The following is a 57,535-nucleotide window of genomic DNA, read 5'->3' as shown; positions in this document are numbered from 1 at the left end:
CGCAGGAGGCCCTTCGGAACTGACCATGCGACGGCTCGCCGCCGAGATCGGAGCGTCGACCAAGGTCCTCTACACCATGTTCGGCGGCAAGGAAGGGCTCGTCGACGCCCTCTACCGGGAGGGATTCGCCCGGCTGCGCCGCGCTCAGCAGAACATCGAGCGCGCCGCCGACCCATTGGCCCATCTCAACAACCTGGGCACCGCATACCGCGAGCACGCACTGGCCGAACCCGCCTACTACCGGGTGATGTTCGAGCAGACGCTGCCCGGATTCCAGCCGAGCGCCGAAGCTCTCGCCGTGGCCGAAACCGCCTTCGACGCCTCGGTCGAAGCGGTCGCCGCCTGCATCGACGCCGGCATCTTCCCCAACGGCGACGCCACCGAGATCTCGAAGATCTTCTGGGCCGCCGCACACGGAGCGGTGAGCCTGGAGATCGCCGGGCACTTCCCGCCGGAGCTCGCCACCCGCCGCTACGAAACGCTGATGAAGGCCGTGGGCCAGGGACTCCAGGCAGGCACCTCATGAACGCCACCCGCACGATCCAAGGACGGACCTTATGACTACGGTCAACCGCTACCTCGCTGGAAATTTCGCCCCCGTCGCCCAAGAGATCACGGCCCACGATCTCCCCGTCACCGGTCGCATACCCCCGCACCTCGACGGCCGCTATCTGCGTAACGGTCCCAATCCGCTGGGGGTGGAGGACGCGGCGACCCATCTCTGGACCCTCGGCGAAGGCATGGTGCACGGCGTCCGCATCCGTGACGGCCGCGCCGAGTGGTACCGCAACCGCTGGGTCCGTTCCACATCCGTCGCCGACCGGCTCGGTGAGCCGCGCCGCGGAACCCCCGTCGACCACCGGATGGACTTCGCCCCGAACGTCCACGTCGTGGGCTTCGCGGACCGTACATTCACTCTCATCGAAGGCGGCATCCGTCCGTACGAACTCACCTACGAGCTGGACACGATCGGTCCCTGCGACCTCGGAGCGACCGCCGAGGGCTTCAGCGCCAACGCCCACTCGATCTTCGACCCTCGTACCCGTGAGCTGCACTCACTCGCATTCCTCTACGGCTCCGACAACGTCCAGCACATAGTCATGGACGACACCGCCAAGGTGCTCCGGACCACCACGATCCCCGTGCCTGGCAACCCCTACATGCATGACTTTGCGCTCACCGAGCACCACGTGATCCTCTTCGACTCACCGGTCGTCTTCAGCCCCGCCCACCTCACCACCGGAATCCCCTTCCGGTGGGACCACGACCGCCGGGCCCGAGTCGGGCTGATGCCCCGCGAGGGCGGCCCGGTGCGTTGGTTCGAGGTCGCACCGAGCATGGTCGGCCACACCCTCAACGCCTATGAGGACGGTTCGACGGTCGTCGTCGACTTCATCCGGCAGCCCGAGGGCTTCGACATCAGGAACGTCGGCATCAGCCGCCCCACTCCGCATCGTTGGACGATCGACCTGAGCACCGGTGTCGTACAGGAACTCCAACTGGATGACCGTATCCAGGATTTCCCCCGAATCAATTCCCGGCACACCTCCCGTCCCTACCGCTACGGCTACGCCGCTGCCGTCGAGCTCTACGCGCCGCCCGCGGGACCCGACGACGACCGGCCGGACGAGGGCTTCGGCAACGCATTTCTCAAACACGACCTGGAACGCGGCACCACCGAGGCCCACGAGTTCGGTCGGTACGCCGCGGTCGGCGAAGCCGTGTTCGTTCCGTCCGAATCATCCAGCGCGGAGGACGACGGATACCTCATGGCGTACGTCCACAACCCGGAACGCGGTGCCGCCGACCTGGTGATCCTTTCCGCACAGGACTTCACCGCGGACCCGGTCGCCGTCATCCACCTGCCGGTACGAGTCCCCCTCGGACTCCACGGCAGCTGGGTACCGGACACCCGGTCGGACCACCCGGCCGCCGGCTGACGGCCCGGCGGGCCGGCCGGCCCGCCGGGCGTTCCGGAGCCGACGAATTACCGGAATTCATGGACCAGTTGGATCTCGCCGACGATGTGGGCGTTGAAATCGTCGAGATCTTCGGCGGGGACCCACAGCTCAAGGATCGTCCGCCCGCCGGCCTGCTGGACGGGGTAGCGACGCAGGAACTCCGACTCGACCTCGAACCGCGTGACGAACCCGGCTCCGTCGTGCTTCACGTTCCAGTCCCTCGCGATCCTGATCGCGTAGTCCTCGTTGAGGACCGGGTAGAAGATGGGCTGCTCGGGAAGACGAGGCGGCCAAGCACGCCAGTTCAGTTCCCGGACCAGATCCAGCTCCTTGGGGCCGGTCGGGCGCCAGAGGGTCGTCGTTGCTTGCCGGCTGGTCATGAGAATCGCTCTCTGAACGTTGAAGGCCGCCGGAACGGCTGGTCGGGGGGGATCGGACGATACCCGCACGGCAGACCGGTCGCCACGACGTTTCCGTATCCCTGCCCTGCCACTCACTGGCACGTGAGTGTGGCCGGTCGCTGTGGCCGGTCGCTGTGGCAGGCTTCGGTGCTTCGGTGCTTCGGTGCTTCGGTGCTTCGGTGCTTCGTGTGGCGCGGTGGCCGGTACGCCAGTGCTCGGCTTGAAGTCATATGTGCGGGAATTCGGCCCGCGCGGCGCGATCCGGCAACCGGAGTGGGCGTCGGGGCTCATGCGCGACTACTACTGACCGGGGCACAGCGGTGCTGCGGCGGTGGCCCCGCCGACGGCAAGGAAGGACAGTCGCAACTCGGGTGTGCGGCGGGTGGCGTGTGCCTGCCGAGTCCGACTTCGCGCTCCGGCGAATGGCGTAACCGTCGCTGGGCCGTGCTCGTGTTGATCAATAACCTGACGCCCGGCGCGTGACCTCGCGCCTGACGGACAGAGAAGGCGAGCGACTCCCAGTGGAACTCCCGATGTTGCAGCGCATGGCCTGGGTGACCGCGGCGGCTGCGCTGCTGACGATGCTCGGCAGCGCCCCGGCCGGTGCGGACGGCGAATGGCAGAAAGTCGGCGGTGACGCCCGTAGTGGAGTCAGCGGTCTTGCGTACGAAGGCCGCACCGCGGACGGGGAGGGGGTGCGCGTGCTGGCTGTGCACGACAACAAGCGGTCCGGGCAGCGGCGTCTGTCCCGGATCACCCACCGGGAGGGCTCCGACGGGGTCTCCCCGATGGCCTGGGACGGACCGGAACCCGTCGACCTGGAGGCCATCGAGGCCATCCCCGGGATGCCGGGGGAGTACCTGGCGCTCGCCAGCCGCGGCATCGTCTACCGCCTGAAGGTCACCGGCTCCACGGCAACGGTCGTCGACTACTCGCCGCTGCCGGGGATCGGCGAGGGCGACGACTTCGAGAGCTTCGCGGTCGTCGCCAGGGGCGGGAAACTTGCCGCCTTGTGGGCGGACCGGGGAGCCGGTGCGGATCGTCCCGCCACGCTGTACGCGTCGCCGCTGTCGTTCGCTCCGTGGGGGCAACCGCAGTTCGGCGCCGTGACGCGCCGGACCTACCTGGCGACGTACCCGACCAGCGAGGGCACGCGGCACATCTCCGACATCTCGGTGACCGGCTCCGGCCGGATCATCGTGAGTTCGGCGGCGGACGCCGGTGACGACGGCCCGTTCGACTCCGCGGTGAGCGACGCGGGCCGGGTGACGGTGTCGGCCGCCGGCCAGGTACGGGTCACGCTTGCCTCGGTTCCGACCGTGCTCGGGATGTTCCCGCAGTACAAGATCGAGGCAGTGGAATGCCTGCCCGGCTCCTCCGACGCCCTCCTGGGCACCGATGACGAGAACCTTGGCGGTTACGTGCGGACCATGCCGTTCTGCGGAGCCTGACCCCGTCGCCCTGCCCAGCCCGCCGCCTGCGCGTGTGGATGGTGTGGGCGGGTTCGGGTGGCTCGCATGATGTGACGCCGGTTTCCAGGGCCCGGATGGGGGTCGTGGAAACCGGCGATGTCGTACGGGGTGGCTGCGGGCGTCCCCCACCGGGCGGCAACCCGGACGTTACGCGGTGGGGATGGTGCGGGCGTAGGTGAGGAAGGTTGCCCCGGACTTCAGGACGGTGTGGTCGGTGAGTTCCCAACTGCGCGGGTCGAATGTCGCTTTGTGGGAGAAGAGCGGGATTCCGCTGCCGATGGTCATCGGGCTCAGCTTGATGATCAGCGTGTCGATCTCGGAGTACAGCGCGCCCGCCAGCTCGGCGCCGCCTACCAACCAGATGTCCTTGCCGTCCTGCTGCTTCAACTCCTGTACCGTCGCTGCCGGATCGTCGGCAACCAGTTCAACGGCCGGGTCCGGGCTCTCGCTGAGCGTCCGGGAGAACACCAGATGCCGCAGGTGAGGGTATGCGTCGGTCAATCCGGACCGGAGACCGATCTCGTAGGAGCGCCGCCCTTCGAGGACGGTGTCGAAGTGTGTGCCGGCAGCCGTGACGGACAGCGCGGCACGGGCCGGGCCGGGCAGGGTTTCCGGATACTCGGTGATGAGGTGCTGAAGGTAGTCCTCGGGGATCGGCCAGAAGCCGTCCGGACCGGTGGGGTCGGAACCGTCCGGTCCCGCGATGAAACCGTCGAGAGTGGACGCGATGTAGTACACAAGTTTACGCACGGACGACCTTCCGTTGATCGAGTGGCAGTGGCAGTGGCAGTGGCAGTGGCAGGGCGAGTGGCGAATGGCGAGCGGTGTGAAGCGGACGCAGCCGTACGGCCCAGTCCCTGGAAGCTCCATGATCACTGTGCACCTGTCACTGAGCAAGGGCTGCTCAAGGGCGCGAGCCAGTAGATCCTGACGGCCGACTCGCCATCCACACCAACGTGTTGATCAGCGGCATATCGGCCCGGTAGTCCCAGCTCGGACACCAGGGAACAAGTAACCCGTCGGTGGGTTCTCACGGGCTTGCCGCTGCCGTTTGCTGGCGCTGGGGCGCCGGGTCGGGCCGGACGGAGGGCAGGGATCGCCGCCTTCGTCGACCACGCCTCGGCTGCCGACCACGCGTCGCGGGCCCCGATGCGGGAGTGGCCGTCCGCCGCAGATGTCGAACGCCGTGGCGGCCGAACTCCGCACGAAGCACCGGCGGTTCGGCCCCGCACCCCATGAGGACGGAATGTATTGCTTCGTCGTGCGTGCCGAGGGGGTGGCCGAGGACCGCACGGTCCGTCCGACCCTTGAGGAGTTCACACAACGGCTACGGGAGATCGCCGGCACCGACTTCGGCGTGCACTCACCGCGCTCCCTGTCCCGCTTCGGCGACGCCACCCGGCTGGCCGAGCGCTACCGTGTCGGCCGGGTGCTGCTGGCCGGCGATGCTGCGCACATCCACCCACCGATCGGCGGGCAGGGCCTCAACCTCGGTATCCAGGACGCGTTCAATCTCGGCTGGAAACTCGCCGCCGAGGTCGGCGGCTGGGCCCCGGAGGGGCTGCTGGACAGCTTCCACACCGAGCGGCACCCCGTGGTCGCCGACGTGCTGGACACCATCCGCGTGCAGGTCGAGCTGCAGTCCCGCGAGCCGGGCCCCCAGGCAGTGCGGCGCGGCTGCTACGGTGCCGGCATCGTAGGAGTCATGGGAGCAGCAGGAACGACACCGGAACCGCAAACCCCAATGCAGAGCGTCCTCACGTCTCTGGGTGAGGTGGCGTGCCGTTATCAGGCGGACGAGATACGCCTGGGGGACCTGCCGGTGATCGCGGCTGAGGCACTCGCGGCCGGGCTGGACACCCCGACGCTGTGCGAGCTGGCCGGTTGGCCTCGCAACGCGGATGCCCGCGATTTACGCGATGCGTTCGAGCAAGCACTTTCCGAGTCCGGAATTGAGTTGCCCGATCCGGGCTTGGCACGGCGCCACGCTCTGCGCCGGCTGGCGGCGAGACTCATCGGTGGAGAAATCGCTCCCGCCGACCTGGCGACGGACAACTGGTGGGAGACGGAGGTCGAAACCGCGGAGGAGCGATCGTTCGTGTCGCTGATCCCGGAATGCGGGTGCTGCATTGAGTACACGTTGGGGCTTGACCAGCGGACGTGGGCGGCCCGATTGCGGATCGCCGCGTTCGCCCTGACATCGTCTCCGCCGATCGGCCCCGGCTGTTGACTGCGTCCGGCCTGCTCACCCTCGCCAAGGGCATGGACCGGTCGAGCAGACTTCACTGAAGTGGCTGTTCAGAGGCCTGCTCCAGCAGCGCCCGCACGGAGATCGCCTAGTGCACAGCGGTCCTCTCGTCGAGCCCGGGCACCTAGGCGAGGTGGAGCGGGTCGGGCCCGTGGGGGAGAGCCTCTTCGAGTTGCCGGTCAACGCGGGGCCGCTCCGGCGTCGCGTCCTGACCGCGCATCGCGGCGCTGATCCAGGGGTTGCCGGCGCGGCTGGTGTTGGTGGCGGTCTGGTTGTTGATCAGCAGGTGGAGGGTCGCGGTGTTCGGCCACCGGTTTCGCCGGTGCTCCAGCCAGTCCAGTAGCGGTTACTGAGCTGCTGCACTTTCCGCCTGTCGCCGCGGTTGAAGAACAACGGCAGCAACCGCCTGTACCGTCCGGACGAGGCCGGTTGTCGACCGGAGATCGCCGAGCAGTAGGCTCATTCCGCAACACGACGCGAAGGGGAGCTCAGTGGCGCGGGTTGCAGTGATCGGTGGGGGTATCAGCGGGCTGGGGACGGCACTCATGCTTGGCCGGCGGGGCCACATGGTCACGTTGTTCGAGCAGGATGCGCGGGAGGCCGGGGAGGACCTGAACCGGGACTTCTTCGACTGGGACAGGCCCCGAGTCCCGCAGGCCATCCAGCCCCACTCGTTCCTCGCGCCGGTGCGCACCGTGTTGCGCACCGAGGCCCCTGACGTCTACGCGGACCTGCTGGCACGCGGAGCCCGGGAGTACCACGAGTTCGACTGGTTCGGTGAGCATCCGCCGCATAGGGCCGGCGATGAGGACTTGGTGACCCTGCGCACCCGCCGCATCGTGCTGGAGGCCGCCTTGGCCGCGGCCGTGCGGCGGGAACGCACCGTTGATGTGCGGCGCGGCTGCTGGGTGCGCGCCCTCACCATCGGGAAGGGCCGCCCTGCCCGGGTCACCGGCGTGCAGGTGGGCGCGGAGATGCACCAGGCGGACCTCGTCGTCGATGCGTCCGGTCGTCGCTCGCCGGTTCCCGCCTGGCTGATCGCGGCCGGATGCCGCCCGCCCGTGGTCGACAGCCACCGCACCGGGATCGCTTATTTGTGCCGCTGGTACCGCCTGCGTGCCGACGGCCCGCGTGACCCCGGGCGGGTGAAGACCGGCTCGGCCGCACCGTTCGCGCTCGCCGGCGTCTTCCCTTCCGACAACGACACCTTCGCGGCGAGCCTGGTGCTCTCCACGGGTGATCCAAGCCGCGGTGCGCTCACCGACCCCGCCGTGTTCGAAGCCGCCGCCCGCCGCTTTCCCGCCACCGCCGCCTGGCTCGACCTGGCCCCCGAACCACAGTCAGCCGTCCTGGCGATGGCCGGCCTGGACAATCGCTGGACCGCCCTCGCCGACGATGACGGACCTGTCGTCACCGGCCTGGTCAACGCCGGGGACAGCCTCATCCACACCAATCCCACCTTCGGCCACGGCGCGGCCCTCGGCCTGCGTGCCGCCCAGCACGTCGCGACCCATGTCGATCGGATCGCCGCGGACCCCATCGACTACCACACCTGGACAGCAAAGACCCTCCGCCCGTGGTTCGACGCGCAGGTGACGGCCGACCGCGCCGACGAGCAACGCCTCGCCGAGAGTTCACCACCCGCAGACCGACGGGCTGCCGCCCTGGCCGCCTGCGCCTTCGACGACCCCGTCGTCATGAGAGCCCGAGCCCAGGTACGCCATCTCCTGCGACCGGCGGACGACGCCTACGGCACCGACGAGGTGGACCGACACGTCACCGCCTGGCTGGCTGCCCACCCGGACTTCTCGCCAAAGCACGACGGCCCGACCCGAGATCAGTGGGATGCACTCATCCCATCTCGTCCTCCAGTTGCTGTGTGAGCACGACACGTTGAACGTAACCCGGCTCGACCGGCTCTCCCGCTCGGTGCTGCATCTGGCGCCCCTCGGCGCCGAGCTGCGCGCGCACAGGATCGGCCTGCACGTACTCACCGCGGACCACGCCGCGCTCGCCCACTTTTGCTCGCTGCTCCAGCGGGCTCCTTGATCACCGAGTGCTTCTCGGGCCGAGTGGGCACGGCTGTCGCCGTTCTTGCCGGTCGGCAACAGGCGTTTGGGAGGTCTCGGTGGACGCCGTTTCACGGGGGTAGATCCTTTAGGGTCGTTGTATGTCGTGGAGTGAGGCGGAGTACTCCGAGTATCTGCGGGACGAGCGGCGTCGCTACGCGTGGGTGATGAGACGGCACGGCGATCTGACACCGACTGAAGCTCGGGCGGCGGCCTTGGATCGATACCCCTACGAATCGAGCGATGCGCCGTATCGCGGGCTCATCTTCCATGACGAGGCGTGGCACTGGGCGATGCTGGCGATTCACGGAGATCGGTACACGGTGGAGTATCCCGAGCTGGCTGGGCCGTCAGCTGAGTACATGGCTCTTGAGTGAGCAGCCGAGCATCGGAGATTCTGCGTAACCCCGCACGACACGACATGAAGCTCGGCCCTCAGGGACGGTTGCGAGGGCTTGCCAGCCCAGGCCCGTACCAGCCCCGTTCCCGGCTCCGCTCCCGCCGGCTGGCGCGAAACCTCCCTTCCTCCTGCACGGCAGGAACCGCATCCGCCCCTGCTGCGTGTCCCACCGTGAGCACGTCGACTGACATGGGCAGCACCCGTTGTGCCGAGGGCGACATCCTCGACGCTTCATGCCCATCAACAAGTTGACGGACTGTCACAAGTTGCCTCGGAGTGGGCGTGTACGAGGGAGTGCATGGCATGGACAGTGGGTCAGGCGGCGGGCACTACCACAACAACGCTGGGCCGGGGGGATATCCCGCGTGGACACCACCCGTTCCGAGCCGACCGCCCCGGCCACCGCGGAAGTCCGCCTGGCAACGGCCCTGGGTGCTGGTCGTCGGAGCACTCGGGCTGGTACTCGCCCTCGTCGCCGGGACGCTGCTGTGGCAAGCGGTGCGTCCTGAGGAAGCCGAGGAGAACCAGGCTCCCTTCTACCTCGCTGTGCACAACCTGGCCAACGAGCCCGTGACCCATTACACGGGCTCCGCTCCCGACGGCACATCATGGGACGTGACCGCCACCGACGGCGACGAAGCGCAGGGTGAGATCACCGTCGACGGGCGCCGGATCGGTGTCCTGAAGGTCGCCGGGAAAACCTATGCCAAGCCCCCGCAGGACATGCTGACCGACCTTCCCGACGGGGTCTCGGCCTCGACGCTGAAGGGTAAATGGATCACCGGTGACGCCCGTCTGACCCGCGCGATGGCGAACGTTCCGGGCTCTCCCGCGGCGCTCGCCTCCCGGCTCTGGGCCGGATTGGACCAGGTCGGCGAATTCCCGCACACCGATGCCGAGACGGTCCGGATCGGTCGCGACGAGGCATTGTCGGTGGCGACTCCGGAAGGGGTGCTGTACGTCACGGCCGCCGCCCCGTACCGCATCCTGCGGCTGGCACCCCGCAGCACCAAGAGCGGACACACCACCGCCGCGGCATCGAACCGTACCGGCCTGGTCACCGCTGCCGTGCGACCCTCCGCGGCCGCGTACTCCGGAACTGACCGGCAGGCGGCTCCGGCCGGTCAACCCCGCCTCGGCAGGGTGGACTTCGCTCCGATGTCCCCCGAGCACGTGGGCAGGGCGTACGACGACCTCATCGACGGCACCAAATCCCTGGGCGGTGCCGTCGACCTGGGCGTCCGCTTCGACTTCAACCAGACCGGCAACCTGAGCTGCTCGGAGTCCTGCACCGTCACCGAGAACGTCGTCACCTCGACGACGGCAGTCCCCGGCGCCAAACTGTCCGGGACGGTCGACGCCACGATGACGGCCCAGGTGACCGTCAACGGGGGATCCGGGGGAGGGTGCTCGCAACGCACATCCCTGCCGCTCAACGGCAGCGGGACGATGAGGTGTGTCGCCTCGGGAACCGCGCCGGTCGTCCGGAGGATCAAGGCGGAGAAGCAGCGGGAGGCGAACGCCCGGGCCCGTGCGACCGGCCGGTCCGTCCGCATTCCGTACACGCTCGACTTCCGGGCCCAGGTCCAGATCATGGCGATGGCCATCGGCCGGGCCGAGATCGAGAAGAAGGTCCGGGACCAGCAGGCGGAACGGGGCCGGGCGGTCGAGACCGCGAAGCAGAACGCGGGCCCGAATCCGGACTGCGGCAAGGACAGCTTCGAGGCGGGAACCCCCGTCCTCACCGACGCCGGCCCGGAACCCATCGAGAACATCAGGACCGGGGACAGGGTCCGCAACGACATGCCGGGCAGCGCCGCCCTGCAGGAGCACACCGTGGCCGGGGTCGTGGTCACCGACACCGACCGTGACTTCGTCGAGCTCACCGTCTCCGGCCCGCGCGGCGCGGGAACGGTCCGCTCGACCGCCCACCACCTGTTCTACGACGCGACCACCGCGGCCTGGACCCGGGCGGCGGACCTCGAACCCGGTCACCGCATCCAGACGACGGGGGGAGGGAGCGCGACCGTTCAGGAGGCGCGTGCGTACAGCGCCACTGTGCGCACGTACAACCTCAGTGTCGACGGCGTCCACACCTACTACGTGCTGGCGGGTGACACTCCGGTCCTGGTGCACAACTGCGCGATGAAGCGCGACGCCAAGAGCCTGAAGGGAGTGAAGGTTCCCAGGCAGTACGAGGGCCTGGACGTCGATCACGTGCGCAGCAATCACTTCCCCGGCGGGGCGGGCGTGACCTCCAGGAAGGACCTGTGGCCGTCGGGCATGACCAATGAGCGGCTCGAAAACATCGCTCGACAGGCGCTGGGGAACAACCCGAAGGTCGTCGGGTACGACCCCCAGACCCGGATGATCCAGGGCTCGGCCGTGGTGGAGGGTAAATTGGTGCAGTTCCAGATCCCACGGGGCGGAGGCACCATGAGGTCCATCTACCCGCTCGTCCCCTGGCGTGACTGAGGGGGACGGACGGATCCGGACGGGTTCGACGTGGAACGGTTGGGTGTGGAACGGATCGTCGCGGACTGATCGACGTGGGTGGGTTGACGTGAACGGGTTGAAGATCACCATCGCAAATCCGGTGGTGTCTCCGCGAGAGCCGCTTCTGGTTTCCGGTGAAGTCTGGTTCACACTCGGGGACAAGGATTTCCCGGCAGCCCACTGGACCGACTCACCGGTCTCAGTTCTCGGTTCGCTGTGCGAGGCGATCGACAGCGCCGAGAAAGGTGAAGTCGGAGAGGTCTATTTTTTCGACGGTCCGTACTACGTGAAGCTGGTTCCCGGTCCCGCCGATGGCCGGGGAGAGGTCGAAGCCATCGCCGTCTGTGACCGCGCGGGCCAGATCTCCGGAACCGGAGAAGGCGTCGCCGAGGCGCGCTGCCACGTTTCGCTGGACAGCATGCGCGCGCAGTACACGAACCTTCTCGGAGACCTGGAGGGGTGGGCGCGGCAGCACGGCCATGCGGAAGTGGCAGAGCAGCTGTCACGGATGGTGCGCCATCCACGGAGGACCTGAGCCGAACCCGGCGATCGTGACCAGCCGCTCCAGGGCGAGGGCACACCTGAGGCCTGCACGGATCCCGGCACCCCGGGATCCGTGCAGGCCTCGGTCGCGATGGCACCTTGATCCTTCCGACCCCGTGCCTGTTCAATCAGCGGATGACTGAGTTCGATGCCGACCTGGGCGCCTGGGCCGCGCTGCCCGAGGGCTTGCCTCCCCGCGAGAGCATCGCCAATGCATGGCTGCGCGGCCTGGGCTCCAACCGGGGCGCTCCGGCGGAGGTGCTGATCAGCCTCTTCGACGCGCGGAAGAAGCCCTTCGTCCGTTTCCTGTACCGCGATGACCTTCCGGCCGGTGTACTGGACGCGGCGGTCGTCCACCCTGCGAGGGAAGTCCGTGGCTCCGCAGCGGAATCAGGGCGACTCTCGCCCGCGCAGTGGAGCCGGCTTCTTGCCGCCACAGCGGATTCGCCGTTCCGCAAGGCCCTGGCGGACTTGGCAGAGGAGCAGGCGGCGGAGAAAGCGGCGTACCGGGAACCCGGCGTACGAACTGGTATTGACCCGGCGCCGGACCCCGAGTCCCGGCCGCCTTCGGGCCCGGCCGAGATCGCAGCGATGGCAGCCACCGTTCCTGACATCACCGCCGATGACCGCACGTACGCGGTGTGGTGGATCGCCGCCCTCCACGCCGACGCCGACGCGATGCGCCGGCTCGCCGCGTCGCCGAACCTACGGATCCGTCGTAGTGTGGCCCGCGCCCCGCACCTTCCGCCGGACGTCGTGGACCTCCTCGCCCACGACGAGGACCGCGTCGTGCGCCTTTTCCTCACCGAGTCCTGTGAGGATGCCCCGGCGGACCTGCTCCTGGACGTGTGGAGTTGGTGGTCAGGCAGCTTCTCGTTTCCGGGGCGTCCCCGCAATCACCCGAACTTCCCCCGCCACGACCTCCTGCGCTTCGCCGGGGACCCGGAGCCCCGAATCCGCCTTCTGGCGCTCGACGACTCCGCATCGTCCGCCGCCCTCGTGGAACAGTTCGGCCGCGACCCCGACGCCCAAGTGCGAAGCAGAGCCGCCGGCGACCTACGGCTGTCACCCGAATCCGCCGCCAGGCTGGCCGGCGACGCCGACTACCGTGTTCAGCGTGCAGCCTGGCAGAACCCGGCCCTGCCACCGGAAGTCCTGATCTCCTTGCTCCTCGACGAGGACAGCGTCGAGGACGCCGCCCGGAACCCAACGATTCCGGTGCCAGTCATGCACCGCATGATCGCCCTGGCCGCCGAGCGCCTGACTCCTTGACACCGTGGTCTGTGGGCCGAGCGCGTTCCCGTACGCTCCGGACATGAGCGAACGTGTCACTGCCAGTGACACCGACGCAGTTGTGCCGATGCAGCGGCGCCTTCGACCTCCAGCGGGCAGCGACATGCTGCCGCATGTCTACCGCATCACGAAGTACGACCCCGCCGACCGCGGTCAACACGGCCACTACATCGGCGCCGAGTCCGCGATCAGCGACCAGGGACCGGTCGAGGCCGCCTACCTGATGGCCGTCGCCGCCTTCGCCGAAGATACCGGTTTCGATCAACTGGCCATCCATGGGCCGGAGATCGGCGGCTACGCCCGTTTCGGCCCGGAGCCGGCGGCCGATGGCCAGGCCTGGCCGGCCTCATCCTGATTCCCGCCTTTCGCGCGAATCTTCACAACAACTCTTTCGAAACAACTGTTGTAGGTCTATCTTCGGCGCATGGCCGCCTCATCCACCGCATCCTCCGAGTCCTCGGAACGGGACATCGAGCTCGACACCGCTGCTCTGCGCGTACTCGCTCATCCGTTGCGCCTGAACGTGCTCACACTGCTGCGCGAGCGCGGGCCCTCCACCGCCACCCTCGTCGCCGACGAACTCGGCATCAACCCCGGCGCGGCGAGCTACCACCTGCGTCGCCTCGCAGCGGGCGGACTCATCGTGGACGAGCCGGACCGGGGCACCGGACGGGAACGATGGTGGAAATCCGTCCACCGGCAGTCGATCCACGATCCCGCGGCCGCGGAGCAGCGCGAGGCCGGGCGCGCGTATACGCAGGCGGTCGCCGTGGCCGCTGCTGACCGACTGCGCAGGGCCGCGCAGGAGGTGGTCCTGCTGCCTGAGGAATGGCTTGACGCCACTGTCTACAGCGACTTCCTTCTGTATCTGACTCCTGGCGACGTGGACCGGCTGAGGGCCGAGATGTTCGAGGTGATCTCCCGCTACCGTCATGGAGAGAGCGAAGCGCCTGAAGGATCCTCTCCGGTAGTGCTGCAAGTGCAGGCGTTTCCGGTGCCTGGTACGGTCCTGCCGCCGGCCGGTGAGGCGTGAGCGCACACGGCATGGCCGCGTCCGCGCGGCCTGCCTACCGGGACGTCAATGTCCTGCGCTGGCTCACCGCGTACACGGCATCGGTCACGGGTGACGTCGTGTACTTTCTCGCCCTGTCCTGGGCTGCCACTCGTGCCGGCGGGCCGTCGCAAGTGGGCCTGGTGGTCGCGGCCGGGGCGCTTCCCCGGGCGGTGCTCATGCTCGGCGGGGGCGTGATGGCGGACCGGTTCGGGCCACGCCGGGTTGCCGTCGTCAGCGATGCGATCCGCTGCGCGGTGATCCTCGCCGTGGCCGCGGCGGTCATGCAGGCATTCCCGAGCGTGTGGCTGCTGGTCGCGGTCGCGTTGATCTTCGGCGTGGTCGACGCGGTGTTCATGCCGGCGGTGGGTGCGCTCCCGCCGCGCATCACGGCGCCTGAGCAACTCGCCCGGGTTCAGGGGATGCGCGGACTGTCGATCCGGCTGAGCAACGCCGTCGGCCCCCTCCTGGCGGGATCCGTGCTGGCGGTCGGCGGCGCGGCCGGTGCGTTCACACTCGCCGGTGTTCTCTTCGCCGTCTCGCTCGGCATTCTGCTCACCGTGCGGATCGCCGTTCCGGCCGAGGTGTCCCGACGCGCCTCCGCCTGGCGCGAGTTGGGTGACGGCTTGCGGTACGTCCGACGCCACCGGATGCTCGCACCACTGGTCACGGTGATCGGGCTGAGCGAGATGTGTTTCAGCGGACCGGTCGCCACCGGCCTGGTACTCCTGGCAGACGAACGCGGCTGGGGCGCCTCGGGCATGGGATGGGTGGCGAGCGCGTTCAGCGTCGGTGCCGCGGCCGCGGCGTTGCTGCTCACCGTGTCGTCCCGGATACCGCGTGCCGGGCCGGTGATGTCCGGTGCGTTGCTCGTCACCGCTGCGGGAGCGGTCGCCCTGGGGCATGCTCCCTCACTGCCCACCGCCGTGATGTTCGGCGCCTTGATCGGTCTGACCAGCGGGTTCACGACCACTGTGACCGGTGCCCTGATCCAGACGGAGACCGACCCCCGATACCTCGGCCGGGTCACCTCGGTCACGACCCTGTGCACGCTCGGCCTCGCACCCGCACTCTTCCCGGTCGTCGGCATCACGGTGGCGCTGTGGGGAGCGGACGTGTTCTTCGCCGGATGCGGCGCGATCTGCCTGCTTGCGGCAGCGCTCGGCCTGGCTGTCCCCGTCCTGCGACGCGCCGAACTCCAACCGTCCGGGTCCGCCGCGCCGACCGCACGGTAACCATCCTGCGGTCGCGGCGCGGAGAGTGCCTCGTCCGGCAGGAACACACAGACGCGCATGTCGAATCGAGAGGCAGACCAGTGCTCAGGAACCTGCGTACGGTCACCCGCCGAGGGCGGCTGCGGCGTCGCGTACCAGCGGATCCGGGTCGTCACGGCGGAGGTGCCTCAGCAAGGCGGTATAGCGCCCGCGCTGTTCCGCGTCCAGCGGTGCCTGGGACAGCACGACGAGTGCGTGGCGCCGTACGACGGGTAGAGCCGAGGACAGTGCGGCGAGCGCCGTCTCGGCCTCGTCCGGGTCGATCGCGCAGAAGCCTCTGCCCGGGGCGAGCTGCCCGAGGACGGCGGCATGATGGTCCGGATACGCCGTCAGAGCGTCCTCCAGTGGCGCGTAGTCGAGGGGACCGTGGGCGCCGTGGTCGCGGAACGACGTGTACGGTGCGGCCAGGCCCCGGGCCGCCACCTCCTGCGGAATGCTGTCGAGCCGCTTCACCACCAAATCCACCCGGCCGAGACGCGAGAGTGCAGCCGCGGCCCAGGCCCGGTCCGGTTCGCCCAGGCGTTTGTTCGTCATGGTTCGTTCCAGCGCGTCGGACACCTCGGTCGATGCGATGCCGATGTCGGCCAGGAGCTTCGCCCAGCGCCATCCTTCATGCGAACGGTTCAGACGCGCCAGCGCGGCGGGGACGGTGAGCGCACCGAGCACACGGAGCGACTCCAAGGCCTGCTCCGACGGCAACGGCGAGCTGTGCGACTCGACGATCGCGACGAGCTCGCTCACCTGCTGTTCCGGAGGCAGCGCGGCCAGCCGGTCCGCCTCGCGCAGCTCGGCGTCAAGTTCGGGGAAGTGCTGGGCTACCTGAGTCCGAGTCAGACTCAACGGGACGAGCTCCCACGCCTCGTCCATCGCGACGACGACGAAGTCCTCGTCCACGATCCCGTCGGCCACCAGCTGCTCCCGCGCTGCCGTGCAGGCCCGGGCAGCGGTGTGCAGGTAGCGCTGGTGGACCGTATCCCAATGCCGGCCGTCCCCGGCCGTCGCGGCTGCCTCCAGTCGGCCGGCCCACTCCTCCTCGGCCGCTCCCGGGTCGAGTTGCCACGGCCAGTCCGCCGGGCTCCACCGCAACGCCTGAGTATCGAGCGGGTCGGTGGCGGCGACTGCGAGCCACTCCTCGCTGGCCACGCCGACGAGCGTCCAGGCGATGGTCCCACCGGACTCGGCGTAGAACTCATGGACGGCCGCGCCGTAGACGCGCTCGTCGGGATGCTCGACACGCATCCGGTGGACGAAGCCGACGACCTGGCCCCGAATCGCCGCTTCGAGGCCAGCCCAGTCGAAATGCATCCGTGGACTCTACCAAGGGAGTGAAGGCATCGACCGGCGTGTGCGCCACCCAACGACGGGCCACGGCGAGGCAGGTGCCCCTTCGATCGCGGCAGTGTCGGCAAGAGTGTTGGCAGCAGGCCGGTGAAGGGGGCATGCCGCCTGGGGCACGGTCCGGCGGCGCGAGATCGAGGCACGTGTACGCAAAGGGCTCATTCCGGCCTCGTCCCGAGCCGCTCGGCCAGGAAGGCGATGATCTCGTCCCGGGCCTGCACGGTGGGGTGGCCGGTCTCGTCGACGAGGTGTGCCGTGACGACGCTGTGGGCGCAACCGACGACGTCGCGGAAGAAGGGCGGGGGATTCGTGTTCGCCTTCTCGGCTTTGAGTACGCGACCGTCAAACGCGTCCCCGAGCAGCGCCCGGTAGGCCGCGAACCGCTGGCCGGTGCACCACCTGTCATGGTCGAAGCGGTAGGCGAGAACCTTCAATCCGTCTCGCGCTACGCGTTCGGCCACGGCAGCAGCGTCTTCGTCGCTGATCTCCAGACCGCCGGGGTCGTCGAGCGGAAGCGACGGATGGTTGACCACCGGTGCGATGACAGCGGGTTCGAGCGCCATGGTCAAGGCGAAGTTGCCGGTAAAACACAGACCGACGGCGCCGACGCCGGGCCCGCCGCGCTCGGCGTGTGCCAGGCGGGCGAGGCCGCGCAGCCATGTGACGACGGGGCTGGTGCCTCCACCGGCGAACGCCCGGAACTCGGCGCTCACACACGCCCGTCGAACGATGGTCTCTTGTGCCTCGGCGAGCGGATAGGCACCGTCGACGCCGAAGAGAGAAGGCAGGTATACGGAGAAGCCGGCATCGCGCACCCAACGCGCGAACCGCGCGACATCGGGGCTTATACCCGGCATCTCGGGCATGAGGATGACCGCCGGTCCTGACCCGGCAACGTACACGGTCTTGTCGACGTCATCGACGCTGACGGTTCTCCGCGAGAAGTCGTCCAGGGGGTCGCGCCGGCCTTGCATGATTGTCATGACCGAGATGATGACGAGTGGCCGCCCTCCTGAGGAGCGGCGGTATCGCCAGGTATCCCGCTAATATCGCCATCCGTTCAAACGTGCCGGAGGGGCAGCATGGATCCGCTTCGAGTTGGTGTGCTGGCCTATCCCGGCTGCTTCGCGTCGGAGGTATTCGGAGTCCCCGACCTGCTGGCGATGGCCACTCACGTCGCCGCGGCGCTGGGGGCGGACCAGCCGGCCTACGAAGCGTTGGTCGTCTCGCCCCGGCGGCGTGTGATCGCGTCCGGCGGCTCGGTCATCGACGTCTCGGCGGTCCGTCCCGTGGACGTCCTGATCGTGCCGGGCTTCGAGCTTTCGCCGACGCTCGATCTCGACGCGACACTCGCGGACCTGGGGCCGGAAGTGGCGTCGATTCGATCGCAGGCGGCCTCGGGGACCGCAGTCGTGTCGATCTGCGTGGGCGCCTTCCTGGTCGCTGAAGCCGGGCTGCTGTCCGGGCGCGAAGCGACCACGTCCTGGTTGTTCGCGGATCGGTTCGCCCGCCGGTACACCGATGTGCGCCTCCGCCCGGAGTGCCTGGTCGTGACCGACCGGGGGGTGACGACCACGGCGGCCTTCAGTGCCATGTACGACTTCGCGCTGCAGTTCATCCGTGAGCACGACAGCCCCCACATCGCCCGCAGCACCGCGCGTATCGCGCTGGTCGATGACGCACGCTCCACGCAGGCCCCCTATGTCGACTCGGGGCTCATACCCACTGCGGGCAGGGACTTCTCGCGCAGCGTCAAGCGGTGGCTCGACCAGAATCTCAGGGCGCGCTATGACCTGCCCACCCTCGCCCAGGAGTTCCACGTGAGCACGAGAACCATGCTCCGTCGCTTCGGCGACGAAGCCGGCGAGTCGCCGCTCGCGTATCTCCAGACGGCCCGGGTGCGGCGAGCCAGACATCTGCTGGAGACGACCGACAGGACCGTCGCGAGCATCGCCGCCGACGTCGGGTACCGCGACCCCGGGGCGTTCAGCGGCATCTTTGCCAGACACACGGGCCGACGGCCGAGGGAGTACCGCGCGACGTTCGGTCGTCGCTGTGACCACCAGGGGCAACCCGGCGAACGGAGCCTTGAGACCCGCCCGGATGCGGGATGGGAGACGACTGCCTAGAAGGCGGGGCCTTCGCCTCCTCGGCTTCGAGCGGCCTCGCTCGGGCACAGGGGGGCGTACGGGAGAGCGTCCCCGTGTCGTCGCCCCGTCGCTGGATCGAGAGCAACGTCGCCGCATTCCGGCAGCCCGTGTCGACGGCGCAGGAACCCGCCCGGGCTCCCGCGCCGTCAACACCCCCGCCCGGCTCCTGCATCGTCAGGAACCCGCCCGGGCTCCCGCGCACTCAACAACCCGCCCCGGCTCCTGCGCCGTCAACGGTCACCTCCGGTGAGCCAGTTGCTCCGCCCGCCCATCGCTTTGTGGCAGGCGGCTCAGAGCAAACCCCAGAAGAATCACCGAGTACGCGCACAACACAACGATCCCGGCCCACCACGGAAGGGGGAAGTATCCGACGGCAGGCGCGTAGTGGGCGACGACCTGCGGATATTCGATCAGGGTCTGCTGGGCGGCGAAGCCGGCAGCCGGAGTGACCCGGAGCAGCCACTGCGACAGGCCGTCGGCCAGCAGAGGAACGGAGGTCACAACGTACGGGACCGCGATCGCCAGGACGGCGACGAGAATCGCGAGCCAGGCGCGCCGGAGCAGGGCGCCGAGCGCGAGCGCGAGCAGGGCGGCGACGGCGAGCACAGCGGCCGTACCGATGACGACCCGCACTCCGGTTGGCGCCGACACCCCGATCACGGTGGTCCCGTTCTTCATCAGGACCGCCGTGCCGACCGGGACCACGATGCCCACGGCGAGGAGACCGGTCACGAACGTGACGGCTCCGACGACCACCGCCTTCGCCACGAGCAACCGGCGGGTGACCGGCGCGCCGCGCGCGGGCTCGCGGTGGTACTCGGAGGTGACGAACCGTACGGCGACCACGAGCACGATGAGCAGCCCGAGGACCAGGCCGCCGAGGGTACGTTCCACCGGGCGTCCGCCGCCCTCGGTTCCTCCCGGCCCGATGTCGCCGGTGCCTGTGACAGTGATCTTGCCGCTTTCCTCCACCGCCCCGGATGCCTTGTGGTACTTCTCCCAGTCGGTCTGGTTCATTTCCCCGACGGCGTCTCTGCTCCAGCCCTCGGAGGAGGGAGCGTTCTTGACGACGACGTTGTCGAACGCACCGCCGGCCTGCGTGAAGCGCACCTCTTCCGTGGCACCGCCGAGGCCGACGGACCGCAGTGTCAGGTCCCCGGGAGAGGCGGCGAACAGGCCGACCTGCACAGTCCTGGGCAGCCCGGACGGCCGCGCCGTGCCGACCTTCGCCCACCGCTCGCCGTCGGCGGACTCGTAGCCGGTGATGGTGCCGCCCGACCGCGTCAGCCGCAGCCAGCGCGGCGACTCGGTCGAGACCCCACCGGCGCTGCCCGCGATGTCATGGCGGTAGTCGTACTGCATCCGTACGCCGTGGCTGCCGGTGAGCATCAGCGCCGCGTACGAGGATCCCTGGCGGATTCCGTCCTTGATGATGATCCCGGCCTTCGCCCACGGCACCAGGCCCGGAACGATCCGGTCATGGTCCGGCGGCGGATAGGTGATCGTGCCCGTCATGGACGTCATCCGGACCGTGATGCTGCCGTTCTCGCCCAGATCGCGATGCAGGAAGTAGAACTGGTCGTTGACGAGGGAGCCGTCCGGGCCGGTCGGTTCGGCCGGGCACGGACCGTCGCAGGACGTGTGGTTGCCGAACGCGGGGAGCAGACCGAGGGCGACGACGACCAGAGCCGCAACCGCCATCGCGATCAGCCGGCCCGGACGCCGGAATTTGGTCCATTCCTGCCGGAGTAGTTCGTTGGTCGTGAGCATGACCCCGGTTCTACGGATCGCGCCCTGACGTGGTCCGAACCGCCTCTGTCATGTCGCTGTTAGGTGCGGTGGGGCAATCTGAGTCCGGCCGGCCCCGAGGAGGAAGAGGAACATGGGAAAGCTATGGAGCGGGACCGTCGGGCGGCGATTCACGATCCTGTACGCCGCGGGGTTCCTCGGGTCCGGAATCGTGCTGCTCGCCCTGACCTACCTGATGTCCGGTGGCCGGGTGACCAGCGTCGCTCCTGAACAGCCCCCGACTGGAGGGTCCGACCTCGCCGCCGCCGAGCAGCACATCCGCGATCTGGAGAGGCAACTCTCCGACGTGCACGCACAGCAGAACCACCAGCTGCTGGTCGGCTCGCTGATCGCACTGGTGGTGATGGCGGGCGTCTCGCTCCTGCTCGGGCGCGTCCTCGCCGGCCGGGTTCTGCGCCCACTGCGCCTGATCACTGCGGCAACACGACGGATCTCCGCGGAGAACCTGCATCAGCGGCTCGCCGTGGCCGGACCCGTCGACGAGGTGAAGGAGCTCGCCGATACGGTCGACGGTCTCCTGGAACGCCTCGAAGCCTCATTCGTCGCGCAGCGCCGCTTCGTCGGCAACGCCTCCCACGAACTGCGTACGCCGCTGGCGACGATGCGGGCGTCGCTGGACGTTGCCGTCGCCAAACCGGAGCCCGCGGCGCAGACCGTCGCGCTCGCCGGCCGGCTGCGGACCCAGCTCGACCGGGTGGACCACCTGCTGGACGGCTTCCTCGTCCTTGCACGGGCCCAGCACGGCACCCTCGCCGACCGGACCCCCGTGTCGCTGGACGAGCTGGCGCGAGAGGCACTGACCGCCCGGGCCGCCGACATCACCGCGAAGACGCTGACCGTCGACGACGAGGTGCGGCCGAACGCCTGGACGCAGGGCAGTCCCGCGCTGCTGTCCCGGATGGTGGAGAACATGGTCGACAACGCGATCGTGCACAACCAGGAGAACGGCTGGATCCGGATCTCCACCGAACACGACGACACCGAGGCCCGCATCGTCGTCGAGACCGGCGGACGCGTCCTCGACCAGGCCCGGGTGGACCGGTTGACAGAGCCGTTCGAGCGGCTCGTCGCCGACCGGACCGGCTCGGAGCGGAGTTCCGGCCTGGGGCTTTCGATCGTCGCGGCGATCGTCGCAGCGCACGGCGGTCGCCTCGCACTCCTGGCCCGGCAGGAGGGCGGCCTGCGCGTCGGGGCGGCGCTGCCGACGGCGGCCGGTGCCGGAGGGGGGACACGGTGAGGGTTCTGGTCGTGGAGGACGCGCGCTCGCTCGCCGAGGTCGTAGCCGAAGGACTGCGGGACCAGGGGATGGCCGTCGACGTCGCGCACGACGGTCTGGCCGCCGCCGCCAAGCTCGACCTGAACGCGTACGACGTGGTGGTCCTCGACCGCGACCTGCCCGGCATCCACGGCGACACGCTCTGCCAGATGATCACGGAGCGGGACGATCGCGCGATGGTGCTGATGCTGACTGCGGCCGGGGCACCCGGCGACCGGGTCAGCGGTCTCACCCTCGGCGCCGACGACTACCTCGCCAAGCCCTTCCACTTCCCGGAAATGATCCTGCGTATCCGGTCCCTGGCCCGCCGCCGGCCGGCCGCCCGGGCCCGCACGCTGCACGCCGCCGGCCTCGAACTCGACCCGGTGCGCCGGACCGCCCTGCGCGACGGCCGTCCGCTGGAGCTCTCCGTCAAGGAGCTCGCCGTCCTTGAGGCGCTGCTGCGCGCCTGCCCCGGCTTCCTGAGCGCCGAGGACCTCCTGGAGCAGGTGTGGGACGAGAACGCCGACCCGTTCACCAACACGGTGACCGTCACCATCGGCCGACTGCGCCGCAAGTTGGGTGCCCCGCCGGTCATCACGACGACCCCCGGGGTGGGCTATCGCATCGCCGACGCTCCGACCGCCTGACGCGACGGGCCGCGCCGAAGCCGGACCATGAACAGCCCGATGCCCGATGCCTGATGCCTGATGTCCGATGCCTGATGCCCGATGTCCGATGTCCGATGCCCGACGTCCACGCCCCGGGCCGCATCCGTAACCGGGGGCTTCGTCTTCCCCGCCCGATTCCATCGCGGTTCGCAACCTTCACCGCGCCGCCTCCCGCACCCGCCACCCGATCGGCAGCCACAGCTGTGCTCACTGGTCCGATGGACCTGCGGCTACGATCCGACGATGGCCAACGGGGCGGGAAACAGGGCGGGATCAGCGGCGCGCGACGGGGGCGGTCGCACGCACGAGGCGTACTACGCGGCACACCATCTGCGGCTGCTGCAATGTGCGGCATTGCTGATGCCGTCCGACGAAGGGGCGCGCCTCCGCCGAGCTCAGCGGCACCGGACTTGCCGCGGCAGCCGCGCCCTACGTTTCGCGCACCCACGACGAAGGCGCGGTGCTCCCGGCCGACGAGTCGCCCCGTCGAGTCGGTGAGGAGCTGATTTCGGCACTGCGTGGCGCCAACGCCGTGACGACGTGCGACGCGCTGCTCGCGGCGGGCCCGGTGGACTGGGCCGCGGTGGCGGACGCTCACCGGAAGGAGCCGTTCCGAAGGGCCCAGTCGCGTGCGCTGATCGCCCGCCGGGACTGCCCGGACGACCTCACTGCCGCGCTGCTCATGCCATGGCACCCGAAGGTCGCCAACCACCTGGCGGCCCGTCAGGACAAGTGGTCTCCCACCGCTCGGTCGGCAGTCCGCAAGTACGAGCTGCCCGAAGCGGTCCGGTGTGCTCTCCTGCCGCGTACGTCCCAGCTCCGGCGACCGCTGCTGCGCATTCTCCTGACCGAGCACAACGCCCGCGACGTGGTGCGCTCGACCACCCGGCTGGACCTCCTCGTACGCGCAGCGGACGGTTATGACCACAACCACATGCGGCAACTGTGCGCGTTGTGGGATGCGGTCGGCGCCGAACTGCGGGCGGCCCTGGGGGAGGACCGGCCGGCCTGGATGACCGCCGCCGAGCGGTTGCCGGAGTACCCGGGCAGCCTGCAGGAGCTGCTTGACGGGCTCCACAAGCCGATGCCGAGGTCCGAACGGCGCACCGCGGATCTGCGTGTCCTGGCCCAGGCTCCCACGAAGCTGCTCACCGTCCTGATCGCCGGCCTCGACGACGAGGAGCTCGCGGCGACGGCCGCGCCGTGCGACCGCCGACTCGCCGAGGTGAAAGGCGACTTGAGCCGCATCGCGGGCTGACTGGGCGTCGCAGGAGCAGCAGGAGGCCACGGGCTGACGGACCGCTTCGCCCGGTGCGACCGCCCGCTGTCGAACCGGGGAGGGACTGTCTCCCGACAGGGGCGAACACGACCGGAACACTCAGCGACGCCCGGGCCGAAGCGGCACGATCATCGAGTGGAGAAGGAGTGCCACGGCTGCGCACCGGGCGGGCGGACGTGACAGAAACAGTGAGCTTCATCGGAGTGCCGTCGGACGGTCGAGATCGACGCCTCCATGAGGCCGATGGCTGGTTGATGGCTGGCCGATCCCGGGAGCTTCGCCGAACGCTTGGCCGAGCCTCAGTGAGGCCGGTAGGTTCTCCGCGGTGACCTTGATGGAGACGCAGGGACTCGCGGCGATGACCGACGAAGCGCAGTTGCGCTGGATGGCGCTGGGGGACACGACCCGGCGGCCGGCCGTGGTCATGCTCCATGGCGGTCCGGGTCTGCCGGACTACCTGGGCGATGTCGCCCCCATGGTCGCGGACCTCGCGCCCGTGTACCGCTACGACCAGCGGGGCACGGGCCAGTCGCCGTGGCGGGGCCGCCATTCCCTCGCACGGCATGTCGATGATCTCGCCGAACTGCTCGACGCATGGGACGTGCCCGAGGCCGTGTTGATCGGGCACTCCTACGGCACCACCCTGGCGAGCCGGTTCTGCCTGAGGCACTCCGACCGGGTTGCCGCAATGCTGCTGATGTGCGGGCCGTTCGTCGGTGACTGGCGCGCCGGGGACCGAGCGGAGCGCGGCCGCCGGATGTCCGCGGTGCAGCAGGAGCGGCTCCGTGAATTGGAGGAGTTGTCGCACCGCACGGAGGAGCAGGAAGTCGAGCTGCTCACGCTGGCCTGGTTCACCGACCACGCCGATCCCGAACGCGGGTGGCACTGGGCCGCGCAGGGTGCCCGGCAGCGTCGCCCGGTCAACTGGGCCATGAACGGCGAACTCGGCAAGGAAGGACGCGCGGATCCGCTCGACGATCACCTTGCCGAGCTGCGCGCGTGCCTGCCCGCGCGAGTGGAACTCCTCGGTGGCTGCGAAGATCCCCGCCCTCTGGCGGCCCTTGAATCACTCGCGCTCCGGCTCGCTCTTCCGCTGGCGCGGATCGAGGGCGCGGGGCACGAGCCCTGGTTGGAGCGGCCGGACGCCGTGCGTGCGCACCTCAGGCGATTCGTACAAGGAACGTTGGGCACATAAGGCTTCGAGTATCTGTCCAAGCGGCGGGCGGCGCCGACGGTGTGGTGATGGTCCTCGAATTCCGGCGCCGCCACCAGAGCACCCGAACCCCACCGGCCCGGCCCCGGGCGACCACCCGGCGCGGGGAACAACCGTTGGGCACCCGCTTCGACGTGGGCACCAAGGGGTGCCTCGCTCACGCGTCCGGCACCCAGCTCCCGTGGAAGCCGAGCGGTACCCGCCGCGGCAGGTGGATGCGGGCCAGTGGGCGGCCGGTGAAGTCCTGCGCGGAGAGGATCACCAGGTCGCTCGCGCCGCGATCGGGGTCGTGCACATAGGACAGGAGGTAGCCGTCGTCCTCGTCCCGTGCCCCGCGGCGCGGCACGAACACCGGTTCCCCGGCCGCCGCTCCGTCCGGAAAGCGGTGCACCTGCCGGCTGCCGCGCAACATGTCGTGCTTCACCAGGCAGTTGGTGAACTTGTCGTCCGGTGGCACTCCGTCGACCGTCTCGTAGGCGCGCCACATTTCCGCCGCGCTCGCCGTGTACGCGAAGCGGTGGCGCCGCGACACCAGGGCCTCGTTGACGCGGGGGAACTCCTGTGGCAGGTCGTCGAGCCGGGTGCTGTGTACGCGGCCCGCACGCAGGTCGATGGTCCAGCGGTCGAGCGTGGGGGTGCCGGTCGTAGAGGGCCCGCCGTTGCCCCGGCCCGCGACGTAGAACGGCGCGGGCATGGTGGTGAGTTCCATGACGATGGTGTCGCCCTGGTCGTAGGCGTTGAGCGTGTGCGAGTAGAACACCGGATCGATCTCGAACCAGCGGGCGGCGCCGCCGGTCCGCGGTATCACCCCGACCCGCATCGGGTGCTTCGGGTTCCAGAAGTACGGCACGGGTGCGCCCGCCTCCGCGGCTGCCATGTCGAAGGTGACCGGCACGTCGACGATCACCACGTACTTCCCGGTGAGAGCGAAGTCGTGCATCATCGGCGCGTCCGCCACCGGGATCCTGGTGGTCCGTGCCACCCGCCCGGTCCGGTCGATCACGAGGTGCCGCACGTGGTCCCAGGTGGGGTAGTACGCCACTGCGTGCAGTTCGTCCGCCGCCGCGTCGTACTTGGTGTGCGCGGTGAACGCACCCTCCAGCGTGGAGCGGAAGTCGTAGGGCCGCACCGTGTTCAGTTCGCCGTCCAGTTCGTACGGCAGCGGTCCGCTCTCCTGGAGCGCCAGGATGCGCCCCTTGTACGGGATGACGTGTGTGTTGCAGGCGAAGTCGTCCGGCGGCGCCTCGCCCGGGTACGGCTCGCCCAGTTTCCGCGCCACCTGCGAGGAACGTACCCACCGGTTGCGGTACCACTCGGCACGCCCGCCGCGCAGCCGCACCCCGTGCACCATGCCGTCGCCGAGCATCCAGTGGTGGGCCCGCGGATCCTCGACGCCCAGAGCGTTGGGGCCGGTACGCAGGTAGCGGCCGTCCAGGTCGCGCGGTACCCGGCCGGTCACCGCGAGGCCGAACGCGGTGAGTTCCTCGGTGACCGGAGCGAAGGCGCCCTCCAGGAACGGGGACGACTCCCTGCCTCCGGCCACGGTGGCGGCCTGAGCGGCGGTGGCACAGTGGCCGAGACCGTAACTCCCGACGACGCTCCCGGCCGCCGCAAGTGCCGCTCCCTGGAGGACCCTTCGACGTGTGTGACTGGCCATTGTTCTTCCCCGTCCGTGGTCGGTGCCCGGCAGGTCGTCGCCGGTGCTGGGGATGAGTCTGCTGCGCGATCGGCGGCGGGTCAGTTGGCCTGCGGCCCCTGTGGGGAGTGGTGCTGACACCACTCCCCACAGGGGCCGCACGGCCACGGGCCTCACTTCGCCAACGCTGCCCATTGACCTTCGGGGAGGGACCCTGCGCATCGCTGCCAGCCGCCGCGAACGCCAACACCTGCCCGGCCGAAAGGCTCACAGGCCGAGGCCTGGCCGAGCTACGCCCGGCAGGGCCCGTGCCCGGTGCGGTGCGAACACTTGCTTCTTGGCGGCGCGAAGGCAAGGACGCTCTGCCGCCCTTCAGTAATAGAAACTTCCGGGTAGGCCCGGAAATGCCAAGCGCGGGCCGCCCGGCTGGATGGGGCGGGTCCGGGCGAGTCAGTGTGTCGCCGTACGGCTCAGTTGCCTGCCTGGTCGATGCAGCAGCGTACGAAGTCCTGGACGACGGGGTTGGTGTCGTCGGCGGGTGCCCAGGCGACGCCGACCTGGCTGGGGCTGACACCGTCGACGGGGCGGTAGACGACGCCGGGGCGGGCGTAGAAGCGGGCGGAGGACTCGGGGGCGAGGGCGATGCCGTAGCCGTTGGCGATGGCGTTGAGCCAGTCGTCGGGCTGGTCGGTGACGGCGCCGATGCGTACCGGGTGACCCTCACGTTCGTCGGTCGCCAGCCACAGCTCGCGCCACTGCCCGGTGGTGGCGGGCGCCGCCACGAAGGGCTCGTCCCACAGCTCGGAGAAAGCGATCCGCTCGCGGGCCGCCAGCGGGTGTGCGGCGGGCAGCGCGACCCACCGCGGCTCGCCGAGCAGCACACGGGTGCGCAGCCGTTCCTGGCCCGGGAACGGCAGACGCAGCAGAGCCACGTCCACATCCGCCGTAGCGAGACCCGCGGAGGGGTTCGACCAGGACGCCTGGCGCATGTCTGCGCGCCAGCCCGGCCACCGCTGAGCGAAGGCGGCGATGATGGCCGGGGTCGCCTCGTTGGCGGCACTGGCCACGAAGCCCACACGCAGGACCTGGCGTTCACGGTCGGCGGCGCCCTTGGTCTGCCGTAGCGCATGGTCCCAGGCGTCGAGCACCGCAGGGGCCTGCTCGGCCAGTGACCGCCCGGCGGTGGTCAGGGCCATGCCGTGCCGGGAGCGGATGAACAGCGCGGCGGACAGCGCCGCCTCCAACTGCTTGATCTGTTTGGTCAGCGCGGGCTGGGAGATGAACAGCCGCTCGGCGGCCCGGGTGAGCGTGCCCTCTTCCGCCACGGCGACGAAAGACCTCAGCAACCGCGTGTCAATGTCCATTCCCATAGGTTATAGGTAAAGGTATTGGACGCGTGGGACGCCTTCGGGGGAGTCTGGACGAACGCTGAAGGCGGTGGCCCGCCGGGGCTCCGCCGCCCTGCGGAGCGACTTCTCCTCGCTGCGAGAGGGCCGCCTCGGTCTCGTATTTCCCGATCACGGAATGGCTGTCTCGACATGTTCACCTTTTACGTCATCGTGGCCGCACTCACCATCGTGGCGAACGCCGGAATCGCTGCCGCCGACTATGCGGGCGCCAAGTCGGTTCTCGCCAACTCCGCCGAGGTCGGCCTCAAGGCGTCCTGGATACCGTGGCTGGCCACGCTCAAGATGGCGGGCGCGCTCGGGCTGCTGGTCGGGCTGCTGGGCCTGTGGCACCTGGACGTCGCCGCGAGCGCCGGGCTGGTGCTGTTCTACGTTGGGGCCGTCGCAGTCCACGTCAAGGCACGCGTGTTCTACAATATTTCCTTCCCGGGCTTCTACCTGGTGCTCGCCGTGGCGTCCTTCGTGCTGTCGCTGACCGCCCGCTAGAGCGGCACGGGCAGAACACCGCATGCTGTGCGGTGACTTCCCTGGGGCAGTGTGGGCCGTGCTGAAAGGCGGTCGCCGCCCCAGGGGGCGTTTTCCGTCGTCTTGCCTGCGCTGTTCTACAGGTGCTCTTGTAGTGACCTGTGATTTCCGATGTGGAGTTTTCTGTGACTGGCCGTCTTCCGCTGACCTACGCCGACATCGCCGCCGCCGCGGCGCGGATCGAGGGCCGCGTACGGCCCGCGCTCGTGGCCCCCGCCGCCCCCACGCTCCTGGCCGCGACCGCGATCCTCGGCGGGCCCGGCGCAGAGCCGACGGCGGGGACATCGACCCAGGGCCCGCACCACGGCGCGGGCGGGCCCCGCACATGGCTGGTCCTGGAGCACCTGCAGCACACCGGCAGCTTCAAGGCCCGAGGGATGGCCAACCTCCTGTCGGCCCACCAGGAGCAGGGCACCCTGCCCGGCGCCGGTGTCGCCATCGCCTCGGGCGGCAACGCCGGAGTGGCCTGCGCCTGGGCCGCGCGCGCCGTCGGTACCCATGCCACTGTGTTCCTGCCCGCGAGTGCTCCGGCGGCCAAGGCCGACCGGCTCGGTGCCTTCGGCGCCGAAGTCCGCTTCGTCGAAGGCGAGTACGCCGATGCCGCCGCGGCCTGCGCCCACTACGCCGAACGTAGCGGTGCGCTGCTCGGTCACGCCTACGACAACACCTATGTCGCCGCCGGAGCAGGAACTCTGCTGGAGGAGATCCGCGACCGGATCCCCGGTCTGGACACCGTCATCGTCGCCGCGGGCGGCGGCGGGCTGCTCGCCGGCACCGCCACCGCCGCACACCACCACGGCATCCGCACCGTGGCCGTGGAGCCCGAGCACAGCCGTGCTGTCCAAGCCGCCATCGCGGCCGACCGCCTCGTCGACGTACCCGTCGACAGCATCGCCGCCGACGCACTCGGCGCGCGACGGGCCACCGAACTGGCCCTGCACGCGGCCCGTGCCACTGCCCTGCACAGCGTGCTCGTTCCGGACCGGGCCATCACCGCCGCCCGCCAGTGGCTGTGGGACGAATGGCGTATCGCCGCCGAGCACAGCGGCGCCACTGCTCTGTCGGCGCTGTCCGCACCCGCGCTGGACCATGCATACGGCTACCGGCCCGCACCGGGCGAGACGGTCGCGGTGGTGGTCTGCGGGGCCAACACCGATCCGGCTGACCTCACCCGGGGAGTCCCGGCCTGAGCACCGCTCGGCAGCCAGCCAGCCAGCCAGCCAGCCGGCCTCTGCCCGTCGGCGGGATCCGATCGGCCGGGCAGAGGGCAAGCGGTGGTTCGAGCAGGCACGCAGGACGGTCACCCCGGCTGCGGGCTGACCGTCCTGGCGAGACGCCCCTCCGGGTGCAGGCACTGGCCAAGGAATGGGAAGGGCGTTGGTCCGAGGCCGAGATCAGGACGACCGCCAATGGACGGACATCCTCCAAGCCGGGACGCGGTCGCTCGAAATGGGTTGGCCGGCCGCTGCCGAGCTGCGAGGATGCCTCTGTTTCCCAGACGGAGGACGTTTGTTCGTTTTCGTGTGTGCGGGGTGTGGCGCCGAGCTGACCGCCCCGCTGTCCCAGGTCGCCCTGCCGGCCCACGCCCATCAGAAGTACGGGAACGGGATTCAGCTCCCGGTACTCATGGAACCGGGCACGTTCGCCGTGGACCCGGAACCCTGGGGACCGCCCTGGCGGATGTGGGAGGCGATCCATCCGGACGAGGCGGCAGCCCGCGGTGTCTACGCGCCGGTCTACGCCCTGTCCGACGGTGCGCCGGGCGCGAGCGTCATCGCACCCGGCGACGTCCGAGGCACCCTGCTGATCCCGGAGAAGGGCGGCGGGTACTGCTGTGGTCTCGACGGGGCCGACGGCCCCAACATGGCCTGCGAGGCGTGCGGCCTGCCCGTGGCGAGCCGGATCGACGACTGCTCGCTCTGGCAGGCGGTGTGGCTCGCCCCGGACGCCGTGCGCCGCCTCCCCGTCGACGGCGTCGATTCCGCGCCGCTGTCCTGGGCGGAACTGATGGCGGAGGGCAAGGGCACGCCCCCGTTCGAGCCGATCGCCAGGTGGGGAGCGCGGCCGGGAACGAGCCACTGGTGGTCGTGGAGTCCGCAGTGGGAGGCTGCGGCCGGCCGGGCGCTCGCCCACCTGCTGGCGGCCTCGGAGGGCCGGCCGGTGACCGTCCCGGACGGGCTGACCGGGGAGGTGTTCCAACGCGCCCTCGATGCTCTGCTGCCCGCGGGGCCGCCGGCGCGGCGCGCTGTCCTGGCCGGACCGGGACGACCCGCCCCCGACGCGGACGCCGGCATCCTCCTGGTGCCGGTCCACCCGCAGACGGGGGAGCCCTGGCCCCTGGCCGGCCCGGCCGCCTCGGCGTACCCGGTGCCGCTGCCGTTCGGCGTGTGGTTGTGGCTGGCCTTCCCCGAGCCGTACCTGCCCGTTCCTGCGTCGGGTGGCATGCCCGACGGTGTCCTCCGCGACGACCCGCCGACGCCGCGCTCCTGCCGCCTGTTCCGGGCCGACCCGACAGCGTTCCAGCACACACTGGTTCGGCTGCCGGCCGTCCGCAGCCCGTGGCTGCGCGAGATCCTCAAGAACCTTACGGGGCACATGCGCGCCGGCCTCTTCTAGCCCGCGACGCGGCCATGTGGTGCGGCGGGCCGGCGTCTGCGTGGCCGGGCCGAGGACGCGGTCCAGGGGCGGGTTGGGGAACACGCCTTCGGGGAACGGCCGTTGAGAAGGTTGGGTGAAGCCGCCCAGGCTCCTGGACGACCAGGGTTCCCGGTGCCCTCCCGAGCCCCAAGGGATTTCACTCGGGCAAAGGGCCGTTGACGAGAATGGCTTACAAGTCACCCCTGAGCAGATCCCGCTGAATCCGGTGAGCGATGGAGCGGCGTACAGACGCTGATGTGGCGGTCACCTTCGAGGGAAGGTCGAGACCGCGGCTGATCTCGTCGTACGCGGCCTGATAACTGGCGGGTAGCTCTGCCCGGTGCACCCTCAGGTCCTCTTCGACGAGACGTCGCAGCCTGTCGATGTTCTCCGGCGTGAAGTGCTTCTTCCCCCGAGTGAGTTCGTTGAGGTAGCGGGTGCAGCAGGCGGCTTCATGGCAGGTCTCGGAGACTTCCTCGGCGAGGCCCCACAGTCGTCCTTCGAGCCAGGGGGCGTCGTGCTGGTCGAGGGAGAGTTCCATCGGAGGCTGTGGGCCGCCGGTCTTGTGCTTCGCCATCTGTTTGGAGACGGCGGGCTGGCTCATGTCGGTGAGCTGCGCGATGCGTTCCTGCGTCCAGCCGAAGCCCGCAAACACCTTGATCATTTCGGCGCGCAGCTTTCGCATCTCCTCGCCTGCACGGATGACCTCGTTCATGCCGGCGAGCATCCGCCCGGCCTGTTCCTCGGTCAGCGTCTCGGGGGTCTGGTGTGTGCTCTCGTCGCCTGCCACAACCCGGTTATACACCAGAGACCTCGTCCGGTCATAACCCGGTTGTACAACCCGGTTATGGCTGGCAGGATCCGCATCATGCCTACCTTCTCCGCGCCTGACGGAACCCAGCTCTCATACCGCGTGACCGGCGACGGCGACCCGGTTGTCTGCATCCCGGGAGGCCCTACGGACTCCATCTACCTCGGCAGCCTCGGCGGCCTGTCCACGTGCCGCCAGCTGATCGTCCTGGACCTTCGCGGCACCGGCCGGTCCGCGATTCCCGAAGACATCTCCTCCTACCGCTGCGATCGCCTGGTCGACGACGTCGAGGCGCTACGCGCGCACCTCGGCCTTCCCCGGATGGACCTGCTCGGCCACTCCGCCGGCACGAACATTGCGACGCAATACGCCGCCCTGCACCCGGAGAAGGTCAGCAAGCTCGCCCTCATCGGCCCCAGTGCCCGAGCTGTCGGCGTAGCGATCACGGGAGAGACACGGCGCGAGCTTGCACAGCTGCGGAAGAACGAGCCATGGTTCGCGGCAGCGTTCGCCGCCCTGCAGGCGATCACCGAGGGGACGGGAAGTGACTGGGAAGCCGTCGCCCCCTTCTTCTGGGGCCGTTGGGATGCCACGGCGCAGAAACACCACGCAGCCGGTCGGCCGAGCAATCAGGAAGCTGTCGCTCTCTTCGCGGCCGAGGGCGCCTTCGACGTGGAGAGCACTCGGGCGGCGCTCGCCGCCTGCGAGGCCCCTGTTCTGCTGCTCACCGGGGAGTTCGACTTGAACAGCCCGCCCGTGTCCGCGGCCGAGTTCGCTGAAGTGTTCCCTGACGCCACGCTGGTGGTGCAACCGGGAGCGGGCCACTATCCGTGGCTCGACGACGCGGACTGGTTCGTGGCAGCCACGACGGCCTTTCTCTGCGGATGACCTGGCTCACGCCCTCGCCCGTCGCGGTACGCCTGCCGGATCTGGCTGCGGCCGCCGTGGTGGATCGCGCCCTGGACGGCACCGACCACCGCAGCCACATAGAGCAAGGCAGCATGATCCGTCGCTACACCATCTGGAGAAACCGCCCGCCGACGACACCCGCCTACGTCGGGCCGTCGCCCGAGCCAACGTGCCCTGACCGACGACTACCCGAACGGCCAGTCCTCAGCCCGCGGTCCTGTTTTTGATGAGCGGCGCGTCCCGCGTGAACTTCCGGAACCCGACGCTGTAGTACAGCCCGCGTGCCTGGGGATGCCCCGGCGCACCCAGGCAGGCGACTGTCATATGAGTGGCCCCGGCCGCCCGCGCCAGATGCATCCCGTGCAGAAGCATCGCCCTCGCAAGCCCCAGACGCCGGTAGTCCGGATGCGTCCCGACCGGCTCGAACTCAGCGGTCTTGTTCGCATCGTCGAGTCACATGATCGTCGAGGATGCCATCGTTCCGTCCGGCGCCTCCACCAGGATGTGCAGGTCGCCGCGATACGTCGCCGTCTGCCGGACGCCCCGGTAGCTCTCGGCCGTGTACGTCGAGGGAGCCCAGGCGTCCAGATGGGCCTGGACCGCGGCCTTCGGCCCGGCCTCGTCGGCGGTGCGGAACCGGAATCCGTCTGGCAGTACCGGCTGTTCCACGTCGATAAGGTTCCGCTCGTTGAGCTGGGTCCAGGACCCGGTGTCGCCGAGCGAGGCCGGGTCGGTCTCGTAGCCGTGGGCCGCCCATCGCTTCAGGGCGAACTCATCGGCGGCGCTCGGCACCACCGTACGCTCGATGCCTGCCGCCGTACCGTCGTACCAGTCGATCACGTCGTCAACGAGCCCGGCGTGGTCGGGATGGACCTGATACGCCAGATAGGCGCCGGTGACGTCCTTCACCGACCCGTCGCTCCGCCGCACCCGGTGCGGCAGACGGGCCCAGCTCCACGCCACCAGATCCCCGCCGGAGAACCACAGCCGACGCGTCCAGCTTGCGCCTTCGTCGGCGTGCCCCTTGCCCCAGTTCCAGGCCAGCTCGCCGAACGCCGCGTCACTGTTCACCAGGTCCGGACGGGTGGCGGTGACACGCTGCGCCAGTCCCTGCATGAGCTGCACGTCCGCGGCGGTCAGAAGCTCGAAGTTCGCCATAGTGCGCCACTGTGTCAGGACCCCGCAAAGCCGTCGAACCGCTTTCCGAGGCCGATCGCGGCAGTCAACAGCACAACACGCGAAGCGCATCGTCGGGGCGGCGGAGCCGATGGCAGGCCGGGCAGCCATGTTCCTCGATTGCACCGGCCGACTACGGACATCGACCGATGCTCGTCACGACCTACAGGGCGAACGTTGCCTGCAACACCCTTCAGGGCAGCCCGACGAGGCCCCAGCTGCGGCGGGCAGCCTCCGTTGTCACGTCGCCCCATTCACGCAGAAGCGCGATGAAGCCCTCGAAGGTGTCCGGGCGGCCTGCCCAGCTTTCGCACTCGGCAGCGAACGGCCCGCGCAACTCCGTCATCGAGCTCCAGTGGCCAGCTCGTGTCGTCCAATGCTTCGATCCGGCACTCGACGGGGATGGCACTCAACCGTTCCCAGTCCGCCATGAACAGTGTCAGATCCCGACCCATGACGGCAGCATAAGCAAGCCCTGCGCAGCAGCCGCGTCCGGTGCCGGGTTCCCACACGCGCAGTTTCGACTCCACGCCACGAGCACAGCCTCGCTGCCGACCGACCCCGCCGATCGCCCCGGCGGGCAGGTGAAGACAGGGGAGACCACCTCGGACGGCTATTGGCGCACCCTCGATGCCAACCGAGGCGCCGCGTTCGGTGGACTCGGCCATCAAGGAAATGCCGGAGCGGCAGAGCTGCGCGATACGTGAACTCAGGTGCCGAGCACGGGTCCGCGAACCGCGGACGGGGAAATGAGGACGGCCGACCCGCTGCGCCCCGAAGAATCAAGCCAAAAGATCTGTTTACCGTCATTCACCGGCGAACCGGCCACAGCACTGCCCACCGTCGACTACACAAGAAGGCCGGGACGCCGCCCTCCGGTTCTGCGCCGCGGGCGGCTCGGTCTGGTGGGGAGGTCGGGCGGTTGCTGACGATCAACGTCGCGGTGCTGCTCGCGGTCATCGTCGTCCTCCGGCTCCGTCGGCGCACGGAGGCGCGTAGCCGACTGGATGAGAAGTTCACCGTCATAGTCGTCCTGGCCTTGGGGGTGCTCATCGCCCCGACACCCGTCGGTGAGGGAATTCTGGACTTCCTGGGCCAGCTTGCGAGTGGCATCACCCAGAGCAGCCGATGATCCCCCGCGCAAAGGAGCGGCGATGACCAGGCGTTCACCGGCGCGGCGGCGTTCCAGGCGGCCGAGCAACCGGCGTCGGCGCAAGGACGACCGTCTGATCATTTCTATTGTGGCGTCGGCCGTGACCATCGGTCTGGTGGTGGCTGTCGTCAACTGGCTGCTGGTGCACTGGTGGGTTTTGATCGTCGTCGGGACACTCGCGGTGCTGGCGGGCGGTGGCTGGCTCTACCGACTGAAGCAGAAAGCCAGATGGGAAGCGGCACACGCACAAAGCCTGCGCTACGGGCTGTCCCAGCTCGACGCCCTGCACCACTCCCGGTTCGAGGACGCGGTGCGGGACCTGATGCGTCGTGACGGCTGCCGGGATGCGGTCCGGGTCGGGGGCGGCGGAGACCTGGGCGCAGACGTGAAAGCCACCGACCCCTACGGACGACGCTGGGTCATCCAGTGCAAGCACCGTCGCAACGGCGCCTCCGGTTCTGCGGTGGGCACACCCGACCTTCAAGTCCTCAACGGCACCGCACGCCAGGTCCACGGCGCCGACATCGCGGTGATCGTGACGAACGGCCGGGTAACCGCACCGGCCGTGGCCTTCGCCAAGCAGCAGCGACTGCATGTGGTCGACCGCCAGACCCTTGGAACGTGGGCGTCCGGCTCACATCCCCTGTGGGAACTGCTCCGGGCCGTCCCGCCGCCTCGTAAACCCACCACCCTCTCCTGAACAAGCGGCTCCGCAGCAGCTTCAGGGCTCGCGCGGAGGCCTGGCAACGGCTGATGGTGGGAAATGACCTCACTGGCCACCGTTCGGTCGACGCCATGGGACGCGAGGCCGCTGAGCATCAGCGACCACGGCCGATACCCGGGCGTGCGGTCACCAACCCGGGAGCACCAACGCCGACGGTGATCCGGTTGGCCTGCCGAATGGTGATCCGGAGGACCGTCAGGTCCGCTGTGGCGGATAGGTGGCCGGGCAACACCGCGGCCGGCCCGCTGCGTGACGGCGAGGGCATCCTGGCCGCCGAGCTCGATCTCGGCGACCTGCCCCGGGCCCGCTTCGACTTCGATCCAACCGGCCACTACGCCCGCCCCGACGTCGTCACCCTTCACGTCGACGAGTCGGCCCGCGCCACGATCGCGGGGCGCGGGGCTCAGCCGTCCGACTGAGGGCGGACGGTGAGGAGCTGCTGGGCATGGCCGATGGCGCCCTCCACGTCGTGAAGGACGGTGCTGGTCACGCCCTGGCCGGTGGGGCCGAAGACGACCGTCGTGTCCAGGCCGGTCCACTCGCCCACCGGTCGGCGGTGCAGATGGACGGTCAGGTCGACGTTGGGGAACATCCACTGCGTCGGCGGCTGGCGTACGGCGATGCCGTTGGCCGTGTCCACGAGGGCGAGGAACGACGCCAGCGGGCTGCTCGGCTCGCCCGCGACGAGTGCGAGAGGGGTCGAAATCCAGGCCGTGGTGCGACCGGCCCGGGGCGGGGCGAGCGGGCGGACGTCGAGGGAGGCGATGTATCCGCCCGGCCACACCTCGGACATCGGCCACCGCTCCACCGACCCGGGCGGGGGCAGCACTGCCTCGGCGCCGCCGGCCACCGCGCCGGTGTCGAGGGCCGCGAGCAGCCAGGCACGGGCGCGGACCACCGGCCGGCCGGCGATCAGTACGACCGCTTCCAGGAGTTCGATGGTTCGGCCGGGCCGTACGACGTCCACCCGGATCTCGCACTCGTCCAGGGCGAGCCGTCCGAGGATGTCGTAGCTGATACGGGAAAGGACCAGCCCGTCGGCCCCGGGGCGCGCGGCCAGATGACGGTCGATGGCGTGCACGACGAGGCCGCCGAGCGGGCTGAAGTGCTGCTCGTCGGTGGTCCAGGCGCCGCCGGCGTGCGAGGTGGGCTTGTACCGGTGGTCGTCGATGCGCTCGTAGTAACTGCCGGAATTCATCGGGGTCTCTCCTCGGGACGGACGGACGGTCACAGGGGGTTGAGCAGGACGACGTAAACGGCGGTACCCATGCCGACGCTGAGTATCGCGCGGCGCCTGAATGCCATGTGCACGCCGACGGCGACCGCGAGCAGCGCGTTCCAGATGCCGTGCGGTTCGGCGGCCATGGTGCCGTGGAGGGCGGTCACGGCGATGATCAGCAGGATACCGACCGGCCTCCGCACCGACAGACACTGGGCCAGGGCCAGGGCCGAGCCGAGGAGAGGCGCGGCTCCTGCCGAGGAAGGCGAAGGGCAGGCCGCAGCGCCGGCGAGCGCATGGCCGCGGTCGTACGACCCCAGTCGCTGCCTGGCACCGTGGGTCAGAGATAGGGGACCGGGACCACGATGGCCGATGTGCCCGTGAGTTCCGCTGAATCAAGGACGCCGAGCGATCCGAAGGGCTTCGGCGGAAGCGCCGGCCGAACGTCCTCGGCTACGACGGCCTCCCGCTGAACTGCCAGTTGTCCCTGGTAGTTCGGCGCGTCGAAGGCGAATGCGCGGGCAGCGGCGGACCGGTCGCCGTCTCGTAACGGGCTTTGAGCGGACTGGCCGATCGGCCGCCGACAACCGCTCGGTCGTCCCGCTCACGAAACCTCGCCTCCTTCGGGAGCGGTTCGTCGATGCCGTGCTCGCCGAGGAGTGCCTGTGCGGTGCGACTGAGCAAGCCGGCCTCGGCCGGCCGGATCCGCCACCGAAACCGCTGGTACTGCTGGCGTTGAGCCCGGTCGACCGATGCGACGTGCGGGCCTCGCTGCAAGTCCTGCCGGCGCTGCTGGTCGATGAACTCGGGGCGGGTGATGAACAGGTCGCGGCGGCATGCGTAGCCGATGGGGGAGCGGTGAGCGGCCTGGCGGTCGGAGTCGGCCCGGCCACGCCCTGCCCGCCCGTTCCGGTCACGAGCACCCCATAGAACGGGACCTTCGGGCCCCATCCCACCCAACTGCGTTCGCCCAGGCCCGCTGGCGCGATCACCGCACCCAAGCTCGTCGCCCGCGTCCGCGCGGGGCCCGCTTCGAACGCGGCTGGCCGGTTGAACGGTCCCAAACCATCGCTGCGTGAACGGTCACCCTCACCGGTCTGCTCCGAATATCCGGTGGCGGGTCCAACCGCCGGTGGTGAAGATCGCTACATGACTGTCTTCCTGGAAACCGAACGGCTCGTGCTGCGCCCGTTCGCCGACACCGACGCCGACGGCCTCCTCGCACTGGACAACGACCCCGACGTCATGCGCTTCATCAACGGCGGCAAGCCGACCAGCTACGAGGCGATCCAGACGCAGACCCTGCCACGGCTCCTGCACGCCTACCCGTGCTTCGGTACCCGCGGCTACTGGGCCGCTGAGGAGAAGGCAACCGGAGCGTTCCTGGGCTGGTTCGAGTTCCGCCCCCTGGACGACCACAGCGCCGCCGTGGTCGAACTCGGTTACCGACTGAACAAGGCCGCCTGGGGCAAGGGGTATGCCACAGAAGGGTCGCGGGCTCTGATCAGAAAGGGGTTCACCGACCTCGGGGTGGAACGGATCACCGCGAATACCATGACGGTGAACATCCGATCCCGTCGGGTCATGGAGAAGGCAGGGCTGACGTTCCTTCGGGACTTCACCGGGGACTGGCCCGAGGCGATCGAAGGCTCCGAGCACGGCGAAGTCGAGTACGAACTCACCAGGACCGACTGGGAGCAGCACCGGTAGCCGTCAACTGCCCGGCCTTCGCCGCCTCGTGCATCCGCTACCGCGAACTGGCCACCAAGGAACGCGCGGAGCTACCGGTTGAGGGATCGAAAGGGACGCTCCGCCCCGATCCGGAGCACCGAAACCCGGCTGACCGGAACTGATGTGAGTACACAAATATGCGTGCGGCCGCCGCCGCGCCCCGGCCCTCACCGCTCCGATTCCGGACGGCCGGCAGGACGTTGAACTTCACGGGCAGGAAACGGCGACCGTTGACCTGGACGGCGATCGAGTACGGGCCCGGGGCGAGTTTCCATGTGGCGGTCGAGCGCAGCATGTGAACTTGGCGAGCGTCAGTCTCGGCCGGGCCCGACTGTGTCACGGAGAAGGAAGTGCACCTTCTCCTGTGGCTTGCCGGCTGGTGCAGTGGAGAAGAGCACGAACATGACGTGCACGGGCACGGGCGCGGCCCATGAACCAGGAGTCGATGCCCGGGTCTTGTGGCGATCGCGTCCCAGACCTGTTCCGGGCTCGCCGGCAGGGTCGTCTTCAGCTCGATCTCGGACGTGTGCGTCATGGTGCGTTGTCCTGTCCTGTCCTGTCCTGTCCTGCTTCGGGTTCGGTCTCGTGTGTCCCCTCGATTTCTGCTGCGGGCCGATCTCGCTCCTCTCGGGGCCGGGCTGCGGTACAGGGACTGGTGGAGCCCGTTGGTCACGCGGTGGAGCGGTGGGGGTCGGTTGGCTGGTTCCCTCCAACTGGCGCCGGACGCGGCGCCAGGGCGGCGAAGACGTGGAAGATCAGGCGCCTGCCGGGGGCGGTGGTGTCGAGCGCGTCGTGCAGGGACCGGAAGCCGATGCCGCGAGCACAACGGCACGTTCACGGTCGCCGGACGCGAGTACCAGACAACCCACCACAGAAGGTGGCGCACTCTGCCGACGACCTCGACGAGTTTGCCATGGCAACGCTCTGGTTCGCCGTCTCGCCCGGCCGCTCCGGCGCGTTCATGACCACCTCTCTCCGTTGTAGGCAGGCCGCGCCTCGCCGCGTATCGAGGGCCCTGCAACGGACACGGCGTGCGACTGGTCGTCGATTCGGAGAAGGTCACGATCAGCCCGGACGCTGCGATCGACGTGCCCAGGTCCGTTCCCAGTCGGCGTCTCGACCTGACGAGCGCGGAGACCTGATGGCCCCGCGCGGAGGCGCCGCCCGTCACACGCCCGGAAACTCTCTGGGGGGCACGCTCCGCGATCTCGGCCGCTACACCCGCACCACCACCAGACGCACCGGTCGCCACCCCACCACCAGGCAGCCGGTCGAGCCGCCCGTCGACCCACAGGGGGAGCGTGGCCCCGCCGGTCCTCCCGGCCCACCGGGGCCCTCGACCGCCATCGTCATGGTCGCGGTGACGGGGGAGAGGGGAGGACGGCCGCGCTCGCTGGGCTTTCCCCACTCCTTACGCGGTGCCGCCGGTGCTCACCGCGCTCGCCGTTGACTCCGATCCGGGCGGCGACCGCACCGTTACCGCCGCGCTGCAGGAGGTAACCACGGCGTACGCGGTCGTCCGCATCCGGTACACGCGACCCCGGCGAGGCAACTGCGCCGCGGACCCGTGCGGCCCCGGAACGTCCTCGCGCCTCGTGGCTTTCCCCGCAGTGCCGGACGCGCACATTAACGCTGATTAGCAGGAGCAATTGATCGTCTCCTCGTGGAACCAGCAGTTCTGTCCCCGTCGTCCCTGCCTGCGCAGGGGGTGTCCACTTCGAGTTCCGGGAGAAGACACCTCGGCCCTGCCACCACGGTTCCGGATGTGCCTCACGCACCCGGAGAGACCAGCGAACAACACGAGATGAGGATGAACAGGTGTCCATGTTCCGACGTCGAGTGAGCGGTTCTGTCGCGGCCGTTGCCGCGCTCACGCTCACGTCCCTTGCCGCCCCCGCGATCGCACAGGCCGCACCGGCCCCCGCGGCGCGTCCCATGACGGCGGGCACGAGCGTGCCGGGGATCCCTGATCCGGGCCTGTCCTGCTCCGTGAACGTCCTGGGGGTCGACTCCGCTCAGCGGATCGTCGACCGGACCTACACCAGCGAGAACGGCCGGGGAAACCTGTACACCTCGGTCTGGGAGAAGAGCCAACTCGGATTCGTGCCGCGGGCGCTCGTCAAGAAGGAGTCGGCCGGCGCGCAGTCGCCGGACGCCCTGGGAAGCACGGGACGTGACTACTACGCGACCGCGGCGGACGGGAGCCTGTATGTGCTCGGCCTCAACCTCGACGGCTCCCTGACCAAGAAGAAAGTGGGCACGACCTGGAGCTCCATCCGTCTCATGACGGCGGTCCCTGCCCTCTCCGGCAGGCCGGGCAGCTACGTGTACGCCCTCACCGACAACGGCGGAATCCATCGGTACAACACCGCCACCAAGGCGGAGACCATGAACAGCACGACGGTGGTCGGTGCGTCGGGCTGGCAGGGCCTCAAGACCCTGGCATGGTACGGCCTCAAGACGCTCCCGGACGGGCAGAGCGCCGACGTGCTCCTCGCCACCCTCACGACCGGGCAGCTGGTCGAGTACACCATCCCCCACAGGACACCGACGAAGTGGACGCGTAAGGACGTCCGCCCCACCAGCTGGGGCAACCTCACAGCGATCACCGTCGGATCGTGCGCGAAGAACGGCACGATGGGACCGAACTCCGCATGGATCGGGACGCTCCCCACCGGCGACGCCTACCTCTACATGGACAAGAACAAGGAGACTCCGAACAGCGCTGACATCCTGGCATACGGGCGGCTCGCCGCAGGCTGGCCCGAGCGCATCTTCGCCGGATAGTCCGCTGCCTCACCCACACAACCCAGATCTTCTCCGCGTGGATGGCACGCGGAGAAGATCTGCTCAGGGCCGGGATCCGAGGCCAGTCACGTCTCATTGCAGGTCTTGGTGACCACGTGAGGTCGGCGAGGGCAGCGGGGCCGCGTACTGGCACTGCTGGCGGTGACCTGCCTGGCCTTCCTCGGCGCCTCCCCCTTTACTGAACCACCCCGGCTCGAATGGAGACTCGATTTCATGAAGGGATCGAGTCATGGCACGACCTTCCCGTTACCCCCTTGAGCTCCGCCGCCGTGCGGTGCGCGTGGTCGCCGAGGTGCGCGACGACCACGCGAACGAGACTGCCGCTTTGCAGGCAGTGACCGAGAAGCTTGGCATCGGATCCCGCGAGACGCTGCGGAACTGGGTGAAGCAGCACGAGATCGACGCGGGAACGCGACCTGGGACGACGACGGAGGAGTCCGCCCAGCTCGAAGCGTTGAGGACGGAGAACGCCGAGCTGAAGCGGGCCAACGAGATCCTGAAGGCGGCGGCGAGTTTCTTCGCGGCCGAGCTCGACCGGCCACACACTCGCTCGTAGCGTTCATCGACGAGCACCGGGACCGCTTCGGCGGCGTCGAGCCGATCTGCAGGACGCTCACCGAGCACGGCTGCAAGATCGCCCCTTCCACGCACTACGCCCACAAGAAACGCCTCGAAACTCCCTCCGCCCGTTCCGTGCGCGACGAGGAACTCAAGGAGCGGATCCAGGCGGTCCACTCGTCCAACTACCGCGTCTACGGAGCCCGGAAGATCTGGCGCGAGCTGAACCGGCAGGAACACGCCGTGGCCCGCTGTACCGTCGAGCGCCTCATGCGCGAGATCGGCATCACCGGCGCCGTCCGCGGCAGGAAGGCGATCACGACGATCACCGATCCGGCCGCCGAGCGGGCCCGGACCTCCTCGACCGTGACTTCGTCGCCAGTGCCCCCAACCGCTGCTGGGGCGCGGACTTCACGCACGTCGCCACCTGGAACGGGGTCGTCCACGTCGCCTTCGTCATGGACACCTTCTCCCGTCGCATCGTCGGCCGGTCCGCCTCCACCACCAAGGGGACCAGGCTCGTCCTGGACGCCCTGGAGATGGCCCTGTGGCAACGCGACCGGGACGGAGTCACCGCAATGGTCCTTCCACGGCGAAGACGTGGCTGTAACGTCAGCCGCGAGCCCTCGCAGGAAGGGTCATCAAGGCAGGGGGAGGACTGTGTCAGACATTTCCCGGCGAGCACTCTTGGGTGCCTCCGGCGCAGTTGCCGCATCGACACTTCTCACGACAACCGGAACAGCACAGGCCGCCGATACCGCGGGCGGCAAGGACGGGAACACACCACACAGCACCTCGAAGGAGGCCGAGGCACCCATGGCCAGTGGCAGCCAGACCCTCAAGTACGTGGCATACATCGCGAGTCCCGACATAGAGGTGCTAAACGACGCGACGTTCGGCGTCGGTGCTGACCCCGCCGACATGTGGGCGTATCTCGACGATGCCACGGCACGCCTCCAGGAGAGACATCCCTCGTATTCCTTCACCCCCCGTCTCGTCCGGTACGACCAGGTCACCACCGAGATACCGCGCCCGTAACGCACACTGCGCCGGCCCTGGCCCCCAGCTGGGCCGGCGCATCCCCCTTCCCCCGGTTCCGGGCCTGCGCATGGCGCGCCACCTGGTAGAGGTAGCCGGATCCCGCACAGCGTCCTGTCGAAGATGCCGAAGGCGTGGGAGACACCAGCGGGAAGGCCACCCGCGACAGCCCTCTCCCAGCGCATCTCCATGGGCAGGTGCAGCGGTCGCGAGATCTCGAACCACGCGCCGCCCACATGGCACCAGAAACAGGACCAGGTCTCCTCTTCCCAGGCCGTCGGCGGCACCGGCCACCGCCACATCGACCGTCCATGCACATCACACTCCACAGGCGGATCTTCACACGCAGGCACGGGCTGCCCCAAGCGACCGACATCGCGCCGGTTACCAAACACCCCTACCGGGACAAAACCCTCTTCAAGGGTCCGCTTCGCTGTCCTCAATCGGCGGAGGCAGGTCACCTGCGAGCAGCCCGGATACAACCCTCGCGGCCCGCCGCGAGCCAGAGACGCCGCGATGAGGTGAGGGCCTTCGCGTAACCGGGCCACAGGGATGGCATAAGATGCGCGCGACCTTCATAAAGATCACTTAAGAGGATGTACACGTCATGGCAATCCGCGATCCGTATCGTTCTTTTCGCGGCATATCTGCCGTTGCCGCCCTGCTCGCGATCGGTGCGGTGGGATGCTCGGACGTCTCCGACGCCGTCGACAGCGCCAAGGACAGCGCGAAGAAGGTGACTCGTCAGCGCTCGGTGTTCTCGCTGGACATCGGCGACTGCTACAACCCGAACGGCAAGGCCGAGGGGACGGCGTACGCCGTCGAGATCGTGCCCTGCGACGAGGCGCACGAGGGCCAGGTCGTCGGCGATTTCGCGATCGACAAGGGCAAGGAGTACCCCGGCGACGACGGGGTCTCGACGATCGCGGACAGCCGCTGCCTGGTCGAGGCGCGGAAGTACGCCCCGGACACCTGGGCGCTCCCCAAGGGCGTCGCCCTCTTCTACTACACCCCGACCAAGGAGAGCTGGGCGACGGGTGACCGCGCGGTGAGCTGCACCTACACCGTGGAGAAGGGCACGTTCCGCGGCTCGCTGGGCACCGCGAAGTCCCTCAAGCCCGAGCAGACCACGTACCTCAAGGGTTCGAACGCGGTCTACGAGGCCCTGTGGGCGAACCAGTCCGAGAAGGACAATGTCGAGGACGACCTGGCCGGCTACAAGGCGCAGGCCAAGGCCGTCGCGGCCGCCCTCGACGCACACGTCAAGGGCCTGGACGGCATCGAGGGCACCGAGGTCGGCAAGCTCCGCGCGACGCTGACGAAGGCGGCCGGGAACTGGAAGAAGGCTGCGAACGCCGCCGACGCCGACACGTTCTACATCGCCTACGACCCGGCGTTCACCGGTATTGACCCGAACAAGTCGGTCGCCGCCCGCAAGGAACTGGGCCTGGCCACTACCGTCCCGGCCGACGAGGCCGAGGTCTGGGCGGGCTGACGCTCCGTCGGAGTAGCGAAGCTGTGTCCGTCATGGACCTGGCCGGGTGGCGGCGCCTCGCCGTCCGAACGGCGCTGGGGCCGCCGTCACCAAGAGCGGCTACCTTCTCGGCCAGGATCCCGATGCCGCAGCCCGCCCACCAATCGGCTCACGCCCGAGCAACTGGCAGCCCGAGAAGCCCGGGCCCGAAACGTGGCCCGTCTGGCACATGGCCAGGGGCAGCACGGCGGCTGGGGTTCCGGGATGGCGGTGCGCACCTACCGGGGTGACTACGCACGGAGTCGGCGGCGGTCTTGGCGTCGGCCCCGCTGGCGGCGTCGACGATGTCACCGGCGCGAGCGGCGGTGAGGTCGTGGGCGGGCTTCGCCGAGGTACAAGCAGGACACCGCCGGTGCTGATCAGGCCCTGGACGTTCACGCCGTGGTCGTGGTGCTTGCCGCTGTACAGCGAGTCTGGTTGGTTTCCGTGGCCAGGCCGGCGCAGCGCCGGGTGGGAGTGGGTGTGCCGTCGAGCAGCAGGTGGTGGTCCTCGCCCGAGCCCGCGATTGTCTTTTCCAGGGTGGGTGCGAGCGTAGCCAGGGCAGCGATGTCTTCGTTGATGTGACGTCAGGTCGGTACGCTGCGGGGTCGGTTCGGGACGAATTGGCCCCGACATGCCGTCGAATCGGTAGGGTACGAGCTGGCGTGGCAGGTGTCGCGAAGGGGGGAAGCATGGCGTACCTGGTTGAGTTGCCTGTGTCCGGGGCGGGCGGTGAGGTGGCGGGATCCGCTCCGTCGGACGTGACCGGCATCGTCAAGGTCCAGATCGACGAGGCCGCGGACGGTTTGGTCCAGGTCGCGCGTCCTGGGCAGGTCGTGGCGAGGGCGGCGCGGTCGCTGAACGACATGCTCGCCGGTATCCGGCCGGTCGCGGAGAATTTCGTGGACGGTTTCCGCGGTATGGAACGCCAGCCCGACGAGATCGGCGTCGAGTTCGGGCTTTCCCTGTCGGCCGAGGCGGACGTGGTGATCTCCCGGACAACCGGTCAGGCCAACTTCAAGGTCACGCTTACCTGGCGCAATGAGCCGTCCGGCGAACCGGGTGTGGACGCGGTGGACTGACGGTGCCCGCGTTACCGGCGCAACGCGGACAGGGCCCGTGCCCGCAGTCCTTGGACGCGGCTCTGTTGCGTGTCTTTGACGCGCGTGGAGAACCTGTCGGCGTCGGTTTTCTGGTGTCCGACACGCTCGCTCTGACCTGCGCGCACGTGGTCCACGCGGCGCTGGGCACGACGGGGGACGCGGCGCCGCCCGCTTCCGCCCGGGTCCACGTGGACCTTCCCCTCGTGCCCGCCTCGCAGGGCGACGGCGGCGCGCCCGCGACAACGGCCGGTGTCGAGTACTGGGTGGCGCCGCGGGAGCCCGGCAGCGGCCCCTCCGGACACGCCGATGTTGCCGCGCCCGCCGATGTCGCCGTGCTGCGGCTGGAGGCCCTGCTTCCGGGGGCGGGCCCGGTGCGGCTGGTGGACGCGGGCGAGGTGTGGGGGCACCCGGTGCGGGCGTTCGGGCTGCCGGCCGGTCGTTCCGGTGGGGTGTGGCACGCGGGGGTGCTGCGGGGGCGGCAGGCTGATGGCTGGGTGCAGGCCGATCTCGTTGGTGATGGTTATCCGGTGTCGCGGGGTTTCAGTGGTGGGCCGGTGTGGGACGACCGGCTGTCGGGTGTGGTCGGCATGGTCACGGTGGCCGAGTCCGGGCATCCGCCCGTCAGTTACCTGATCCCCACCAGCGGACTGCTCGCCGCCCGGCCCGAGCTGCGCGCGGTCACACTGCCCCCGTCGCCGTTCCGTGGCCTCTCGGCGTTCCGGGAAACGGACGCGGCGATCTTCCATGGCAGGCGGGCCGAGAGCGACGAGGTGGCGCGGGCGCTGGCCGCCGAACGCCGGGTCACCGTCGTAGGGCCGTCGGGATCCGGCAAGTCGTCGCTGGCCCTGGCCGGCGTGGCGCCCCGGCTGCGTGCGGAAGGCGCCCAGGCGGTGGTTCTGCGGCCGACGCCCGGCAGCAGCCCGCTCATTGCCTTCGCTGCGGCTCTGCTGCCGCTGCTTGAACCCGACCTGCCCGAGACCGAGCGCCCCGACCGGATCGCGGAACTCGCCGAAGTGCTGCGCCACCACGGCCCGGCAGACGTCGTGGCCCGGCTGCTCCAACTGCGGCGCGGCAGCCGGCTGCTTGTCGTGGTCGACCAGTTCGAGGAGGTCCTCGGCCTGGAACCGGACGCCGTCGACGAGTTCGCCGACCTGCTCACAGGCGACACGCTGCCAGATTCCGTCCGCGTACTGATCACGCTGCGCGCCGACTTCCTGGATCCGGTGCTGGCCCATCCGCGGTTCGGCCCGGAGATCGGCGGACACCTGCACGCGCTCGCCCCGCCGGCCCCGGAACGCCTGCGCGAGATCGTGACCGTACCCGTCGAGGCCGTCCCCGGCGTGTCCTACGAGCCGAATCTCGCCGAGCGCATCCTCGCCGACACCGGCCCGGGCCCGGGCGAGCTGCCGCTCCTCGCCCTCACCCTCGACCTGCTGTGGCAGCGGCAGGAGGGCGGCCTGCTGACGCACCGTGCGTACGAGGAACTCGGGGGCGTCACCGGTGCGCTGGGCGTGCACGCCGACCGGGTCTGGGCCGAGTGCGTGCCGCCGGAGGACGAGGAGGCGGCCAGGCGGCTGTTCACCCGGCTCGTCCGGGTCCCGACCGGCATGCCCGCGCCGACCCGCCGGATGGCGCTGCGCACCGAGCTGGGCACCGGGGAGTGGCGCATCGCGCAGCGGCTCGCCGGGACACGGCTACTGGTCACCGGCCGCAACGCCGAGGGCACCGAGACCGTGGAACTTGCGCACGAGGCGCTGATCAGCGAGTGGGACAAACTGGCCGACTGGACCACCGGTGACCGTGCCTTCTTGGAGTGGCGGGCCTCACTGCAACAGGACATGGACCGCTGGGAACAGGCCGAGTGCGCCCCGCAGCTGCTGCCCACGACCCTGCAGCTTGCCCAGGCGGAACAGTGGCTGAGCGAGCGTTCCGATGAACTGACCGACACGGAACGGCACTACCTGGATGCCGGCCGTGCCCACCGCCGCGCGAAAGTCCGCAGGCGACGGGCGGTGCTCTCGGCCATCAGCTTCGTTGTACTGCTGGTCCTGGTGGCCCTGTCGTTGTTCTACACCACACGGGAGGAGAGCCGGGACCGCGCGGCGCAGGCCGCCTCCCGCGCCCTTGCGGTGGCCGCGGCGGACGAGACGCGCACCGAACCGGCCCTCGGCGTGCTGAAGGCCCTGGCTGCCCACCGCACGGCGCCGACGCCGGAGGCGCGCAACGAACTCCTGCGGCAGTACCTGCGCTACCAGGGCTACGACCGGGTGCTGTCCGGTGTACTGGGCAAGGTCAGGGAGTTCACCACCAGCGGGGACGGCGATGTCGTGCTGGCCACCTCGCAACTGGGCCGGGCCATCCTGTACACCGGCGCCACCTCCGGACAGGTGCGCAGTGCCCAGGTGCCCTCGACCGGGCAGGTCATGCACGGCGTGGTGTCCGCAGACGGGAAGCGCGTCGCCTACGTCCAGGTGGACGGCAAGGCCGCGTGGTTCGATGTGGACGCCGACGCCGACGCCGAAGACCTGCTCGGCCCGGTGCACCGGCTGCCCGGCGGGCCGGGCAGCGGCATCAGCTTGAATCCTTCGGTGCGTCCCGCGATGTCGGCGGACGGTCGCGCCCTCGCCTCGGTCGTTCGGGACCGCCTGGTGTGGTGGAACCTGGACAGCGGCACGGTCGCCGGTGACGTGCCCGCGCCCCAGGACATGACCACCGACCTCGCGTTCGGCCCGGACGGGCGCACGCTGCTGACGACGGCCTACCCGCGATCAGACGTGCTGGCCCTGATGTCTGTCGACATGGGCACCGGCCGTGCCACGCAGCTCCTGTCCGGCGCCCGGGAGATCTACCTGTCCGGAAACCGCCGCACCGCGGTCGTGTGCCGCGAGGACAACAAGCAGTCCGTCATCAGCCGCCACCGGACCTCCGACGGCGCCGCCATCGGCCACTCCTATCGCGAACGGGACGAGGCTTACACCACGGACATGTGCATGGTGGACGCCGTCGACGCGACCGGGCGGCGCGTCGCGCTCCGATGGGGCGACGAGTTGCGCGTAATGGACCTGGACAGGAGGGAGGCGATCTCAAGAGCGCCCCTGCTGGGATCCGACGTCACGCAGTTTCATTCCTCTGGTCTCCTCTCTGAGTCGCACGGCAAGCTTTACTACATGGGTCGGAACGACTCGATGATCGCTTTCATGGACATGACCCCGGGAAGGCGGCTGCCGAAGGCCGCTCAGCACCGGCTCACTCCCGACGGAAAAAGATCGATCATTGTCCTTGAGAACGGCTCCAGGACGGAACTGCACCCGGCCGACCCCAGGCAGAGCGGGCGCACCCTCGCGCAGGCGTCGCGCGCGAAGCCGTACTGGCTGCCCCAGGAGACAGACCTGCCCGTCTTCAACAGCACCGGCGGGCTCGTCGCCGACCGCGAGGCCCGGAACGTGGTGGTCGTCCGTGACACGTCAACGCTGCGAAAAGTGGCCACGGTGACCGCCGTCCGGCCACCGAAGACCCGCCCCGACACCCGAGTGATCCGGGACCTGGACGTGAGTGGGGCACTCAGCCGGTACGGCCAGAAGTACGAGTTCCGGTACTTCTTCGACCACACCGGCCACCTGCTGACCGTCTCCGGCACCGTCGTCCAGCAGTGGGACCCGCGCACGGGTCGGCAGACCGCCCGCTTCGACGCCGGAGCGCTGCGCCCCGACGACGACCCGGACGCGATCATGATGATCGCCCCGTACCCGGACCGGAACAAGGTCTCCGTGATCGTGCAGGGGCAGCCTGTCATCCGCGTGGTCGACATCACGGACGGCCGGACCACGGACCGCGTGCGCGTCAAGGGTGATGTCCTCTCCGTCCAGTTCGACTCCGGAGGCCGGTACTTCGCGGTCATGCGCCGTGACGCGGGACTTGAGGTGTGGCAGCGCGGATACCCCCCGCGCAAAAAGATCGGCCCCTTGAGAACCATCGGTGAGAGTCATATCGCCCTGTACCGGGCAGGCTTCCTCGACGACGGCCGATACGTGATAGCCGCCGACAACGCCGTACGCATCTACCGGATCGGCAAGCGGGGCTACGACGACTCGTATGTGTTCGGCGATTCGGGCGATGCGTCGGGGGAGTACTCGTTCCTGGACGTGTCCGGCGACGGGAACACTGTGGTCCACGGCATTTTCGAGGAGCCGGGCAGTGCCCTGGTCCTCGACCCGGAGCTGTGGAGACGGGAGTTGTGCCGCATCGTCGGCGGCCGCGCGTTCACGGCCGACGAGCGTGACGGTCTCCCGGCAGGGGCGAGGACGGGGCAACTGTGTCCGTAGCGACAGGGGCCGACCGGCGAGCGTGGACGACGAGTACCGAGCGAAGGGGGACGTATGGCGTATCTGGCCGAACTGCCCGTGTCCGCAGCCGACGGCACCTCGGGCACCGCACCGCGGGGCATGACGGACACAGTCCAGGTGCAGATCGAGGAGGCGCCCGACGGGCTGGTCGAGGCCGCCCGGCCGGGGCGGGTCGCAGCGCGGGCGCCGCGGGCGCTGAACGGCATGCTCGCCGGGATCCGGCCGGTCGTGGAACAATTCGTCAGCACCTTCCGCGACATGCCTGACGGCCCCGACGAGATCGGCGTCGAGTTCGGCCTGTCCTTGTCGGCCGACGCGGACTTGGTGATCACCCGGACGACCGGGCAGGCCAACTTCACGGTGACTCCGACCTGGCGTCGGCCGTCGGACCGGGCGGCAGAATGACGTCGGGGGAGGGGCACGGGGGAGACCCGGAACGGCAGACGGCGGCCATCGGGCCCAAGGCCCTGGACGGGGCGCTGCTGCGTATCCTGGACGCGCGGCGGCAACCCGTCGGCGTGGGCTTCCTGGTGTCCGACACGATGGCCTTGACGTGCGCACACGTGGTCTTCGCCGCGCTCGGCACATCACCGGAGCCCGGGGCGCGTGTCCCGGTCGACCTGCCTCTCGTCCCCGGCGCGCCGTCCTCGGACGCAGTCGTCGAACTGTGGGTGCCGCCTCGAGGGCCGGGCGGCGAGCCGTCCGGATCGGCCGCCGGCTTGGCTTCCGGTACGGCCGACGTCGCCGTGCTGCGGTTCGCAGCTCCGCTGTCAGGGGCGGGGCCAGTGCGATTGGTCGACGCGGACGCACGGGCGGAGGAGCCGACTGACGAATGCGCAGACGATGTGCCGGACGGGCACTGGGGCCACCGTGTGCGGGCGTTCGGGCTGCCCACCGGCCGTCCCGGCGGGGTCTGGCATGCCGGCGTGCTGCGGGAGCGGCAGGCCGACGGCTGGGTGCAGGCCGATCTCGTCGGTGACGGTTACCCGGTGTCGCGCGGCTTCAGCGGCGGCCCGGTGTGGGACGACCGGCTGTCGGGCGTGGTCGGCATGGTCACGGTGGCCGAGTCCGGCCAGCCGCATGTCAGTTACCTGATCCCCGCCAGCGGACTGGCGGCTGCCTGGCCCGAACTGGGCCCCCTCGTGCTGCCTCCCTCGCCGTTCCGCGGACTCGCCGCCTTCGAAGAGGCCGACGCGGCGGTCTTCCACGGTCGGCGGAACGAGAGCGACACCGTCGCCCGCGCGCTCGACGAGCAACAATGCGTCACCGTCGTGGGTCCCTCCGGTTCCGGCAAGTCGTCGCTCGCGCTGGCCGGCGTGGCACCACGGCTGCGTGCGCACGGAGCCGTCGTCGTCATGCGGCCCGCGTCCGGAAGCAGCCCGCTGGCGGCCCTTGCCTCCGCGCTGCTGCCACTACTGCAACCCGACCTGCCCGAGACCCGCCGACTGGCGCGCCTACCCGAACTGTCCGAGATGCTGCGCCGCCATGGCCTCGCCGACACGACGGACCGCCTGCTCGAACTCCACGGCGGCAGTCAACTCCTCATCATCGTCGACCAGTTGGAGGAGCTACTTCAGCAGCTCCCGGACGCCGTGCGCGAACTGGCCGACGTGCTGTTCGCCGCCGACGCCCTGCCGCCCGCCGTTCGCGTACTCACCACCCTGCGCGCCGACTTCCTCGAATCCGTCCTCGGTCACCCGCACCTCGGACCCCTCACCGGCCAGCACCTGCACGCCCTCGGCCCGCTCGGCGAGAACGGGTTGCGCGACATCGTCACCACACCCATCGACGCCCTCCCCGGCGTCTCCTACGAGCCCCATCTCGCCGAACGCATCCTCGCCGACACCGGCACCGAACCCGGCGCCCTGCCGCTCCTCGCCCTCACTCTCGACCTGCTGTGGCAGCGGCAAGAGGACGGCGTGCTCACCCACCACGCGTACGACGAACTCGGCGGTGTCACCGGCGCGCTCGGCAACCACGCCGACCGGGCCTGGGCCGAACACGTGCCGCCGGACGACGAGGCAACCGCACGACGGCTGTTCACCCAGCTCGTCCGGCTGCCACTCGGCGCCGCAGCCGCCACCCGGCGCCTCGCCCGGCGCGGTGACCTCACCGCCGACCAGTGGCGCATCGCCCAACGGCTCGCCGCGCACACCCGGCTCCTCGTCACCGACCGCAGCGCCGAGGGCACCGAAACCGTCGAGCTCACGCACGAGGCGCTGATCGGCGAGTGGGAAAAGTTCGCCGCGTGGGTGGCCGAGGACCGGTCCTTCCTCGGCTGGCGGGAGACAGTCCGGCACGAAATGGACCGCTGGCAGGAGGCAGACCGCGCCTTTGAGCACCTGCCGACCACCGCCGCGCTGGCGGGCGCCGAACAGTGGCTCCCCGACCGTGACGCGGCCCTGAGCCGGGCCGAGCGGGACTACCTGACCGCTGGCCGGACCCACCGCCGCACCCGCGCCCGTCGGCGCCGAGCTCTGCTCTCCGCACTGGCCACGGCCCTGGCATTCGCCCTGGTGCTCGGCATGCTCTACGCCGTCGAACGCCGCAGCAGCCGGGAACGCGCCGCTCTTGGCGCCTCCCGCGCCCTCGTCCAGGCCGCACCGGAGTACACCGTCACCGACCCGGCCCGCGCCGCGCTGCTCTCCCTCGCCGCCTACGACACCTCTCCCACGCAGGAGGCCAAGAACGAACTGCTGCGCCAGTACCTCCAGTACAGGTCCTACGACCGGGTACTCTCCGGCGACCTCAGCGAGAACGCCGCCTTCGACAAGAGCCGCGACGGCGACGTGGTTCTCGCGGCATCCAGACGTTCCGGGGCCACACTGTTCGTGCATGCCCTGACCGGGCCCGTACGCACCGTGCGGGTCCCGTCCACCGATGAGGTCCGGCACGTCGTGGTGTCCGCCGACGGGAGACGCGCCGCCTACATCCAGGACGATGGCAAGACCGTGTGGTTCGAGGTACGCCCCGACGCGAAGCAACCCGTCGGACCGCTGCACCGGCTCCCCCAAGCCCCTGGCACCGGCACAGACTGGAGCGACACTTTCGACCCGGCGCTGTCCCTCGACGGTACGGTGATCGTCGCACGCGTCAGCAAACGCATCGTCTGGTGGAACCTGGACAGTGGTCCGCACGGCACTCTCGCGGGGAACCTCTTGGCCCCCAAGGACTCGTTCGACGTGTGGCCGGCGCCCGACAACCGCACACTACTGGTCTCCGTCTACAAGCGGCGCGCTTTGGGGCAGGGCGCGAAGAGCAGCTTGCTCACGCTCGACCTTGCTACTGGCAGAAGTCGGCTTGTGGAGCGTGCCGACGAGATCCGTATCTCCGGCGACCGGACCCGGGCCGTCCTGTGTCACGTGCGGGGCAAGACCGCCGAGGTCACCGTCCACCGGCTACCGGACGGCTCCCGGGAGGGCCCCGCCTACCGGGAGAAGAACAAGGACTTCGCGTCCGAGGCCTGCGGGGTGCAGTCCGTCGACGATTCCGGCCTCAGGGTCATTCTCAAATCTCTCAAGGGCCTCACCGTCGTCGACATGCAGGACGGCAAGGTCCTCTCCCGCAGTGGCCTGCCCGCCTCGCCCAACTCGTGGACTGAGAGCAGCCCTTGGCTCGTGGAGTCCGGCGGCAGGCTCTACTACGTCCGCCACGACGAGTCGAAGATCGGATTCGCCCAACTGCGCCCCGGCTACTGGTTCCTCGATGTCGGTCAGCAACGCCTCACACGTGACGGCAAGTACACGATCACCGTCCTGGCGGACGGCTCCCGCATGCAGGTGCGCCACGCGCGCAAGATCAGCGCCCGCGTGCTCGCCGACGTGCCGCGCCGCAAGCCCTACCGGGTGCCTGAAGGCGGCGACCTTCTCGGCCTCGACCGCACCGGACGGCTCGTCGCGGACCGCGAGGGCGCGAACATCGTTACCGTCCGCGATGCCACGACACTGCGCCGCACCGCCACCATCACCACCACCGACCCTGCACAATTGCCCGACTTCCCGCCGTCGGCCGAGGACATCGAAATCAGCGACGACAACGGAAGCTCCGGAAGACCGAACTACGACTTCAAATACTTCTTCGACCGCGGTGGGAAACTGATCACCGTCTCGGGAACCGTCGTCGAGCAGTGGGACCCGCGCACCGGCAAGCGACTCGCCCGCTTCGACGCCTCGGCGGTCCGTTCCCGAGCCGGAGGCGCCAAGGACGCGGGACTGACGATCAGTTCCTACCCGGCCACGAACCGGGTCACCGTCATCGTCCTGGACCGGCCCGGCATCCATATCGTCGACATCACCACCGGACGTATCACCGAGACCGTGCAAACCGGCAGCGATATCCTCGCTGCCCAATTCGACACCAGTGGGAAGTACTTCGCCACCCTGCGCCGCGGCTCGATCTTCGAACTGTGGCGGCGTGGCGACCCGCCCCGCAAGGAGGTCGGCCCTTTGCGCAGCATTTCCGAGCTGGACCTCACGCCGTACGTCGCAAGTTTTTTGGAGGGGGAGGGCCGCTATCTTGTTGCCGCGAACAACGCCGTTCGCATCTACCGGATTGGCGAGCCCGGCTACGAGACGTTCTACTCCTTCACCCGCCCGAACGACAAAACAGTCAATGCGCAATACGCTTTCAGGGGCGCCACTGTTGACGGCAGCACTGTGCTGTACGAGAGCCCTGATGACGCCGTCGGAGCGCTCCACCTGTCACCGGGCCGGTGGTACCGCGAGCTGTGCGATGTCATCGGCGACCGGGAACTCACCCTGGAGGAGGTAGACCTGCTCCCCGCTGATCCGAGGACCCGGAAACCCTGTGCCGCGGATTGAGACACGGCCCGGCTGGACCGTCGAAAAGGTCCGTTGTCGTTTCGTGGGGGGTGTGGTTGGGGTGCGGGTAGTGGCCGGAGCTGGGATTACTCGGGTTGGTTGAGACCGTGCGAGGACGGTTTCGTGAGGGGGTAGGCCCGCTGGTCCGGGGTTGTCTCTTCTTCGGTGAGGATGGCCGGGGTGCGGAGGGTGACGAACGCGGAGTGGTAGGCGAGGCGCTCCTCGTCGCTGCGCGCCGGGTCACCGGGTCCGGGCGGTACCGGGGGAGGCGTGGTGGCGAAGTGCTGCCAGCCCTGCCAGGTGGTCACCGGCCATGCCCCGCGGGCAGGGTCCTGGCCGGCGGGCGTGTTCCCCTCGTGTCCGTCCCGCTCATCCACGCCTGACTGCGCAGCGGCGCCGCCCGCCGCGCAGGGAGGGTGGCCCGTCACCACTTGAGAGCCTCCGCCCGGGCGTCGTAGAGCCCGTACCCGGCCACATGTGCAGCCGGGCCGGCAGGGGTCTCGTCTTCGGTGACGTCCTGCGCGTCCTGGTCGAGGTCGTCGAGGCTGTCCTCTCCCGCCCCTGCGGGCGCCGTGCTCAGTTGTTGCGCCTGCGCCTCGGGCTCGGGGTGTGGTGGCGGGGGAGTACGGGTGGGGGTGCTGCGGGCGAGGAGATGCTGCTCGGCGCGGGTGGCAGCGGCAGCCCGCGCACCACCAGCGCCATGAAGGCAATCCCTGCCAGGCCGTCGCGAGGGCACCGCGGACCAACCTGCGTTGTCAGTGGCCCTCGTTAGTCTCCCCTCATATCGCAGTTCAGGGGCTTCGCGGCCCTTGGTTCGGGCTGCGCTGACATCTGATGGACAGGCGGAGGGGCACGGCTGATGGCGTGGCTGGCAGCGGGTGAGGGGTACGAGATCACCCTTGAGGACGGGCGTGTGGTCTCACGGAGAGTCGGAGGGCGGCAATTGAAGGCGCTGCCGAAGGCGTTGCGCGACAGTCCCGAGGTCGACCGGCTGAGGCAGCTGGCCGAGTGGCTGGACCGGCACGCGGCCTCGTGTGTGGCTCAGGTGGATGCCTGGATGGTGTCGTCGCTTCCGGTTCCGACCGAGCTGATCGCGCGGGTGTGGCCGGACGAGGCATGGCAGGCGGCGCTGCGTGACATGGCCGTCGTGGGCGACGATCCGGACGAGGTCGGCTTCCTGCGGGACGTCACCGGCGACGGGGAGCTCAAGGTGGTCGACCTCGACGGTGAGACCGTGCGGCTGTCGCCGCGCACGGTGACGCTTCCCCACCCCGTGCTCCTGCCGGACCTGGACGACGTACGGGACTTCGCGGCCGACCTCGGCATCACCCAGAAGGTGGAGCAGATCCACCGGGCGACCTGGACCAGGCCGGACGGGCCGGATGCCGGGCGTCCGGAGACGGCGACGGAGGTACGGGACTACGCGGGCGGGAAGTTCGCCTCGCGGTTCGGTCTCGCGGCACGCGCCACAGGCCTCGGCTACCGGGTGTCCGGTGGCTACGCCACGTGCAAAGTACGTGATGGGGGCCGCAGCACGGAGGCGTCGGTGTGGATCGGCGAGCCGTACTGGGACGGGGAGTCGGAGACCGGCGGGCTGAGCTGGCACGACGAGGACGGCCGCGCGGTGCGGCTGACCGAGGTCGGGCCGGTGGCCTGGTCCGAGGGGATGCGCATGGCCGCTGCGCTGTACGCCGGCCGCACGATCGAAGAGGGTGGGGACGCGTGACCGGGACGGTTGGGAACGACAACAAGGAGCTGCTCGCGGCAGGCGCGGTCCTTCCGGCCGACGCGCGGGGTGCGGGCCCCTCAGCGGTCGAGCTGACCGCGCGGGCCTATCGCCACGCGGTGCTCGGCGAGGATCGGGTCGTCGTGCGGCTGGCTGCGGCCGAACTGGGCCCCGCCGAGGACCTCGCCGCCGGCTTCCTCGGACTCGAGCCGCAGGGCGAGCCGGCCGTGGTCGGTCTCGGTCGGCGCCAGGAACTCGGCTTTCCCGAGTGGGTGCTGGTGCACCACCCCGAGGACGGGCACCACGCCCTGGCGGTCGTGCCGGAGCTGGACCGGCTGGCCCGGCAGGCCAAGACCAAGCCCAAGGCCGCCCTGGACGCCTGCCACGAGCTGGCCGGGCGGCTCGCCTCGGCCGTCCCGCACTTCCTGCCCGTCTTCTACGAGCAGGCCGCGCGGGTCTTCCTCGGCGTCGAGAACAGCGCGTACGCGGGCCAGCTGTTCGGCCGTGCCCGCACGAGCGAGGCGCAGCACGGGCTGACGGTCGACGAGGACCGGCTCGACGCCCTGTTCCTGGAGTTCGCCCTGGCCGGCGCGCTGCCGGTGAAGGTCCTGACCGGTTACGGCAAGGACCTGTCGGCCCGGCTCGCGCCCGTCGAGGCGTACGAGCGGTTCCGGCGGCTGTGCGTGCGCCGGACCGCCGGCGGTCTCGCGCCGTCCGCCCAGGCCGCGGTGGAGCTGAAGCGGCTCGCCCGCGCCGCGGCCCTGTCCGGCAACGAG

Annotated in this window: 49 protein-coding genes and 6 pseudogenes (1 of these 55 cut by a window edge); 39 read left to right on the top strand and 16 right to left on the bottom strand. The window is 69.6% G+C overall.

Going from position 1 to position 57,535, the window contains the following annotated elements:
- Window positions 1-526, top strand: partial view of a TetR/AcrR family transcriptional regulator gene (locus ABZY11_RS11340; protein ID WP_356478899.1) — the 3' portion only. Its footprint begins 86 nt before the window's first position; only the last 526 of its 612 coding nucleotides appear in the window; the start codon falls outside the window, past its left edge; it ends in the stop codon at window positions 524-526.
- 31 nt (window positions 527-557) lie between these two features.
- Window positions 558-1,940: a carotenoid oxygenase family protein gene (locus ABZY11_RS11335; protein WP_356478898.1), complete on the top strand. Its 1,383-nt coding sequence runs from the start codon at window positions 558-560 to the stop codon at window positions 1,938-1,940.
- Between the two features lie 47 nt (window positions 1,941-1,987).
- On the opposite strand, the gene ABZY11_RS11330 is transcribed toward ABZY11_RS11335, so the two are convergent.
- Window positions 1,988-2,341 carry a hypothetical protein gene (locus tag ABZY11_RS11330; RefSeq protein WP_356478897.1) on the bottom strand — a complete coding sequence of 118 codons (354 nt, stop codon included), beginning with the start codon at window positions 2,339-2,341 and terminating at the stop codon, window positions 1,988-1,990.
- Window positions 2,342-2,895: 554 nt separating this feature from the next.
- Between ABZY11_RS11330 and ABZY11_RS11325 the strand changes: the two genes are divergently transcribed.
- On the top strand, window positions 2,896-3,813 hold the full coding sequence (locus ABZY11_RS11325; RefSeq protein WP_356478896.1) for a hypothetical protein: 918 nt from the start codon (window positions 2,896-2,898) through the stop codon (window positions 3,811-3,813).
- Window positions 3,814-3,981: 168 nt separating this feature from the next.
- On the opposite strand, the gene ABZY11_RS11320 is transcribed toward ABZY11_RS11325, so the two are convergent.
- A complete protein-coding gene (locus ABZY11_RS11320; RefSeq protein WP_356478895.1) occupies window positions 3,982-4,584 on the bottom strand; it encodes a dihydrofolate reductase family protein in 603 nt (200 codons plus the stop codon).
- Between the two features lie 430 nt (window positions 4,585-5,014).
- Here ABZY11_RS11320 and ABZY11_RS11315 point away from each other — a divergent pair.
- The 10 genes and pseudogenes from ABZY11_RS11315 to ABZY11_RS11270 all read left to right on the top strand — a co-directional run.
- Window positions 5,015-5,509 (top strand): annotated as a pseudogene (locus ABZY11_RS11315) (FAD-dependent monooxygenase); the annotation flags it as partial.
- A 1,064-nt stretch (window positions 5,510-6,573) separates the two neighbouring features.
- On the top strand, window positions 6,574-7,965 hold the full coding sequence (locus ABZY11_RS11310) for an FAD-dependent oxidoreductase (protein WP_356478894.1): 1,392 nt from the start codon (window positions 6,574-6,576) through the stop codon (window positions 7,963-7,965).
- Window positions 7,966-7,975: 10 nt separating this feature from the next.
- A complete protein-coding gene (locus tag ABZY11_RS11305) occupies window positions 7,976-8,131 on the top strand; it encodes a hypothetical protein (RefSeq protein WP_356478893.1) in 156 nt (51 codons plus the stop codon).
- A 121-nt stretch (window positions 8,132-8,252) separates the two neighbouring features.
- A complete protein-coding gene (locus tag ABZY11_RS11300; protein WP_356478892.1) occupies window positions 8,253-8,528 on the top strand; it encodes a hypothetical protein in 276 nt (91 codons plus the stop codon).
- A gap of 326 nt (window positions 8,529-8,854) precedes the next feature.
- Window positions 8,855-11,026 carry a polymorphic toxin-type HINT domain-containing protein gene (locus ABZY11_RS11295; RefSeq protein WP_356478891.1) on the top strand — a complete coding sequence of 724 codons (2,172 nt, stop codon included), beginning with the start codon at window positions 8,855-8,857 and terminating at the stop codon, window positions 11,024-11,026.
- Window positions 11,027-11,114: 88 nt separating this feature from the next.
- The gene (locus tag ABZY11_RS11290; protein ID WP_356478890.1) at window positions 11,115-11,582 is read left to right on the top strand and encodes a hypothetical protein; all 468 of its coding nucleotides are present in this window, start codon (window positions 11,115-11,117) and stop codon (window positions 11,580-11,582) included.
- Window positions 11,583-11,725: 143 nt separating this feature from the next.
- Window positions 11,726-12,862 (top strand): hypothetical protein, encoded by a 1,137-nt coding sequence (locus ABZY11_RS11285; protein WP_356478889.1) that lies wholly within the window; start codon window positions 11,726-11,728, stop codon window positions 12,860-12,862.
- Window positions 12,863-12,905: 43 nt separating this feature from the next.
- Complete coding sequence (locus ABZY11_RS11280) at window positions 12,906-13,238, top strand: hypothetical protein (protein WP_356478888.1); 333 nt, start codon at window positions 12,906-12,908, stop codon at window positions 13,236-13,238.
- 69 nt (window positions 13,239-13,307) lie between these two features.
- A complete protein-coding gene (locus ABZY11_RS11275; protein WP_356478887.1) occupies window positions 13,308-13,916 on the top strand; it encodes a helix-turn-helix domain-containing protein in 609 nt (202 codons plus the stop codon).
- Window positions 13,917-13,927: 11 nt separating this feature from the next.
- Entirely contained in the window at window positions 13,928-15,169 is a 1,242-nt protein-coding gene (locus ABZY11_RS11270) for an MFS transporter (protein WP_356478907.1), read from the top strand.
- Between the two features lie 102 nt (window positions 15,170-15,271).
- On the opposite strand, the gene ABZY11_RS11265 is transcribed toward ABZY11_RS11270, so the two are convergent.
- Window positions 15,272-16,513 carry a DUF4303 domain-containing protein gene (locus tag ABZY11_RS11265; RefSeq protein WP_356478886.1) on the bottom strand — a complete coding sequence of 414 codons (1,242 nt, stop codon included), beginning with the start codon at window positions 16,511-16,513 and terminating at the stop codon, window positions 15,272-15,274.
- 191 nt (window positions 16,514-16,704) lie between these two features.
- Window positions 16,705-17,520, bottom strand: a complete 816-nt coding sequence (locus ABZY11_RS11260; RefSeq protein WP_356478906.1) for a dienelactone hydrolase family protein — start codon at window positions 17,518-17,520, stop codon at window positions 16,705-16,707.
- 108 nt (window positions 17,521-17,628) lie between these two features.
- On the opposite strand from ABZY11_RS11260, the gene ABZY11_RS11255 reads away from it, so the two are divergent.
- On the top strand, window positions 17,629-18,675 hold the full coding sequence (locus tag ABZY11_RS11255) for a helix-turn-helix domain-containing protein (protein WP_356478885.1): 1,047 nt from the start codon (window positions 17,629-17,631) through the stop codon (window positions 18,673-18,675).
- 258 nt (window positions 18,676-18,933) lie between these two features.
- On the opposite strand, the gene ABZY11_RS11250 is transcribed toward ABZY11_RS11255, so the two are convergent.
- The gene (locus ABZY11_RS11250) at window positions 18,934-20,466 is read right to left on the bottom strand and encodes a hypothetical protein (RefSeq protein ID WP_356478884.1); all 1,533 of its coding nucleotides are present in this window, start codon (window positions 20,464-20,466) and stop codon (window positions 18,934-18,936) included.
- Between the two features lie 112 nt (window positions 20,467-20,578).
- On the opposite strand from ABZY11_RS11250, the gene ABZY11_RS11245 reads away from it, so the two are divergent.
- The 4 genes from ABZY11_RS11245 to ABZY11_RS11230 all read left to right on the top strand — a co-directional run bounded on the left by ABZY11_RS11245 (window position 20,579) and on the right by ABZY11_RS11230 (window position 24,905).
- On the top strand, window positions 20,579-21,742 hold the full coding sequence (locus ABZY11_RS11245; RefSeq protein WP_356478883.1) for a HAMP domain-containing sensor histidine kinase: 1,164 nt from the start codon (window positions 20,579-20,581) through the stop codon (window positions 21,740-21,742).
- Window positions 21,739-22,410: a response regulator transcription factor gene (locus ABZY11_RS11240; protein WP_356478882.1), complete on the top strand. Its 672-nt coding sequence runs from the start codon at window positions 21,739-21,741 to the stop codon at window positions 22,408-22,410. The genes ABZY11_RS11245 and ABZY11_RS11240 overlap by 4 nt, the downstream gene beginning before the upstream one ends.
- Before the next feature lie 481 nt (window positions 22,411-22,891).
- Window positions 22,892-23,689 carry a hypothetical protein gene (locus ABZY11_RS11235; protein WP_356478881.1) on the top strand — a complete coding sequence of 266 codons (798 nt, stop codon included), beginning with the start codon at window positions 22,892-22,894 and terminating at the stop codon, window positions 23,687-23,689.
- Between the two features lie 355 nt (window positions 23,690-24,044).
- Complete coding sequence (locus ABZY11_RS11230; protein WP_356478905.1) at window positions 24,045-24,905, top strand: alpha/beta hydrolase; 861 nt, start codon at window positions 24,045-24,047, stop codon at window positions 24,903-24,905.
- Between the two features lie 175 nt (window positions 24,906-25,080).
- Here the strand turns inward: ABZY11_RS11230 and ABZY11_RS11225 are convergent, their stop codons facing one another.
- Window positions 25,081-26,580, bottom strand: coding sequence for a carotenoid oxygenase family protein (locus ABZY11_RS11225; protein WP_356478880.1), 1,500 nt, complete (start codon window positions 26,578-26,580; stop codon window positions 25,081-25,083).
- A 449-nt stretch (window positions 26,581-27,029) separates the two neighbouring features.
- A complete protein-coding gene (locus ABZY11_RS11220) occupies window positions 27,030-27,923 on the bottom strand; it encodes a LysR family transcriptional regulator (RefSeq protein ID WP_356478879.1) in 894 nt (297 codons plus the stop codon).
- Window positions 27,924-28,097: 174 nt separating this feature from the next.
- Between ABZY11_RS11220 and ABZY11_RS11215 the strand changes: the two genes are divergently transcribed.
- The 3 genes from ABZY11_RS11215 to ABZY11_RS11205 all read left to right on the top strand — a co-directional run bounded on the left by ABZY11_RS11215 (window position 28,098) and on the right by ABZY11_RS11205 (window position 31,106).
- Window positions 28,098-28,451 carry a DoxX family protein gene (locus tag ABZY11_RS11215; RefSeq protein ID WP_356478878.1) on the top strand — a complete coding sequence of 118 codons (354 nt, stop codon included), beginning with the start codon at window positions 28,098-28,100 and terminating at the stop codon, window positions 28,449-28,451.
- 164 nt (window positions 28,452-28,615) lie between these two features.
- Window positions 28,616-29,680 carry a serine/threonine dehydratase gene (locus tag ABZY11_RS11210; RefSeq protein WP_356478877.1) on the top strand — a complete coding sequence of 355 codons (1,065 nt, stop codon included), beginning with the start codon at window positions 28,616-28,618 and terminating at the stop codon, window positions 29,678-29,680.
- A gap of 319 nt (window positions 29,681-29,999) precedes the next feature.
- Window positions 30,000-31,106, top strand: a complete 1,107-nt coding sequence (locus ABZY11_RS11205; protein WP_356478876.1) for a hypothetical protein — start codon at window positions 30,000-30,002, stop codon at window positions 31,104-31,106.
- Window positions 31,107-31,317: 211 nt separating this feature from the next.
- On the opposite strand, the gene ABZY11_RS11200 is transcribed toward ABZY11_RS11205, so the two are convergent.
- Window positions 31,318-31,917, bottom strand: coding sequence for a sigma-70 family RNA polymerase sigma factor (locus tag ABZY11_RS11200; RefSeq protein WP_356478875.1), 600 nt, complete (start codon window positions 31,915-31,917; stop codon window positions 31,318-31,320).
- Between the two features lie 78 nt (window positions 31,918-31,995).
- Between ABZY11_RS11200 and ABZY11_RS11195 the strand changes: the two genes are divergently transcribed.
- Window positions 31,996-32,826, top strand: coding sequence for an alpha/beta hydrolase (locus ABZY11_RS11195; RefSeq protein ID WP_356478904.1), 831 nt, complete (start codon window positions 31,996-31,998; stop codon window positions 32,824-32,826).
- Window positions 32,827-32,897: 71 nt separating this feature from the next.
- Window positions 32,898-33,025: pseudogene (locus ABZY11_RS11190) on the top strand (IS630 family transposase); the annotation flags it as partial.
- A gap of 26 nt (window positions 33,026-33,051) precedes the next feature.
- Here the strand turns inward: ABZY11_RS11190 and ABZY11_RS11185 are convergent.
- The 3 genes and pseudogenes from ABZY11_RS11185 to ABZY11_RS11175 all read right to left on the bottom strand — a co-directional run.
- Window positions 33,052-33,279, bottom strand: a pseudogene (locus ABZY11_RS11185) (GNAT family N-acetyltransferase); the annotation flags it as partial.
- Between the two features lie 21 nt (window positions 33,280-33,300).
- Window positions 33,301-34,005 carry a GNAT family N-acetyltransferase gene (locus ABZY11_RS11180; protein ID WP_356478874.1) on the bottom strand — a complete coding sequence of 235 codons (705 nt, stop codon included), beginning with the start codon at window positions 34,003-34,005 and terminating at the stop codon, window positions 33,301-33,303.
- 211 nt (window positions 34,006-34,216) lie between these two features.
- The gene (locus ABZY11_RS11175; protein ID WP_356478873.1) at window positions 34,217-34,369 is read right to left on the bottom strand and encodes a hypothetical protein; all 153 of its coding nucleotides are present in this window, start codon (window positions 34,367-34,369) and stop codon (window positions 34,217-34,219) included.
- A gap of 576 nt (window positions 34,370-34,945) precedes the next feature.
- On the opposite strand from ABZY11_RS11175, the gene ABZY11_RS11170 reads away from it, so the two are divergent.
- From ABZY11_RS11170 to ABZY11_RS11160, 3 genes are all read left to right on the top strand, one after another.
- Complete coding sequence (locus ABZY11_RS11170; protein ID WP_356478872.1) at window positions 34,946-35,155, top strand: hypothetical protein; 210 nt, start codon at window positions 34,946-34,948, stop codon at window positions 35,153-35,155.
- Window positions 35,156-35,177: 22 nt separating this feature from the next.
- Entirely contained in the window at window positions 35,178-35,876 is a 699-nt protein-coding gene (locus ABZY11_RS11165; RefSeq protein ID WP_356478871.1) for a restriction endonuclease, read from the top strand.
- 230 nt (window positions 35,877-36,106) lie between these two features.
- Entirely contained in the window at window positions 36,107-36,319 is a 213-nt protein-coding gene (locus tag ABZY11_RS11160) for a hypothetical protein (protein WP_356478870.1), read from the top strand.
- On the opposite strand, the gene ABZY11_RS11155 is transcribed toward ABZY11_RS11160, so the two are convergent.
- Together ABZY11_RS11155 and ABZY11_RS11150 are read right to left on the bottom strand one after the other, a co-directional pair.
- Window positions 36,304-37,098 (bottom strand): thioesterase family protein, encoded by a 795-nt coding sequence (locus ABZY11_RS11155; protein WP_356478869.1) that lies wholly within the window; start codon window positions 37,096-37,098, stop codon window positions 36,304-36,306. The two genes, ABZY11_RS11160 and ABZY11_RS11155, sit on opposite strands and share 16 nt — an antisense overlap.
- A gap of 29 nt (window positions 37,099-37,127) precedes the next feature.
- Window positions 37,128-37,322 (bottom strand): hypothetical protein, encoded by a 195-nt coding sequence (locus ABZY11_RS11150; protein WP_356478868.1) that lies wholly within the window; start codon window positions 37,320-37,322, stop codon window positions 37,128-37,130.
- 946 nt (window positions 37,323-38,268) lie between these two features.
- On the opposite strand from ABZY11_RS11150, the gene ABZY11_RS11145 reads away from it, so the two are divergent.
- Window positions 38,269-38,829, top strand: coding sequence for a GNAT family N-acetyltransferase (locus ABZY11_RS11145; RefSeq protein WP_356478867.1), 561 nt, complete (start codon window positions 38,269-38,271; stop codon window positions 38,827-38,829).
- 753 nt (window positions 38,830-39,582) lie between these two features.
- On the opposite strand, the pseudogene ABZY11_RS11140 reads toward ABZY11_RS11145, so the two are convergent.
- Window positions 39,583-39,672: pseudogene (locus tag ABZY11_RS11140) on the bottom strand (recombinase family protein); the annotation flags it as partial.
- A gap of 1,017 nt (window positions 39,673-40,689) precedes the next feature.
- On the opposite strand from ABZY11_RS11140, the gene ABZY11_RS11135 reads away from it, so the two are divergent.
- From ABZY11_RS11135 to ABZY11_RS11090, 10 genes and pseudogenes are all read left to right on the top strand, one after another.
- Window positions 40,690-41,637: a hypothetical protein gene (locus ABZY11_RS11135; RefSeq protein WP_356478866.1), complete on the top strand. Its 948-nt coding sequence runs from the start codon at window positions 40,690-40,692 to the stop codon at window positions 41,635-41,637.
- A 250-nt stretch (window positions 41,638-41,887) separates the two neighbouring features.
- Window positions 41,888-42,214 (top strand): transposase, encoded by a 327-nt coding sequence (locus ABZY11_RS11130; RefSeq protein ID WP_356478865.1) that lies wholly within the window; start codon window positions 41,888-41,890, stop codon window positions 42,212-42,214.
- Between the two features lie 137 nt (window positions 42,215-42,351).
- A pseudogene (locus ABZY11_RS11125) lies at window positions 42,352-42,468 on the top strand (IS3 family transposase); the annotation flags it as partial.
- Window positions 42,429-43,127 (top strand): DDE-type integrase/transposase/recombinase, encoded by a 699-nt coding sequence (locus ABZY11_RS11120; RefSeq protein WP_356478903.1) that lies wholly within the window; start codon window positions 42,429-42,431, stop codon window positions 43,125-43,127. The pseudogene ABZY11_RS11125 and the gene ABZY11_RS11120, both read left to right, overlap by 40 nt.
- Window positions 43,033-43,254 (top strand): hypothetical protein, encoded by a 222-nt coding sequence (locus ABZY11_RS11115; RefSeq protein WP_266918735.1) that lies wholly within the window; start codon window positions 43,033-43,035, stop codon window positions 43,252-43,254. Before ABZY11_RS11120 ends, ABZY11_RS11115 begins: the two co-directional genes overlap by 95 nt.
- Window positions 43,255-43,861: 607 nt before the next feature.
- Window positions 43,862-44,749: a septum formation family protein gene (locus ABZY11_RS11110; RefSeq protein WP_356478864.1), complete on the top strand. Its 888-nt coding sequence runs from the start codon at window positions 43,862-43,864 to the stop codon at window positions 44,747-44,749.
- Window positions 44,750-45,528: 779 nt separating this feature from the next.
- A complete protein-coding gene (locus ABZY11_RS11105; RefSeq protein WP_356478863.1) occupies window positions 45,529-45,849 on the top strand; it encodes a CU044_2847 family protein in 321 nt (106 codons plus the stop codon).
- 2 nt (window positions 45,850-45,851) lie between these two features.
- Window positions 45,852-50,192 carry a trypsin-like peptidase domain-containing protein gene (locus ABZY11_RS11100; RefSeq protein WP_356478862.1) on the top strand — a complete coding sequence of 1,447 codons (4,341 nt, stop codon included), beginning with the start codon at window positions 45,852-45,854 and terminating at the stop codon, window positions 50,190-50,192.
- Between the two features lie 54 nt (window positions 50,193-50,246).
- Window positions 50,247-50,618, top strand: coding sequence for a CU044_2847 family protein (locus ABZY11_RS11095; RefSeq protein WP_356478861.1), 372 nt, complete (start codon window positions 50,247-50,249; stop codon window positions 50,616-50,618).
- On the top strand, window positions 50,615-55,033 hold the full coding sequence (locus ABZY11_RS11090; protein ID WP_356478860.1) for a serine protease: 4,419 nt from the start codon (window positions 50,615-50,617) through the stop codon (window positions 55,031-55,033). Before ABZY11_RS11095 ends, ABZY11_RS11090 begins: the two co-directional genes overlap by 4 nt.
- An 86-nt stretch (window positions 55,034-55,119) precedes the next feature.
- On the opposite strand, the gene ABZY11_RS11085 is transcribed toward ABZY11_RS11090, so the two are convergent.
- Both ABZY11_RS11085 and ABZY11_RS11080 read right to left on the bottom strand, forming a co-directional pair.
- Window positions 55,120-55,341, bottom strand: coding sequence for a hypothetical protein (locus ABZY11_RS11085; RefSeq protein WP_356478859.1), 222 nt, complete (start codon window positions 55,339-55,341; stop codon window positions 55,120-55,122).
- Window positions 55,342-55,457: 116 nt separating this feature from the next.
- Window positions 55,458-55,769, bottom strand: coding sequence for a hypothetical protein (locus ABZY11_RS11080; RefSeq protein ID WP_356478858.1), 312 nt, complete (start codon window positions 55,767-55,769; stop codon window positions 55,458-55,460).
- A gap of 123 nt (window positions 55,770-55,892) precedes the next feature.
- On the opposite strand from ABZY11_RS11080, the gene ABZY11_RS11075 reads away from it, so the two are divergent.
- Together ABZY11_RS11075 and ABZY11_RS11070 are read left to right on the top strand one after the other, a co-directional pair.
- On the top strand, window positions 55,893-56,759 hold the full coding sequence (locus ABZY11_RS11075) for a DUF4132 domain-containing protein (RefSeq protein WP_356478857.1): 867 nt from the start codon (window positions 55,893-55,895) through the stop codon (window positions 56,757-56,759).
- Window positions 56,756-57,535: pseudogene (locus ABZY11_RS11070) on the top strand (DNA-binding protein); the annotation flags it as partial. The gene ABZY11_RS11075 and the pseudogene ABZY11_RS11070, both read left to right, overlap by 4 nt.

Source organism: Streptomyces sp. NPDC006510 (assembly GCF_040611955.1).
Taxonomy (GTDB): Bacteria; Actinomycetota; Actinomycetes; order Streptomycetales; family Streptomycetaceae; genus Streptomyces.
This window is presented reverse-complemented; position numbering and strand designations above follow the sequence as displayed.

Excerpts from the sequence above, each read along its gene's own strand:
- ABZY11_RS11195 (WP_356478904.1), top strand. The coding sequence starts at position 31,996 with ATGCCTACCTTCTCCGCGCCTGACGGAACCCAGCTCTCATACCGCGTG.
- ABZY11_RS11300 (WP_356478892.1), top strand. The coding sequence starts at position 8,253 with ATGTCGTGGAGTGAGGCGGAGTACTCCGAGTATCTGCGGGACGAGCGG.
- ABZY11_RS11075 (WP_356478857.1), top strand. The coding sequence starts at position 55,893 with ATGGCGTGGCTGGCAGCGGGTGAGGGGTACGAGATCACCCTTGAGGAC.
- ABZY11_RS11275 (WP_356478887.1), top strand. The coding sequence starts at position 13,308 with ATGGCCGCCTCATCCACCGCATCCTCCGAGTCCTCGGAACGGGACATC.
- ABZY11_RS11330 (WP_356478897.1), bottom strand. The coding sequence starts at position 2,341 with ATGACCAGCCGGCAAGCAACGACGACCCTCTGGCGCCCGACCGGCCCC.
- ABZY11_RS11260 (WP_356478906.1), bottom strand. The coding sequence starts at position 17,520 with ATGCAAGGCCGGCGCGACCCCCTGGACGACTTCTCGCGGAGAACCGTC.
- ABZY11_RS11270 (WP_356478907.1), top strand. The coding sequence starts at position 13,928 with ATGGCCGCGTCCGCGCGGCCTGCCTACCGGGACGTCAATGTCCTGCGC.
- ABZY11_RS11215 (WP_356478878.1), top strand. The coding sequence starts at position 28,098 with ATGTTCACCTTTTACGTCATCGTGGCCGCACTCACCATCGTGGCGAAC.
- ABZY11_RS11090 (WP_356478860.1), top strand. The coding sequence starts at position 50,615 with ATGACGTCGGGGGAGGGGCACGGGGGAGACCCGGAACGGCAGACGGCG.
- ABZY11_RS11110 (WP_356478864.1), top strand. The coding sequence starts at position 43,862 with ATGGCAATCCGCGATCCGTATCGTTCTTTTCGCGGCATATCTGCCGTT.
- ABZY11_RS11335 (WP_356478898.1), top strand. The coding sequence starts at position 558 with ATGACTACGGTCAACCGCTACCTCGCTGGAAATTTCGCCCCCGTCGCC.
- ABZY11_RS11165 (WP_356478871.1), top strand. The coding sequence starts at position 35,178 with ATGACCAGGCGTTCACCGGCGCGGCGGCGTTCCAGGCGGCCGAGCAAC.
- ABZY11_RS11325 (WP_356478896.1), top strand. The coding sequence starts at position 2,896 with ATGTTGCAGCGCATGGCCTGGGTGACCGCGGCGGCTGCGCTGCTGACG.
- ABZY11_RS11145 (WP_356478867.1), top strand. The coding sequence starts at position 38,269 with ATGACTGTCTTCCTGGAAACCGAACGGCTCGTGCTGCGCCCGTTCGCC.
- ABZY11_RS11285 (WP_356478889.1), top strand. The coding sequence starts at position 11,726 with ATGACTGAGTTCGATGCCGACCTGGGCGCCTGGGCCGCGCTGCCCGAG.
- ABZY11_RS11250 (WP_356478884.1), bottom strand. The coding sequence starts at position 20,466 with ATGCTCACGACCAACGAACTACTCCGGCAGGAATGGACCAAATTCCGG.
- ABZY11_RS11095 (WP_356478861.1), top strand. The coding sequence starts at position 50,247 with ATGGCGTATCTGGCCGAACTGCCCGTGTCCGCAGCCGACGGCACCTCG.
- ABZY11_RS11265 (WP_356478886.1), bottom strand. The coding sequence starts at position 16,513 with ATGCATTTCGACTGGGCTGGCCTCGAAGCGGCGATTCGGGGCCAGGTC.
- ABZY11_RS11245 (WP_356478883.1), top strand. The coding sequence starts at position 20,579 with ATGGGAAAGCTATGGAGCGGGACCGTCGGGCGGCGATTCACGATCCTG.
- ABZY11_RS11180 (WP_356478874.1), bottom strand. The coding sequence starts at position 34,005 with ATGGCGAACTTCGAGCTTCTGACCGCCGCGGACGTGCAGCTCATGCAG.
- ABZY11_RS11225 (WP_356478880.1), bottom strand. The coding sequence starts at position 26,580 with ATGGCCAGTCACACACGTCGAAGGGTCCTCCAGGGAGCGGCACTTGCG.
- ABZY11_RS11175 (WP_356478873.1), bottom strand. The coding sequence starts at position 34,369 with ATGACGGAGTTGCGCGGGCCGTTCGCTGCCGAGTGCGAAAGCTGGGCA.
- ABZY11_RS11230 (WP_356478905.1), top strand. The coding sequence starts at position 24,045 with ATGGAGACGCAGGGACTCGCGGCGATGACCGACGAAGCGCAGTTGCGC.
- ABZY11_RS11130 (WP_356478865.1), top strand. The coding sequence starts at position 41,888 with ATGGCACGACCTTCCCGTTACCCCCTTGAGCTCCGCCGCCGTGCGGTG.
- ABZY11_RS11155 (WP_356478869.1), bottom strand. The coding sequence starts at position 37,098 with ATGAATTCCGGCAGTTACTACGAGCGCATCGACGACCACCGGTACAAG.
- ABZY11_RS11280 (WP_356478888.1), top strand. The coding sequence starts at position 12,906 with ATGAGCGAACGTGTCACTGCCAGTGACACCGACGCAGTTGTGCCGATG.
- ABZY11_RS11255 (WP_356478885.1), top strand. The coding sequence starts at position 17,629 with ATGGATCCGCTTCGAGTTGGTGTGCTGGCCTATCCCGGCTGCTTCGCG.
- ABZY11_RS11220 (WP_356478879.1), bottom strand. The coding sequence starts at position 27,923 with ATGGACATTGACACGCGGTTGCTGAGGTCTTTCGTCGCCGTGGCGGAA.
- ABZY11_RS11295 (WP_356478891.1), top strand. The coding sequence starts at position 8,855 with ATGGACAGTGGGTCAGGCGGCGGGCACTACCACAACAACGCTGGGCCG.
- ABZY11_RS11115 (WP_266918735.1), top strand. The coding sequence starts at position 43,033 with ATGGCCAGTGGCAGCCAGACCCTCAAGTACGTGGCATACATCGCGAGT.